We start from the raw sequence: 57671 nt of genomic DNA, 5'->3' as shown, positions 1-57671 counted from the left end.
ATCAAAGCGCATGGGCCTGTGGTCGTACCCCCATCGGTGGGAGCCGGCCACGCATTCCAGCGCGCTGGCAGCGGGCACCGGGTCGAGGGGGATCCAGAAACTCACGGTCTGCGGGCCACGGGCGCAGTAATAGGGGCGGTCCTGATGCCACGGGGTGACAAGGGACGTGCCCGGCTCCTTGACCAGAACATGGTCATGGAAAAAACGCACCTCATGCGCGCCCAGCAGTTCGCACGCAACCTGGCCGAGGGGAGAATGCTCGACAAAATCGCGGAATTCAGGGATACGCTGCCAGTTGCATAGATCCTGAAAAAAGGGGGCTGAGCCAGCAGGCTGGTAGGAACGTTCAAGGGGGCTGGGGTCCGCCATCAGGCGCGCGACGCCCGCGCGCAATGTCTCGACCCACGGGGCGAATACGCCACGCAGCACGACCGCACCATTCTCGTGAAAATCCGCCGCCTGTCCGGTCGGGGGAAGTATTGATACTGCCTGGTTCATTTTCTGGCCGTTCCCGATATGAGCGACAATGCAACGATGTTATGTTGTCTGTACAAGAAGCGTCAATACTGATGCGCAATAAAAAAAGGGGGCCAATCCTAAAAAATTAGCGAAATAAGACTGGTTCATCAAAAACTTATCCAGGACTGGGCCAGCCACACAACCAATTAAATTTCGCTCGACCAACGAAATCTTATATGATTGTATATACATGAACGAACAGGAGATCTGGTCATGTCCGCCAAGCCCGCTTCCACAGCAAAGGTCAATGGTCCTGCATGTCGGCCGGAAGTCGCGCAGCTTGCACCCTATAATGCGGGCCTGAGCACGGAAGCCGTCCGGAGACGTTACGGTGCAGAAACCATTACCAAGCTGGGCAGCAACGAAAACCCTTACGGCCCCGCCCCCGCCGTGGCCACGGCCCTGCAGGGGCTTGCAAAACAGGTGGCACTCTACCCTGAGGCCGACCAGAAGCTGAAGGCCGCGCTCGCGGCAAGGCTGCACGAACCCGCGTCATGCATCCTGCTTGGCAACGGGTCCGAGCAGATCATCCGCATGATTGCGGAAACCTATATCAGCCCCGGTGACCGCGTCGTGACCGTGGTGCCCTCCTTTGGCCTGCACATCATCACGGCCGAGGCCATGGGCGGCCAGGTTGACGCGGTACCCATGACACCGGCGTGTACATTCGACCTGCCCGCGCTGATGAAGGCAGTCTCCACCCCGCTCAAGGTGCTGATCTTCGCCAACCCGTCCAACCCCGTGGGCTGCATGATGAAGGCGGATGACATGCGCGCGCTGTTCGCCGCCTGCCCGCCCGACTGCCTGATCGTGGTCGATGAAGCCTATTACGAATATGCCCGCTACGACCCCGCCTACCCCGATGCCCGCACCATCCTGCGCGAGCAGGCGCGGCCGTGGCTGGTGCTGCGCACCTTCTCCAAGGCATACGGTCTTGCGGGGCTGCGGATCGGCTACGCCATCGGGTCGAACCCGGCGATCATCGATTCGCTGGGCCGCATCCGTGATCCATTCAACACCAACATCGCAGCACAGCTTGCCGCCCTTGGCGCGCTTGAAGGGCTGGAGCACATGGACCACAGCACGGGCCGCACGGTCGAGGCCCGTGAAAAACTCCGCGGCGAGATGGAAGGGATGGGGCTGACGGTTGCACCCTCCTACGGCAATTTCCTGTTCTTCAGGACAGGGTGCCCGTCAGGCGACATCGCCGAAGCCCTGCTGCATCACGGCGTGATCGTCAAACCATGGAAGGAGGCGGGCTATACGCACTGGCTGCGTGTCAGCGTGGGCCTGCCTGAAGAGAACGCCCGCTTCCTTGCAGCCCTGCAGGCGGTCCTGCACCCGGCCCCATCCGCCAGCACCGTGGAGAATGCGTGAAATGACGACAGCGGACAGGATTGAACAGGCGATTGCCGAACTGCTGCCCCATTTTGGCGAGCGCCTGTCGCGCAGCCAGTCAGTCTGCGAACACCATGGCCATGGCGAGGGCTATCACGCCCAGCATGCGCCCCAGGCTGTCATCTTTGCCGAGACCACGCAGGACGTGGCCCACGCGCTGCGCGTGTGCAACGCCCACCGCGCGCCTGTCATACCCTTCGGGGCAGGCACGTCGCTCGAGGGGCAGGTCAACGCCATCGAGGGCGGCATATCCATAGACCTGTCACGCATGACCCGCCTGCTTGAACTCAATACAGGCGACATGGACTGCCGCGTGCAGGCGGGCATCACGCGGCAGGATCTCAACCTGCTGCTGCGTGATGAAGGGCTGTTCTTCCCCGTTGATCCGGGTGGGGAGGCAACCATTGGCGGCATGTGCGCCACGCGCGCGTCGGGCACGGGGGCCGTGCGTTATGGCACGATCCGTGAAAACGTGCTTGGCCTGACCGTGGTGCTGGCGGATGGGCGCATCATGCGCGTGGGCCGCCGGGTGCGCAAATCCGCCATGGGTTATGACCTGACGCACCTCATGATCGGCTCGGAAGGAACGCTGGGCATCATTACGGAGGTGCAGCTGCGCCTGCATGGCATACCCGAGACCATGGCTGCCGCCGTCTGCCAGTTCGAGACACTGGCCGACTGCGTGGAAACCGCCGTGCAGGTCATGCAGATGAGCGTGCCGATCGGGCGCATGGAACTGCTTGATGACGTGCAGATGGATGCCTGCATCCGCTACGCCAAGCTGGAAGGCTACCGCCCCATCCCCACCATGTTCTTCGAATTTGAAGGCGGGCCGGAAGCCGTGCGCGAACAGATCGCGACAGTCGAGGCCATTGCAGAAGACAATAACGGCTCGGCCTTTACATGGAGCACCCAGGCGCAGGAACGCGCGGCGTTGTGGAAGACGCGCCATGCCGTATTCTGGGCCTGCCTTGCCTACCGGCCAGGATATACCGGCATCTCGACCGATGCGATCGTGCCCATTTCCGCCCTGACCGACATGATCCTGGGCGCCAAGCGCGATATTGAGGAATCCGGCATTACCGCCCCTATCGTGGGCCATATCGGCGATGGCAATTTCCACACCGTCATGCTTGTGCCGCCAGGCGAGGCGGAAGTGGAAAAAGCCCGCGCGCTCGACCACAAGATCATTGCCCGTGCGCTCTCTCTGGGCGGGTCGGCCAGTGGCGAGCACGGCGTGGGCCTGGCCAAGATCGGGTTCATGCCGGCCGAGCATGATGCGGTGGCGCTTGATGTCATGCGCACGATCAAGCACGCGCTTGACCCGAACAATATCCTCAACCCGGGCAAGCTGCTTCCCCCCCCTGCCCCGCCATGCTGAGCATCGCGGCGCTGGATGCCTTCGCACCCCGGCCATGGCGCAACGGGCGGGGCACCACGCGTGAAATCATGGCGCATGATGCCCCTGCGCCGGGCACGGCGCATTCATGGCGCGTGAGCGTGGCGAGCATCGTGGGCGATGGCCCTTTTTCACTGTTTCCCGGCCTTGTGCGCCAGTTGGCCCTTGCCTCCCCCGGCAGGCTGACCCTGACCGGGATCGCACCGGGCGGGACGACACTGGACCACCCGGGCGACATCATCCGTTTTGACGGCACCCTTGCGGTCAGCGCGTCATGCCATGGGCAGGCCGTACAGGCCTTCAATCTCATGGCAGCGCCTGCGGTGCCCGCGCGGCTGGAACGCCTTCAGGCGCCCTTCCGCCTCGAACATGCCCATGCGGTCGCCCTCCTGCCCCTTCAGGGTGAGTGGCGGATTGAAGGCTGCGACCGCACGCTGCCGACAGGCATGATTGCATGGGGGACCACCACGCGCGCGACCCACGTCGCGCCCATTGCCCCCGCCCTGCCCGCCTGCCTGCTGGCTGCCATCATTTCAACATCCCAAACTGAGAAAGTCATGCCATGAGTGAGCCTGCCGGTCTTCCCATCATTGATCTCGGTCCCGCGCGGCAAGGTGACTACGCAACAACCGGTGCCCTGATCAGCCATGCCTTCACCACGTCGGGGTTCTGCTACATTCGCAATCACGGCGTGCCTGATGCGATCATCGACCGCCTGCGGGCGGAGGCGCTGGATTTCTTCCATGCCCCCATGGAAGAAAAACTGGCCTGCAAACCCAAGGAGGCGGTGCGCGGCTTCAACGCCCTGAACCGCACGACCATGTACGGCGCGGAACAGCCTGACTACAAGGAGTTCTTCCAGATCGGGCTGGAACTGCCAGCCGATGATCCCGCCGTGCTTGCCGGCCAGCCCCTGCGCGGCCCCAACCAGTGGCCTGCCAGCCGCCCCGCCTTTCGCGCGGCCATGATGGACTACTTCAACGCCATTGGCGCCTGCGGGCAGGTACTGCTGCGCGCCGTTGCCCACTCGCTTGGCATTGCGCCGGATTTTTTTGTGGGAAAATATGATCGCCCGCTGCAACGCACGCAGGCCATCTGGTACCCCCCGCACCCGGCGGAACGCGAGAAAGACCAGTTTGGCGTCGCACCCCATACCGATTATGGCTGCATCACCCTGCTGTGGCAGGACCAGACCGGCGGGCTTGATGTCATGGGCGCGGATGGCAACTGGATTCCGGCCCCGCCCATTCCCGGCACGCTGGTCATCAATATTGGCGACCTGCTGTGCCGTTGGTCCAACCAGCGTTACAATTCCAACATGCACCGGGTCACGAACCGCTCCGGCAAGGAGCGCCTGTCCATCGCGACCTTCTATGACCCGGATTACGACGCCATTGTCGACCCGCGCGACCTGAACCTGCCCACCGGCACGCAGCCGCTTTTCGAGCCGGTTTCCGCTGGTGATTACATCATGGGCCGCATCCGCGATTCCCAGAAACCCCGCGCCACCAAAGCCTGACCCGCACAGCCCCGCCATGACCCGGCGGGGCTGCCATCAGGCATGCGGGTCGGTTTTTGTGGTGTTTTTTGGAAAATGACCAAAGGTCCGGGTTATCGCCTTTTCATGAAGGCGATGCCCGCGGAAACCTTTGTACAATTTTAGAATGTTTTTACGGCCAGCAGGTCAGGCAGCCTGCCGATGCGCGGCCAGTCAGAACCGCCACAGCGCCTTCTGGCCCGCTGCACGCACGGCCTCGATGTCACGCAGCCCTGCAAGGGCCATGACATCGCGCGTTTCCTGCGCCAGTATGTCAAGGGCGGCCGCTACACCTGGCGCGCCCCGTGCGGCAAGCCCCCATACCCAGGGGCGGCCAATGGAAACCGCATGCGCGCCCAGCGCCAGCGCCGTGACCACATCCCCACCGCGACGGATGCCGCTGTCAAGCATGATATCCAGCCGCCCGCCTACCGCCGCGGCGATGCCGGGCAGCACATCAAGGGTTGCGGGGGCCGGGTCCATCTGGCGGCCACCATGGTTGGACACCACAATGCCATCCGCCCCGGCATCCGCCGCGCGCAGGGCATCTTCGGGGCACATCACGCCCTTTACCACCAAAGTGCCATCCCAGTTTTCGCGCAGCCATGCCAGGTCATCCCAGTCCAGCGTGGGGTCGATCTGGGCTGCAACATCACGCGCCTGCCCCATGACATTGCGGGCGGTTGTATAGGCATCAACATTGCCCACGACGGGCATGCCGCCACGCAACAGGCCCGCAACCCAGGCCGGATGGTTCAGCAGGCCCGCCATCTGCAATACGCTCGGGCGCGAAAGATGACGGAAGCCGTTGCGCACATCGCGCTCACGCACGGGGGTGATGGCGGTATCAACGGTCAGGATAATGCCGGTAATGCCACATGCTTTTGCGCGGGCCAGCATGTCGCGTGTCAGGGCACGGTCGCGCAGCACGTAAATCTGCGCCATGACATCAGCGCCCGTCGCGGCCACGTCTTCCATGGGCGCGATGGAAAAGGTGGAAACGCCCATTCCAACCCCGCGACTGCGCGCTGCATGGGCCCCACCGCGCTCACCATGGTGGTGGAACATGCCCGCAAACCCGACCGGAGCCAGAAAGACCGGCATCTGCCATGTCCGGCCAAAGCAGCGCGTGGTCAGGTCAATGGCTGCCACATCGCACAAAGCGCGGGGTACGACGCCCCACCGGGCAAAACTGTTGCGGTTGCGGGCCATGGTGCGTTCACCATGGGCACCGCCATCGATATAATCGGCAAAGAGCCGGGGGAGACGACGGCGCGCCTTTCGCGCAGCGGCAATGAACGCGCCGTCATCCACCATCAGGCAGCCTCGACCGTGGGCAGGGACAGGGCGCCTGCCACCGCGGTGTTCAGCGCGCCTGCGGCGATCAGCGCATTGGCCTTTTCCATGTCAGGGGTGAACAGCCGGTCCTGCGCGAAGAAGGACACATGCTCACGCAGGGCCGCTGCGGCCTGCGCCAGCGGCTGCGAGGAGGTCAGCGGCGCAAGGAAGTCAAGCCCCTGCACGGCCGCCAGATATTCAATGCCAAGGATGGTACGCACGTTGTCATTGATATCAGTGACGCGGCGGGCTGCAAAGGTCGCCATGGACACGTGATCTTCCTGGTTGGCGGAAGTCGGCAGGCTGTCCACGCTGGCGGGATGGGCCAGCGTCTTGTTTTCCGACGCCAGCGCCGCCGCCGTGACCTGCGCGATCATGAAGCCCGAATTCACGCCACTGTCATTGACCAGGAAGGGCGGCAGCCCGCTCATGCCCGGGTCCACCAGCAGTGCCAGGCGGCGCTCGGCGATGGCGCCAATTTCCGAGACCGCGATCGCCATGAGATCAGCCGCGATGGCAACCGGTTCGGCATGGAAGTTGCCGCCCGAGATCATCTCATCCGTATCGGGGAAGTGGATGGGATTGTCGGAAACCGCATTGGCCTCGATCAGCAGCACGCGGGCGGCATGGCGCAGGCTGTCGAGCGCCGCCCCCATGACCTGCGGCTGGCAGCGCAGGCAGTACGGATCCTGCACGCGCTCGTCATCAACCTCATGGGAGGAACGGATGGCCGAACCTTCCATCAGCTTGCGATACACCGCGGCGCATTCGATCTGCCCCTGCTGGCCGCGCAGCGTGTGCAGGCGCGGATCAAACGGCGCATCCGTACCACGCGCGGCATCAAGCGTGAGCGAGCCGGTCACAAGGGCCGCCTGGAACAGGCGCTCGGCATCGAACAGGGCAATGATGGCCAGCGAGGTGGAAACCTGCGTGCCGTTGAGCAGCGCAAGCCCTTCCTTAGGGCCAAGGACCACCGGCGCGAGGCCCGCAGCCTTCAGCGCCGCAGCACCCGGCAGGCGCTCACCCTTGTAAAAGGCTTCGCCCTCGCCGATCAGGACGGCGGTCATGTGCGCCAGCGGGGCCAGATCGCCCGATGCGCCAACCGATCCCTTTTCGGGAATGACCGGAATGAGCCCCTTGGCCAGCATGTCGAGCAGGAGCTGCACGACCTCGGGCCGCACACCCGAAAAACCGCGCCCGAGGCCATTGGCCTTGAGCAGCATGATCAGGCGCACCACACGCTCGGGCAGCGGCTTGCCGATGCCGGCCGCATGGCTGAGAACCAAGTTGCGCTGAAGATCGCGCAGCCGGTCATCGGGGATGCGGGTCTTGGCCAGCTTGCCAAAACCGGTGTTGACACCATAGACCGCCGCGCCACCGGCCACGATCCGCTCGACCGAACGCGCGGCCGCCGCCAGGGTGGCCTGCGCCTCGGGGCTCAGGGTAACATCCATCCCCTCGAACACGAAGCGACGCAGGGTAGCCAGATCAAGCTGACCGGGATGAAGAACGAGATTTTCTGACATCTGAAATCAGCCTTTTTTGATCATGGGCAGGTTAAGCCCTTTTTCGTGGGCGCAATCGACCGCGATGTCGTAACCCGCATCCGCATGGCGCATCACGCCCGTTGCCGGGTCATTCCACAGCACGCGCTCCAGGCGCTTTGCGGCGTCATCCGTGCCATCAGCCACGATCACCATGCCTGAATGCTGGGAGAAGCCCATGCCCACGCCGCCGCCATGGTGCAGCGAAACCCATGTCGCACCCGATGCGGTGTTGAGCAGCGCGTTGAGCAGTGGCCAGTCCGACACGGCATCAGAGCCATCGCGCATGGCTTCCGTCTCGCGGTTGGGGCTGGCGACGGAGCCGCTGTCAAGGTGGTCGCGGCCAATCACGATCGGCGCCTTCAGTTCACCCTTGGCAACCATTTCATTGAACGCGAGGCCAAGGCGGTGGCGGTCACCCAGCCCGACCCAGCAGATGCGCGAGGGCAGGCCCTGGAAATGAATCTTCTCGCGCGCCATGTCGAGCCAGTTGTGCAGGTGCTTGTCGTCGGGCAGCAGTTCCTTCACCTTGGCGTCGGTCTTGTAGATGTCTTCCGGGTCGCCCGACAGGGCCGCCCAGCGGAACGGGCCAATGCCACGGCAGAAGAGCGGGCGGATATAGGCGGGCACGAAACCGGGGAACTCAAAGGCCTCCTCGCAGCCGACCTCAAGCGCCATCTGGCGGATGTTGTTGCCGTAATCGAAGGTGGGAATGCCCATGCGGTGGAAGGCGACCATTGCTTCCACGTGCAGCTTCATGGAGTCCTTGGCCGCCTTCTCGACCGCGGCCGGGTCGGTCACGCGCATCCTGGCCGCCTGGTCCAGCGTCCAGCCTGCCGGGAGGTAGCCGTTGAGCGGGTCATGGGCGGAGGTCTGGTCGGTCACGCCATCGGGGCGGATGCCACGGCGCACCAGCTCGGGGAAGACCTCGGCCGCATTGCCCAGCAGGCCCACGGAAACCGGCTTGCCGCTCTTGCAGGCGGCGTCGATGATCTCGAGCGCCTCATCAAGCGTGTCGACCTTGCGGTCGAGATAGCCGGTCTGCAGGCGCTTCTCGATACGGCCGGGCTCGCACTCGACCGCCAGCATGGAGGCACCGGCCATGACAGCGGCCAGGGGCTGCGCGCCGCTCATGCCGCCGAGGCCGCCGGTCAGGATCCACCGGCCGGTCAGGTCGCCGCCATAGTACTGGCGCCCCATCTCGACAAAGGTTTCATACGTTCCCTGAACGATGCCCTGGCTGCCGATATAGATCCACGAACCGGCCGTCATCTGGCCGTACATCATCAGCCCGGCACGATCGAGTTCGTTGAACTTGTCCCAGTTCGCCCAGTGGGGAACGATGTTGGAATTGGCGATCAGGACGCGGGGGGCATTCTCATGCGTGCGGAATACGCCAACCGGCTTGCCGGACTGCACCAGCAGGGTCTGGTCGGCTTCCAGCGTTTTCAGCGTGTCGACAATACGGTCGTAGCACTCCCAGTTACGGGCAGCGCGGCCAATACCACCATAGACAACCAGCTCCGAAGGCTTTTCCGCTACTTCGGGGTCGAGGTTATTCATCAGCATCCGCATAGCAGCTTCAGTCTGCCAGCTTTTTGCCGTGATCTCAGGGCCATGCGCGGCATGGATAATACGATCATTGGACAGACGGGACGAGGTCGGGCTACTCATGACATCACCTTGAATGTACTTGTATATACATTCGTTTGCCGCAGACCCTCCCCCTTGTCAACATGAAAACGTAATGAAATACCGTTTCAGAACAATGGGGGAGAAAGATCAGGGCCTGTAGCGACCGACAAAGCTGAAGCGGCTGCCGGAATAGGTGAAGATGCCCTTCATGACGACTCGCCCCTCGACCCATGTACGCCGCATGAGCTGCAGGCAGGCCTCGGGCTCATCAAGCTCGAGCAGCGTGCAGATATCCAGGCTCGGCGTCACCGCGAACACCACATGCTCGATCTCCTCGGGGTGGGAAATGCCCGAGAGATGACGGTGCGGATGGGTGAGGGAAAAGTCCTGGTCCAGATAATCGGGCGCGAAATGGGGCGAGACGAAACGCTCCTCGACCTGCAGCGGCGTATCATCCTCATAATGGACGATGATGGAATGGAAGAGCCGCGCACCGGGGCGCTGCTCGAATGCCGTTGCGAGATCACTGTTCGCGCGGATTGTATCAAGCGTGATGATGCGCGTGGTGTGCTCATGCCCGTTGGAGGCAATATCATCAGCAATATCACGCAGTTCCAGCAGTTCCACGCGCTGGGCGGGCTCGGCGACGAACGTGCCCACGCCCTGCGCGCGCGTGACCAGCCCTTCGGCTGTGAGTTCGCGCAGGGCACGGTGGACCGTCATGCGCGAGACACCGAGCAGTTCCACCAGTTCACTTTCCGATGGAAGGCGATGACCGATTGCCCATTCACCGGTTTCAATCCGCTCGGTGATGTACAGCTTGACCTGCTCGTAGCGGGCTGTGGGTTTATCCTTGCTTAAGACCAGTGACACGCAATTACACCTTATTCAGAAGACGTTAGTCTATACTGGCATAAGGGAGTGAGTGCCATCCAGCGCTGATCGCAACTTTTTATTGCGGACAACCACCAAAAATCCGTGCGCTGGGCCTTACCCCCCCGATCCAGTACGACAGTTCATGCGGGCCGGCGATGTCCCACACCACCATGTCGGCCGCCATGCCCGTGCGCAGCCGCCCGACCGTATGCTCCAGCCCCAGCGCCCTTGCGGCGATATGGGTATGCCCGGCCAGGGCTTCCCCCGGCGTGAGGCGGAAGAGCGTGCAGGCCATGTTCATGACCGCCGTGGGGCTGAGCACGGGCGACGTGCCGGGATTGCAGTCCGTGGCAAGGCCCATGGGCACGCCATGCTTGCGGAACAGGGAAACCGGGGGCTGCTTCGTTTCACGCACAAAATAGAAGGCACCGGGCAGCAGCATGGCCACGGTGCCTGCATCGGCCATGGCTTGCACGCTGCTTTCGCTTGCATATTCAACGTGATCGGCCGAGAGCGCATGCCAGCGCGCCGCAAGCTTGCCCCCATCGAGATCGGACATCTGGTCGGCATGCAGGCGCACGGGCAGCTTCCAGCGCTGTGCGGCTTCAAAAATACGCTCGACCTCGGCAGGCTGGAAGGCAATGGTTTCACAGAAGGCATCGACGCTGTCGGCCAGACCGGCCTCCGCCACGGCAGGCAGCATTTCCGTGCACAGGAAGGTCACGTAATCATCCTGCCTGCCCGCGAATTCCGGCGGCAGCGCATGGGCGCCGAGAAAGGTGGTATGCACGCGCACCGGCAGATGCCTGCCCACCGCGCGTGCCACGCGCAGCTGCTTGAGTTCATCTTCCAGCCGCAGCCCGTAGCCTGACTTGATCTCGAGGGTGGTCACGCCATTTTCAACAAGGCAGCGCGCGCGCTTAAGCGTAAGCCGCAGCAGTTCCTCCTCGCTCGCATCACGGGTGGCGCGCACGGTGGACAGGATGCCACCCCCGCGCCGTGCAATCTCCTGATAGGAAACCCCCTGCAGCCGCTCCGCGAACTCGCCGCTCCTATCCCCGCCATAGACGAGGTGCGTATGCGGGTCGACCAGGCCTGCCGTCATCCACTGGCCCTTGCACGAAATGACCTCGCGCGCGAGGCGTTCAGGCGCGCCGGGCAGGTCCGCGCGGGGGCCGACCCATACGATCTGCCCATCGCGGGCGGCGATGGCGCCATCAGGGATGAGGCCAAAATCATCTCCGCCCGGCTGCCCGGTTCCACTCGCATTGGTTGCCAGATTGACATCGACCCATAACCGATCCCACATGACGCACTCCCATTTCAGCGCTTGACCCTAAACGTATATACATGTCTAGTTTTGAAACCGTTCCAACGCAATGCTCTATCAAAACAGGCCCGTCATGTCCTTATCGGTACAGATCCAGACCATTTTTGCCGGGCAGGCCCTCCTGCCCGAGGGGTGGCGCGACAATGTACGCCTTGGCTTTGATGCCAGTGGTCATTTCACCACGATAGAAGCCGACCAGCAGCCCCGCCCTGATGACAGGCGCGTCGATATCGCCCTGCCGCCCATGCCCAGCCTGCATTCCCACGCCTTCCAGCGCGCCATGGCCGGACTGACGGAAACCCGGCTGGACCCCGCCGATTCATTCTGGAGCTGGCGCGAGCAGATGTACCGTCTTGCCGCCGTCATCGACCCTGCCACCCTCCGCGCCATTGCCGCCCAGCTTTATATGGAAATGCTCAAGGCCGGTTATACGCAGGTTGCCGAGTTCCATTACCTGCACTGCGCACCGGACGGACAGCCCTATGCGCAGCCCGCCGAAATGCCGCTTGCCGTCATTGATGCCGCCCGCGATGCGGGTATCGGAATCACCATGCTGCCGGCGCTGTACCGGCATGCGGGCTTTGGCCGCCCGCTGGCGGCGGAACAGAAGCGCTTTGCCAGTTCACCGGAATTCCTTGCGCGGGTCATTACCGATATCACGGCCCGCCATGCTGGCGATCCTCTGGTGAATGCGGGGATCGCCCTGCATTCCCTGCGGGCGGCCAGTGGGGATGACATACGCGAAATGCTCGCCCTGCTGCCCGGTGACATGCCCGTGCACATTCACATTGCCGAGCAGGTGAAGGAAGTGGAGGACTGCGTTGCCTTCCTTGGGCGCAGGCCGGTTGCCTGGCTGCTCGATGAGATGCCGGTGGATGAGCGCTGGTGCCTGATCCATGCAACGCATATGGATCGGGACGAAACGGCGCGCCTGGCCCGTTCGGGCGCGGTTGCCGGTATCTGCCCCATTACCGAAGCCAATCTGGGCGATGGTTTCTTCCCCTTCATGGATTACGTGGATGCGGGGGGCCGCTTTGGCATTGGCAGTGACAGCAATGTGCTGCTCAACGTAGCGGAGGAACTGCGCACGCTGGAATACGGGCAGCGCCTCATCTCGCAAAAACGCTGCCGCGCCCTGCCCTCGGGCCAGACCGGATCGGTCGGGGGGTACCTGTATGCACAGGCCCTGCAGGGGGGAATGCAGGCCTGCGCGCATGGTGGCGGCCAACTGGCCGTGGGGCAGCGCGCCGACCTGTGCACGCTGGCTGACACCGCCCTGTCGCTGCCTGGCCTGCGGGGCGATACTATTATGGATTCACTCGTCTTTGCCCGCGCCACCCTGCCTGTCAGCGATATACTGTGCGCGGGCCAGTGGGTCGTGCGCGAAGGGCGCCATGTTCACGAAGAACGTATCGCGACTGCATTCGGCAAGGCGATTACGACCTTACGTTCCGACCGGAGTTCACTGTCATGACCCCGCCCGTCTTTACGCATACACGCGGCACGGCCCCCGTTCTTGTCACCATTCCGCATGCCGGCACGGCACTCGCACCCAGCATGGCCGAACGCATGACGCCACGCGGCCGGTTACTGCCGGATACCGACTGGTATATGGAAAAACTCTATACATCGGCTGCCGACATGGGCATCGGGGTCATTCGTGCCAATTATTCGCGCTATGTCATTGACCTCAACCGGGGCGCGGATGATTCCACGCTCTATCCGGGTCGGCCCAAGACCGGCCTCGTGCCGGACCTGGCTTTTGATGGCACCCCGATCTACCACCCCGGCCAGGAACCGGATGAAGCGGAAACGGGCGAACGCCGGATCCGCTACTGGCAACCCTATCATGATGCGGTGGCGGAAGAACTGGCCCGGCTGAAAGCCCGCTGGGGCTGGGCGATATTGTGGGATGGCCATTCCATCAAGACGGAAATCCCGCGCCTGTTTGAAGGCTGCCTGCCCGACCTGAATTTCGGGACCAACCAGGGCGCAGCCTGCGCGCCATCGCTCATTGACAGCGTTGTCTCCCTTGCCGCGCGGGACACGGATTATTCCCATGTCGTCAACGGGCGGTTCAAGGGCGGTTATACAACACGGCATTATGGCCAGCCCGAACAGGGCATCCATGCCATACAGCTTGAAAAAGCCCAGAGAATCTACCTCAGCCACGAAGATACGCCATGGCCGCTTGATACGGACAAGACCCGCAAAATATCAGCCCTGATCGGCACGCTGCTGCAACAGGCAACGGCGTGGCGCCCTGCGTAACCTTCTTTACTGCCGCCACAGGCAGCCCGCCCGCTGGCGCAATGACCTGCGGGCGGGTTCAGCCAGATGCGCCAGGAACCTTTATGACCGGAACTGGCCAGTAGCTTCCGTTCCGGTCATATGGTTTTATTTCTTTTCAGCCTTGCCGGATGCCGCCTGCTCTTCACATGCCTTGCGCATTGCGGGCATGATCTTGCGGGGCTGCCGGAACCATGTTTCCAGATCCTTCGGCGCCATGGGCTTGGCGAACAGGTAGCCCTGCATGACATCACAGTGCAGGCTTTCCAGAAGTTCGTATTGTGCTTCCGTCTCCACCCCTTCGGTCACGACGGTCATGCCCAGCCGGTTACCAATGCCGATAACCGCCGTTGTCACCGCCTGCGCATTGGCATCATGCTCAAGGTTCATGATGAAGCTGCGGTCAATCTTGATTTCCGTCAGCGGCAGGCGGGTCAGCCGCGACAGTGATGAGTAGCCCGTGCCAAAATCATCCATGGACAGGCCAACATTCAGGCCACGAATGGCATTGAGCACATCCATCGTATCCTTGTTTTCATCCATCATCACGCTTTCGGTAATCTCCACCGTCAGGCGTGCCGGGGCAATGCCAAACCGGGTCAGCAAGTTCGAGATCATTTCGGGCAACTGGCGTTTGCGGAAATGACCGGCTGACAGGTTGACCGATACCGCCGGGATCATGACCCCATCGCGGTCCCATGCCACGATCTGGCGGCAGGCTTCTTCCAGGCACCATGCACCGATGGCCTCGATCTGCCCGGTATCCTCTGCAACCGCAATGAAACGGGAGGGAAAAATATTGCCCAGATGCGGATGATGCCAGCGTGACAGCGCCTCTACGCCATAGAGCGCGCCGGTTTTTGCCTCGATCTGCGGCTGGTAATGCAGGTTGAGCAATCCTTTGGCCAGGGAATCACGCAAGGCGGACCCAAGGACAAGGCGGTCCTGTGCCGCGGTATGGTCCTCTGGCGTGGCAACGCGGAATGTGCCGCGGGCATCTTTCTTGGCAAGGCGCATCGCGGCCTCGGCGTGGCCGATCAGGGATTCACTGTCCGGCCCGTTTTCAGGGAACATGCTGATGCCCACGCTGATCGAAGCCGCAATGAAGTTGCCACCGATTTCGATGGGCTCCTCCATGCCCCCGATCAGCCTCTCGGCAAATGCCGTTGCAGGGGCGGCCTGGGTGTCGGGCAATATGATGACAAACTCATCCCCCCCTGCGCGGCTGAGGATGTAATGGCTCCGGCACAGGCTCTTGATCCGTGCCGCCACCGCCTTGAGGAAGTCATCGCCATTGGAATGCCCGAGCGCATCGTTGATGTCACGAAAGCGGTCGAGATTGAGCATCAGCACGGCAAAATGGTTGTCACCCGGTTTGCCGACAAGGTTCCTGAGGACCTTATGGATGGCGGTCCGGTTCAGGAAGCCGGTCAGCGGGTCATAATTGGCCAGCTGGGAGATATGATGGCGCGCTTCATACTGCTCGATCAGGACACTGCAGAATGGCACGCTGCCCGCCACGATTTTCTGCGGCCAGTCGCTGATCGTGCTGGTATTGCGTGAAAACAGCGCGAATATGCCCGATATCTTGCCGTTGCGCGCCTTGATCGCGGAGGCCCAGCAATTATGCAGCCCCAGCGAAACCCCTAGCGAGCGGTAGCTTTCCCATACAACGGTGGCCGCCTCGTCAAGGTCATTGGACAGGGCCATGATGTCCGCATCTGAGAGTGTTACATTCTCCAGTGCCGCGGCATAGCGCCGTGGCAGGCCGGGGCCCGACAGCACATGGAGCCGGTGGTCTTCATCGATCAGCACAAGGATGGCGACCGTATTGGGGATGAAATTCTCCACCTCCCGGCAGACAAGGTCCGCCACGTCCTGTATCTGCATATCGGTCGAGAGGGACTGGAACACCGTATTCTGCAGGTCCAGCAGTTTCTTGCGATGGTTTTCTTCCGTTACCGCCTTGATGGAGGCGAGATAGTATTTTTTGCCTTTCGGGCCGACCTTGCTTGAAGACAGCGTCAGTTCCCCGGTGATGTAGTCACCGTGCCGGTTCTCGAAGATGATTTCACGCGATGTGCCAACGGTGGCGTCAAGATCCGCCGGGTACCGGCTGTCGGCATGGCTACCCTGTTCATCGCAGCCGAAATCCGGGACCAGCTTGCGCATGTTCTGGCCGCGCACTTCATCCTGCGCATAACCCCAGAGTTTTTCCGCCCCTTTATTGAAAAAGATGACGTCATTGCGGTCGTCAGTCACGATGATCGCTTCGGTCGCGTCATGCAACAGGGCCAGGGCGGTGTCGCCCGACAATGCAGGCTTTGGGGAAGGTGAAGTCAGGAGCAACTTGTTCATGATGATAGGCCACAGTTCACAATTTGACAGGCAGGCTGCCTGTTTGCACAGGATAAAAAAGACATGAGGGGGCGCTATGGCATCAGGCCGACTGCAGCCCCAGTGCTTCCGGGCGGGCGGGACGGCCAATCAGGAACCCCTGCCCCGCCACGCAGCCCTCGCCACGGAGCACTTCAAGCTGCCGGGGCGTTTCGATCCCTTCCGCCAGCACGGAGATATTCATGGTGCGGCCCAGGGCAAGGACCGAACGGACAATGGCGGCGGCATCGGAATTGGTTTCGATCCCCTGCATGAAACTGCCATCAAGCTTGATCCGGTCGAACGGGAAAGAGCGCAGCGTATCAATGGACGAATAACCCGTACCGAAATCATCCAGTGCGATCGAAACCCCGAGTTCCTTGATCCGTCGCACGATTTCAAGCGCACGCTGCTTGTCATCGATGATGGACGTTTCCGTCAATTCCAGCTCAAGCCGGGCGGGAGAAAGACCCGTATTCTCGAGTGTTTCCTTGACCAGCCGGTACAGATCGGGATGAAAGAACTGCACCGGAGACAGGTTGACCGCAAGCTTGTACGAAGCATCCCACTTCGCGGCCTGTGCGCAGGCGGTCTGCAGAACCCATTCGCCCAGCGGGATGATGAGGCCGTTTTCCTCGGCAACAGGAATGAACAGGGCGGGCGGCACTTCCCCCCGTTCAGGGCTGGTCCAGCGCAGCAGGGCCTCGTAGCCAAAGATCTCGCCCGTCGCAATGGCGGTCTGCACCTGATAGTGCAGGCTCAGTTCGCCTTTTTCCATGGCCGTCTTCAGGTCTGCCGCAAGTGCGCGCGCTTCGCGTACCGTCTCATCCATCGCGGGCTCGTAATAGGCCACGGTGCGCAACGGGTCCGCCTTGGCGCGATACATGGCAAGGTCGGCACGCGTGACGAGTGTTTCCTTGTCGGTCGCGTCCTTGGGGAACAGGGCCAGGCCTACGCTGCCGCCGGTTGTGACTTCGTAGTCCTCGATCGGGATGGGCAGGTTGATGGCTTCCTCGATGCGGGCGACAAAGGCATTGAGTTCATCAGGGTCGCTCGTCAGATGGACCGCGGCAAACTCATCCCCGCCCAGACGGGCCACGAACTCGCCTTCGCCCAGCATCTCGGTAAAACGGTTGGCAATGGTGACCAGAACGACATCGCCTGCGGCATGCCCACGCACATCATTGATTTCCTTGAACTTGTTAAGATCAATTCCAATCAGTGCGAACTGGGTTCCCTTCTCTTTCGCATCCTCGATCACCTCATCGAGATGATCATTGAAGCTGACGCGGTTGGGGAGCGCTGTCAGGGCATCATGCAGCGCCATCTGCCGCATGCGCTCATAAGATTCCGCGCGCGTTGCATCATCGATCGAGAAACTGTTGCCGCCCGTGGCCACCAGCAGGAGGGTTGTAATGGCCAGCGCAACGCCAAGCACGACAGGGGCATTGCCACTCGCCATGAGATCGGCCGACATCATGTGCGTGCGCATGGCGGACACACCAACAAAATGCAGCCCCGCAATCGCCGCGACGAACAGCACCGTGGCCAGGATTTCCCGGTGCCGGTTCCCGCTACGCAGCAGGCATTGCAGGGACAACGTGCCAAAAGCGATGCCCAGCAGCAGGGAGAGCGCGATTGTTGGCAGGCTCCAGGCCATATGATCGCCGAATTCCACGGCATACATGCCGGAATAATGCATGCCTGCAATGGCAAGGCCAAGCACGGCGCCGCCGAGGGCTGGCCCCATCCGGCTCTTGCTGGTGGCGGCGATAACGGTTGCGGCCAGTACGCCCACGGCAGCAATGACAAATGAAAACAGCGTAAGCGGAATATTCAGCAGGCCCGCCACACCCGGCATGTATGCCAGCAGCGCCAGGAAGTGGGTGCACCATATGGTTGTCGCACCGGCGGCTGCACATTGCAGATACCATGAATGATTCTGCCGCCCCGGCGTCGCGGCAATGCGCGCCATGATGCGGACAGTGATCCATGAACCCGCGATACATACAATAAGGGCGGAAATAAGGAGGGGCATGTTGGAATCCATCATTATTTTAAGCAATTGCAACACGGTATTATTCCATCGGGGAGCGCATGGTTAAGCATAGATACCGCCTGCGTGGCGGCATAAATTCTCGTCACGTCAGATGGTATTTATTTATATAACTAATATATTATTGGTTATTTTTATTGTTCTATATTTTAGAGCCGGTCTTTCCGTGATCTATATCATATATTCCTGATATAAATAATTAGTTGTACACGATCTGCCTCTTTCCGATCGCCGATCCGGGCCGCTTCATACAAATCAACAAAAAGTGATGTTAGATTTATTCCATGTAGTATAATTTATTTAATTAATTTCAAGATTGTATCTTTTTGTCACTTTATATTGTTACATAACAAAACAATCGTCCATATTTCCTTGGTTTTCCGGCATATTCCATGCATCTTTTTTGCACTGCACAAATGGGCTGGCAGCATCCGTTTTCAGAACAGACAATTCCTATTAACAATTTTTTCAATATATTTTTTTTTAGGGAAAATGGCTTGCATACACCGGCGTTATGCGATTCACGACATTCCCGGGCGATTTGCCCTGTCAGATTCGAGTCATTCGGGCAAAGGGGGCAGGCCCCTGCCCTATTCATTATCCGTCTTATGCCGCAAGGCGGCCTGACGCACCATCAACCCGACAACCAGCAAGAACGCCAGAAACATGAAGCTACTGCTTACGCTCAGGCTGGCGCTGATCGCACCTTTATAGGCCTGCGTTACATCTCCATGCGTGGCGGGAGAAAGCGTCCGGATCGCGGCCATACCTTTTTGCAGGAATGCGGGCACGTCGATCCTTTCTGGCAGTGCCCGAAGCCGGTTCTGCAGGCCCAGCGCCATCACGCCGCCCGAAAGGGCCACGCCAAGCGAGCCCCCGAGCGAGCGGATGAAGGACATCATGGCCGTGGCAATGCCGAGTGAACCCGTGGGCACGGCATTCTGGATCATGACGGTTGCATTGGGCATGCCAATTCCCATGCCCACACCAAGACACCCCAGGCTGAGCAGGAAGAACAGCGCAGGCGCGCCGTGATGGGCACAGATCGCGATCAGGGTCAGTGCCATGAATTCGATACCAACGCCGATGGAGAGCAGGAGCGTGTAGCGTTGCGTCCTGGACGAAACATATCCGCCCAGCACCGAACTGACCATCATCGTGCCCACCTGTGGCAGCATCATCAGGCCAGATGTCGCTGGCGTCTCGCCAAGAACAAGCTGATAATACAGCGGCAGGAAGATCATCGACCCCATCATGGCGAACGACATTATCCCGGTCGCGGCGACGCATACGGAAAAAGTCGGGATACGCAGCAGGTCCAGGCTGATGAGCGGCTCCGGCGCACGCCGCTCCTGCCGGATGAACAACCCGAACAGGAGCGTTGTGGCCCCGAGAAGGAGAAAGGTGAGCGGCGATGTCCATGCCAGGGTGGTACCCAGCGCATTGAACAGCAGCAGGAAGCCAGCCGTGGCAATGCTCAGGAGGGCCGCGCCGGGATAGTCGATGCCTGGCCTTGCCTCGGTCCGGCCAACAGGCAGGCTCAGCATGATCAGCCCGAACGCGAGGAGCCCGATCGGCAGGTTGACAAGAAAAACCCATCGCCAGGACAGCGCACTCGTCAGCACCCCGCCCAGAAATGGCCCCGCGACACTGCTGACCGCAAATGCCCCGGTAAACAGCCCCTGATAGCGACCCCGCTGCCGGGGGGACACCATGTCGCCAATCACCGTCTGTGATAGCGTCATCAGGCCCCCTGCCCCCACGCCCTGAAGACCGCGGAAGAAGATCAGCTGCCACATGCCCTGCGCGATTCCGCATAGCAGCGAGGCTGCGAGAAACGAGCCGATGCTGAACGCCAGCAAGGGCCGCCTGCCGAACATGTCGGACAGCTTGCCATACATTGGCGTGGCGATTGTGGAGGTCAGCATGAACGCCGTCACGACCCAGGACATATGTGCAAGACCACCAAGGTCGCTGACAATCGTGGGCAGTGCAGTCGAGACGATGCTCTGGTCGAGCGCACCCATGACCATGGTCAGGATCAGGCCGATGAAAACAAGTCGTCGGGTCGATGGGCTATAGGCAGATGCCGTCTCTGCCACGGAAGATGACTGCACGAAAAAATCCTGTGATGACAAAAAATGGGCCGTATGTCGTTCATGACGAACGCCTGCGCTCCCGGTTGCTTCGGTTATCATGGCAAGGCAGGCTCAGGGCCAGCACACTTTACGGCATCCAGAAGATAACGGTAGCTGCGCGGCAGGAGCCTCGCGGCAGCGGGTCGGGATCGACCGACGGCAACAGGGTGCCATATCGACCTTCTCGAAATCCGGGTCACTGATCGGCAGTTTTGCCCGGGCAAAGCTTCAGCCTGTCGATCAGCCAGCGACCCGCGCGCCCCGGCGGCTCGGCCGTGGGATAGACGACTGTCATGGGCATATCCACGCCCCCCTGCGAGATGTTCTCGATGCGGAGTTCGACCAGTCGGCCACTGTCGATATCGGCCTGGACGGTGTGCGACGGCATCCCGCCCCAGCCCAGGCCACCCAGAAGAAAATGATGCTTGGCATACAGATCCGCCAGTCGCCATGTCAGCGGGGACATGATGCCACGCTCCTTGCCGGCAGACAGTTCGGTCCGGTCGGTCAGCACGAGCTGGACGTGGCGGGCCAGTTCTTCCCGGGGAATGATGCCGTCAATCCGCGCCAGCGGATGGTCGCGGGATGCCACGATCATGAAATGGATGCCTCCCAGCGCTTCGCTGGACATGGAGGCGGGCAGATCAGGCAGGGGCCCCGCAATGCCGATGCTGGCCCGCCCATCGAGAAGCGGCTGGAACACACCACCAAGAGCCTCGACATATAGCCGCAGGGGCGTGTGCGGAAAGGTCTCGCGGAACCCGGTCGCCACGGCCGTGATACGGTCCATCGGAAAGAACACATCCACCACGACTGACAATTCGGGCTCCAGCCCCGATGACATGCCCTTCGCCCGCGCCTTCATGAAGTCCACATTCGCAACCACGCCACGCGCATCGGCCAGTAGCACCCGGCCTGCGGGGGTCAGTTGCGGGTACCGGCCTGCCCGGTCAAACAGCACGAGCCCCATCTGCGCCTCGAGTATAGCGATCATCTCGCTGACCGCTGATTGCGACCGGTGCAGCAGCCGGGCCGCCGCCGAGAAGCTGCCCTCATCGCTGGCGGCGATGAAGGTACGCAGTTGATCCAGTGATACGCCGTCCAGCACAGGACTCTCCCGATCCATCGCTACAGCCGGTATTATATATCGGAATATAGCAACTTTATAGATGGATAAATCCATGGGACATGCTGAACCCTGTTCTCACTTCATAACAGAAAAGCCCTGTCCAATTTCCCTGCGGAGATGACCATCATGAAGATCCTGCATATCGATTCCAGCATTCTCGGCGCCCATTCGGTCAGCCGCCAGCTTTCGGCTGAAACTGTTGCGCAGCAGAAGGCAGCCCACCCGGGCGCCACTGTCACCTATCGGGATCTTGCCGCAAATCCCGTGCCCTATCTGACGGGCGAGCATATGGCGGCCTTCCAGGGCGCGCCGGTAACGGATGCCGCACTTGCCGATGACCTGGAGACCGGCAATGGATATATCGATGACCTTCTGGCCGCCGACATCATCGTCATTGGCGCGCCGATGTACAATTTCTGCGTTCCCGCCCAGCTCAAATCCTGGATTGACCGCGTCGTCGTCGCCGGCAGGACGTTCCGGTACGGCGCGACAGGTCCCGAAGGTCTGCTACCGGAAGGCAAAAAGGCGTTCATCATCTCGACACGTGGCGGGATCTATACCGGGAACAGCCCGGCCGCTGCGCTGGATTACCAGGAAAAGTATCTTGGCGCCGTCCTCGCTTTCATTGGCCTGACGGATGTCACCTGGATACGCGCGGAAGGACTGTCACTGGGGCAGGACGCAAAAGACGCCGCCATCGTGCAGGCGCAGGACGAAATTGCCGGTCTTCCGGCCTGAATACCCTTTATATCCCAAAGGAACATGCCGCATGAACAAACGTCATTTCGTTACCTCCGCCCTTATGGCGGCAGTCGTATCCGGTGTGGTTTCACAGGCTTCCGCCCAGCAGGTTGCCAGCACCGATCCATCGGTGGTGAAGGCTGGAACCTACAAGGTCGAGCCCTATCACACGCAGGTCGGCTTTACCCTCTCGCATATGGGCTTCAGCAATTTCTCCGGTTTTTTCACGGGCGCATCCGGTTCGCTCACGATTGACCCTGCCCATCTTTCAGCCACCAGCCTTGATGTCACCATTCCGGTGCAGTCAGTCGACACCACGGTGCCGAAGCTGGATGGCGAGTTGAAAAGCGCGCAATGGTTCGATGCCGGCCAGTTTCCCAACGCGACGTTCAGGTCGACCCGGGTTGTCCGGACCGGTGCGAATACCGCCAACATTACCGGCAACCTGACCCTGCATGGCGTGACAAAGCCGATAACACTCAAGGCCCGTCTGATCGGCAGCGGCACCAACCCGCTCGACAAGATGTTTACCGTAGGCTTTGAAGCAACGGGCACGATTATCCGCAGCCAGTTTGGTATCAAACAGTACGTGCCGCTCGTGGGAGACGACGTGACGCTGACGATCGCCGGCACATTCGAGCTTCAGCAGTAAACAGAAGCCAGCGCCAAGCTGTGCTGAACGACAGCCGCACCTGACGATCATCGGCCTCCTGGCGGGTCATGGCGGCAGTGGTGCGGCTGTCATGCCCGGACCTGCCGGGCCGTGACCGGTTCGACATTGCCGGGCACAAATACTTACAACGCCGTGCAACCTGAAGCTGCGCGGCATTTCCAGGCCGGTGACGCCCTCGTTTACGCCCGACGTCGAGGCCGCCGTAGCCCATGGCCATGCACCAGCCCCGTGGCGACGGGAGCCTGCCGGTAACTTTCTTCATTTACATGGCACACAATACCGTCCTTGCGGGCAAGGCGGCCTGCCGTAGCACGCGGCATCCACTTGAAAAACGTGCCTGATCACACCGCAATTCCCCCTTTACACCCGCCTGCAAGCGACTGGCAGCATGGACCGCCACGCCCCCCGGAAAAAACAGGGGCACGAGGCCGGTCAGCCCGGACAAACAGCGACTGATCGTTGACGGGACGGAGTTTGGGCAGCTTTCTTTGGCGGCCCGCGTGTCGCAGCGGGGATGCATCGCCCTGATCTGTGCCATAATGGCGATGGGGGCGCAGGATTGTCCGTGCATGGCGTGGGCAGGCTTTGCAGGCAGGCATATGGCGAAAGCATGCCCCTTCGCGCCGATACAGTAACAGTTGCACGATAAAATTAATTTTATTGCAAATAATAATATAAACAACCTTTCATTAAATATTTAAAATAAATAAGACCCTGAATTGTAATGAAAATTATTTTAAATCTTATCTGTTCATACTTTGTAAAAAAACGCTGTATCTGTCGTTCAGGCACAGCCCGCGGATTCATGTGGGCCCGTCCATCACCCATCCTGCTGGAGTGTTTCTGTCATGCCCCCTGTGCTGCCTGAATATTCCTGACCTGCGCCTGCGCGCCGGAGCGATCCGGCCAGGCATGTTGCGCCATCATATCGTGCAGACATCCGCAATCAGGCCTGCATGAAGCCATCATGCGCTCTTTCCGGGCGCATATGGCAGTCAAGAATACCGTAAACGCAATAAAACCGCATGCGTACACTCATGCGGTTCTTTGTAATACAGGGAATTGTCCATCCCATGAATGCCATCGTAGTCACTGCACTACGTCGGCCCTATACCTTTGTGGTGCTTTCGATCCTGATCGTGGTCTTTGGCATCATGTCGGTATGGCGCACGCCGACGGATGTGTTCCCCAATATCCGCATTCCGGTCGTGTCCGTCGTCTGGACCTATGGTGGCATGCTGCCTGAGGAATTCGCGGGCCGGATCATCTATAATTACGAGCTGATGGTGACCTCGACTGTCGAGGGCATCGAACATATGGAAAGCAGTTCGTATTACGGGCGCGGAATCGTCAACATATACTTCCAGCCCGGCACCGATATCGGCAAGGCGGAAGCCGAAGTCACCGCCATTTCACAGACGGTGATCAAGCAGCTGCCCGAGAACATTCCATCCCCCATGGTCATGAGCCTCGATGCCTCATCCGTGCCGGTGCTGACCCTTCAGGTCACGTCGGATAAACAGACCCCATCCGACCTGTTCAAGCTGGCCATGATCCGCGTGCGGCCGCTGCTGGTGACCGTGCCGGGTGCGGTGGTGCCGCAGGCCTATGGCGGCATGGACAGTTTTGTCATGGTGGCGCTGAACCAGCAGCAGCTCCAGGCGCATCACCTCTCGGCCATGGATGTGCAGAACGCCCTGCGCGGGCAGAATATCGTGCTGCCCGCGGGTGACCAGAAAATCGCGGCCACCGACTGGATGGTGCAGACCAACGCCACCCCGCGCTCGATGAAGGAACTGGGCGATATCCCGGTCAAGCGCGTGGGCAATGCCGTGATCTACGTGCATGACGTGGCCGAGGTCTATCGCGGCGGCCACCCGCAGACCAACCTCGTGCTGGTGAAAGGCAAGCAGGGGGTCGAGATCGTGGTCATGAAAAGTGGCGACGCCTCGACGCTGGATGTGGTCGCGGGCGCCAAGGCGCTGCTGCCGCGCATCCAGAAACTGCTGCCGCCCGATGTCAAGGTGAGCATTCTGGGCGATGCCTCGGTATTCGTTAAGGATTCCATTTTCGATGTGGTGCGCGAGATGCTCACCGCAGCCTTCCTGACCGGCATGGTGGTGCTGCTGTTCCTTGGGTCATGGCGGCCCACTGTCATCATCGCCACCTCCATCCCGCTGGCCATACTCTGCGCCATCATCGGGCTGCACTGGGCGGGGCAAACCATCAATGTCATGACGCTGGGCGGGCTTGCGCTGGCAGTGGGCATCCTGGTCGATGACGCCACGGTGATGATCGAGAACATCGACGCGCATCTTGAAATGGGCAAGACGCTGGAACCCGCCATCATCGATGCCGCCAACCAGATCGTCATCCCCACCTTTGTCGCCACCACCTGCATCTGCATTGTCTGGCTGCCGCTGTTTGGCCTGAGCGGCGTTGCGGGCTGGCTGTTCATGCCCATGGCGGAGGCCATCATCTTCGCCATGATCGCGTCGTTCATCCTCTCGCGCACGCTGGTGCCGACCATGGCCAAATACCTGCTGGCAGGCCACAGCGTGGCGGGGCATGGGGATTCGCACCACTGCCAGCCGCAGGTTCACAACCTGCAATACCCCAAGCGCCTGCCTGAGCGCTTCCAGCAGGCGTTCGAGCGGGGGTTCAATACCTTTCGTGAGCGGTATGGCGCCCTGCTCGGGCGCGCCATCGCGCGGCGGGGGCGGTTCGTGGCGATCTTCCTTGGCGTATCGGTCGGCTCGCTGGGGCTGTACCTGATCGCGGGGCGCGACTTCTTCCCCGAGACGAAATCCGGCACGCTGCAGATGCACATGCGTGCCCCCCTTGGCACCCGTATCGAGGTGGCGGGCCGCGAGGCCTCGCTGGTGGAGGACCGGGTCAACGCACTGTTCCCCGGCAAGGTGGAAAGCATGATCGAAAACTGTGGCCTGCCTGAAGGCGCGCATAACCAGGCTTTCATCCCCACGCCCACCATCGGCACGCAGGACTGTGACATCACCATAGCACTCAAGGACGAGGAAACCCCGGTCTGGGATGACCGCGCCATCCTGCGCCGTGATCTCTCGGCGCGTTTTCCCGGCACGGTGTTCACCTTCCAGCCTGCCGACCTGACGGCAAAGATCCTGAATTTCGGCTCACCAGCGCCCATTGACGTGCAGATTTCCGGCCCCGACCTGCGTGACAATTACGACTACGCCCGCCTGCTCGTAAACCGCCTGCGCGCAGTCCCCGGTGCCGCTGATGTCGTGATCCAGCAGACCATGAAGACACCGACCCTGTTCGTGCAGGGCAACCGCACCTTCGGCCAGGCCACCGGCATGACGGAGGCCGACCTTGCCAATAACGAACTCATGACCCTTTCAGGCAGCCAGACGGTGGACCCGCAATACTGGCTCGACCCAAGCACGGGCATCACCTTCCCGCTCAACGTGTATGTGTCGCAGGACCAGCTGACGCATTTCAACAATCTCATGACCATCCCGGTCGACAAGGGCGATGGCGACCCGCAGGGGCGGCACATGCAGTTGCTCGGTGGCATCAGCGATGTCAGCGCCACCGGCACGCCGGGGCAGGTCTCGCACTTCAATTCCATGCCTGAGGTTGACATCTATGTCTCCGCCGAGGGGGCGGATCTGGGTCAGGTCACAACCGGCGTGCAGCACGTGCTGGACCAGACGCGCGACAGGGTGCCCTCCACCGCCGCCGTGGTGGTGCGCGGCCAGACCGAGACCATGCGCCATGCCTATATCGAGCTTGTGTTCGGGCTGGTGGTGTCGGTGCTGCTGATCTACCTGCTCATCGTGGTCAACTTCCAGTCCTGGCTGGACCCGTTCATCATCATCTCGGCCCTGCCCGCAGCCCTTGCGGGCATCGCCTGGGCGCTGTTCCTGACCCATACGCGCCTGTCGGTGCCAGCATTGACGGGGGCCATCATGTGCATGGGTACGGCCACGGCCAACTCCATCCTTGTCGTCTCGTTCGCGCGTGAACGGATCGAGGAACATGGCGATGCGCTGCGCGCAGCGCTCGAGGCGGGCTATGGCCGCATCCGCCCCGTTCTGATGACGGCACTGGCCATGGTGATCGGCATGGTGCCAATGGCCATGAGCAATTCGCAGAACGCGCCATTGGGCCGGGCCGTGATTGGCGGCCTGCTGGTGGCCACCGTGTCCACGCTCCTGTTCGTGCCCTGTGTTTACGCAATCCTGCATAACCGCGCCCCCCGCAACCGCGAGGAACTGAACTGATGTCCACCCGGGAATCCCGTAAGATGCTGATGCTGGCCGGCGCCACGATCCTTGTGGGCTGGTGCGGTTACCTGCTGGTCGGGCGCATCCACCATGCCACCGCCCTGCGCCATGATGCGGCGGTTGCTTCCGTGCCTGATGTGATGGTCATCTCGCCCCATAAGGAGGCCCGCCATGTCAGCCTCGACCTGCCCGGCACGGTCGAGGCGTGGTACCAGGCCCCCATTTACCCGCAGGCCTCGGGCTACGTGCATATGTGGTACAAGGACTACGGCGCCCGCGTGGCGGCGGGCGACGTGCTGGCCGAGATCAATACCCCCGGCCTCGATGCCCAGTTTGCCCAGGCGCAGGCTGACCTCCAGTCCTCGCAGGCCAAATACGACCTTGCGGTGGTCACGGCCCAGCGCTGGCGGCTGATGGGCAAATCGCAGGCGGTATCGGGCCAGTCGGTCTCGGTACAGGACGCCAACGAGAAATCGGCCTCGGCTGATCTGGAAGCCGCGCGCCACAACCTTGACCGCTACGCCGCCCTCGAGCGCTTCAAGGTCATTGTCGCCCCCTTTGATGGCGTGGTGACGGAGCGCGACATCAACGTGGGCGACTACGTGCATGAAGGCGGCGGCAATCTCAACGCCACGGGGGCGGCCAGTGAACTGTTCAGCGTGGCCGATACGCACCAGATGCGGCTGTTTGTCTCGATACCGGAGAACATGTCCTACATTCTCCAGCCCGGCCTGCAGGCCACCGTGCGGGTGCCGCAGTTCCCCGACCGCACGTTCGAGGCGAAGTTCCTGACCGTATCGGGCGGCTACGACCCCGATACCCGCACCAGCGTGAGCGAATTCGTGATCGACAATTCCGACCACGCCCTGTGGCCCGGCACCTTTGCCGCCGTAACCCTGAGCGCGCCCGAACAGGCGGCCCACCAGAGCATTCCCACCGGTGCGCTGGTATTTCAGGAGCACGGCATGCAGGTGGCCGTGGTGGATGGACAGGGCCGCGCGCATTTCCATGACATAACGGTAGGCCGCATGGGCGATGGAGCGACGCAGGTGCTCTCGGGCATAAACCCCGATGACCGGATCATCGACAACCCGCCCGCCGACCTGCTGGAAGGCGAGCGCGTGCATGTGGTCCAGCCCGCTGCCGGATACAGCAACGACACCGATGAAAAGGACGATGAATGATGGCCCCCACCATTCGCCGCCCCACATTCATGGGGGCTGCCTGTGCCGTATCGCTGCTGTCACTGGCGGGGTGCGACCTTGCGCCCGCCTATCACGCGCCGCATTACGTCATTCCCGCTACATGGCAGGGCCAGGCCCCGTTTGGCGTGGCCCGCCCGATGGATGACACCATTCCCACGCAATGGTGGCAGAGTTTTGCCGACCCCGAACTTGATACGCTGGAAGAGGCGGCCATGGCCCATAACGGCGACCTGCAGGCCGCCAGCGAGCGCTTTTTGCAGGCACGCGCCATTGTAAGCGAGGCGCGGGCCGACCTGCTGCCGCATTTTGGCGTGGCCTTTGGCGGCAGCAACAACAAAAGCTCGGCCGAGCGGCTGTTCCGCTACAAGGGGCCGATTACGGATTCCGATGAGTTCTATGGCGGCATGGCCTCGTGGGAGCCGGATTTCTGGTCCTCCATCCGCAACCGCGTGCGCCTGCAGAAGGATTATGCCCAGGAACAGGCCGCGCAATACGCCGCCGCACGGCTGAGCCTGCAGGCCGAACTGGCCAGCGATTACTTCACCCTGCGCGGGCTGGATGCACAGGCGGCGATCTATACGCAGTCGATCCGCTATTATGAGGAATCCCTGCGTGTGACCCAGACCCGGCTGGCAGACCAGGCCGCCTCCCGGCTGGATGTGGCGCGCGCGCAGAACCAGCTTTACACCACGCAGGCCCGCCTGCTCGACATTCAGGCCCAGCGTGAGGTGATGGAACATGCGGTGGCGGTTCTGGTCAATGTCGCCCCCTCATCCTTCCATCTTGCGCCTGATGCCCACCTCAACGCCACCCGCTTCGCGCTGTCCGCCCCCCTGCCCTCGGACCTGTTGCAGCGCAGGCCCGACATTGCCATGAGCGAGCGCCAGATGGCGCAGGCCAACCGGGCCATTGGCATTGCGCGCGCCGCGTTCTACCCACACGTATCCTTCCAGATGAACGGCGGGTTTGATGATAACGGCTTCAACCTTGCCAATCTGGCCAACAGCATGTGGTCATATGGCGCCACCGTGACCATGCCGGTGTTTGAAGGCGGGCTGCGGCGCGCGCAGTTGCAGCAGAGCTGGTCCGCCTACCGTGAAACACGCGACCATTACCGCGTGACCATTCTCAACGCCTTTCGCGATGTGGAGGATGGCCTGTCGCGCACCAACCGGCTTGATGGCGAAAACGGCCGCCTGCGTGCCGCCGTGGGGGCTGCCAGCCAGACGCAGGACATCACCATGAACCTGTATAAGGGCGGCCTTGCCACCTATCTCGACGTGCTGATCGCGCAGGTCAGCACGCTTGATGCCCGCATACAGCAGGCTGAAATCCAGACCCGTTACCTGCAGGCGCAGGTTGGCCTGATCCGGGCCTGCGGCGGGGGATGGAACGCCGCAAGCCTGCCCGCGCCAGACAAGCTCTTCTCGGTAGACCCGCTACAGTATACCGGCCTGCATAACGCACGCCCCGCAGGAGATGTGCCGCCGCCCCACAGCCACGGCCCCGACCCGGATGACAACCTGACCGGGCCAGTCCTCTCGCCACATACCAGCCCATGAAAACAGGGCATGCAGGGGGAAAGGACGCCCCTGCATGCCCCGGCTGGAAACAGGCTCAGGAAAATTTTTCCCCGACCATGTCCTCACTTTTTGCCCACAGCGCTTCGGCCGGATCACGGGCGTCGGCATCATAATGCCGCGCCATACGAAAACCGGCCTGGTCGCCTGACAGGACCGGCAGGATGACAGACCGGCGGCCCCTCATTTTGCTTCGATACAAAATTACTTTGTATTCCGCGCATATATAAATCATAAAAAATATAAGATAAGTAAAATTATTCACGAACTTGTGTTATTCATGAATTAAATCTTTCCCATTCGTAAATCGATACACACCTGTTCCGGACAACCGAACCCGCGGCCCAAAACGCCCGGGAGGGAGAGCAGATAATGTGTGTCATCACGACATGCGCCAAGAACGAGAACAGGTCTGCAATAACATGGAACAACCTTCCTGCCCAAATCAGGCTGCTGGCCGTTATGGTGGGAATGCTGTTCATCGGTTGCATGCTCACTTCTGAAGTATTGGCCCAGACAGAAACCGCCAAGACCGCCTTTACAACCCATTACGAACCCTCCGCCTTTCCCATGACGGAAAGCGGGCAGGTGGCGATCGGCCCCCTCGTGCCCATGCTGACCGCCTCCCCCCACCTGTTCGGGGACTGGGGCGGCATACAGCCATGGCTGACAAACCGGGGCATATTCCTCAATGTCACCATCAATGAAGAATATATGGGCAACATTACCGGTGGCAAACAGCGTGCCAATGTCCTGGCCGGTCAGGTCGCCGGTGCGCTGGACATAGACTGGCAACGCCTGGCAGGAATTCCATCCTTCTGGACCCATATGCTGGTCATCAACGGGCACGGAAACAGCCTGTCCAACGCCATGGGGGATTCCGTCACCAATCCTGAAGAAATCTATGGCGCGCGCGGCAACGTGGTTGCCCACCTGGTGGACATGTATGCCGACAAGGGTTTCCTGCGCGACCGCATCATCCTGTCGGTCGGTGTCATACCGACAGGAAGTTTTTTCAATCAGGATTACCTTGCCTGTTCGTTCATGAACGTATCGGTGTGCGGCAATCCCGCACCCTCCAAATACGTGCCGGGCGGACGGGACTGGCCCTCGGGCAACCTCGGCGCAGTCCTGCGCGTGCGCCCCACGCTGCGGACCTACATCATGGGCGGTGTCTTTGCCGTCAGCCCCCATGCCTATAACGGTGGCATATCGGGCTGGGCGCTGGGGCAGGACGGGCTGGGCAAGCTTTCCTCCCAGGTCGAGATCGGGTGGAGCCCGTCTTTTGGCAGGCATCACCTGCTGGGGCACTACAAGATCGGATACTGGTATGACAATTCCCGTTATCCCAACCTGTATGCCGACATAAACGGCAATTCGTTCCAGGCGACGGGCCTGCCGCGGCGGTATGAATCCGGCATGAACGCGGCATGGCTCATGTTCAACCAGATGATCCACCGCAGCGGAGAGGGGCTTGCGAACGGCCTGATCGTGATCGGGGGTGTTGACTACACGCAGGGCAGCCAGGTGGCCATGCGCGACCATGAATGGATCGGCCTGCTGCAGAGCGGCACGCCCTGGGGCCGTCCGCTCGATCAGATAGGCGTCATGTTCCAGTACATGGAAATGAGCCACACCGTGGCCCTGCAGCAGGAATCCTCGCTTGCACTCGGCCTGCCCTACCTGCCCAACCAGTGGGGCGCCGTTTACGGCATTCAGAGCCATGAAAATGTATGGGAAGCCTTCTACAGCATCCACGTCGCGCGTGGCACGGCCTTCCAGCCGGATTTCCAGTACCTCCAGCGCCCGGGTGCCACAACCACCTTCCATGATGCGGCTGTGGTCGGCTTCCAGTTCACCACCAATCTGTGAACCCTGCCATACAGTAAAAAAAATACCGGACATATGAAACGTTACTGCAAATAACAATAAAGGAATGCAGCATGACGGAATACGTTGGCGCGATAGACCAGGGCACGACCAGTTCCCGGTTCATGATATTTGACCGGAAGGGAACCGTGGTTTCCGTCGCGCAGAAGGAGCACCGCCAGATCTATCCCAAACCCGGCTGGGTCGAACACGACCCCATGGAAATTCTTGAAAACACGAATGAAATGATTGGTGCGGCCATGGCCCGCGCCAATCTGGGCGCGGCCGGCCTGGCATCGGTCGGGATCACCAACCAGCGCGAGACCGCCGTGCTGTGGGACAGGACAACAGGCCAGCCGCTGCATAACGCCATCGTCTGGCAGGACACGCGCGTGGACCAACTGGTCAGCGATTATGGCCGTGACGGGGGGCAGGACCGTTTCCGCACCATTACGGGCCTGCCTCTGGCAAGCTATTTTGCCGGGCTGAAACTGCGCTGGCTGCTCGATAACGTGGAAGGCGCGCGCGAGAAAGCCGAAAGCGGTCAGGCCCTGTTCGGTACGATAGACAGCTGGCTTTCATGGAACCTGACGGGCGGGGTGAAGGGGGGCATTCACATTACCGACGTGACCAATGCGTCACGCACCCAGCTCATGAACCTGAAAACCTGCGCGTGGGATGAGGGCATGCTTGCAGCCTTTTCCATTCCCGCCGCCTGCCTGCCCCGCATCGTTCCCTCCTCGCAGGTTTACGGCACGATCGTCATCCCCAGCCTGCAGGGCACGAAACTTGCCGGCATTCTGGGCGACCAGCAGGCCGCCTTGGTGGGGCAGACCTGTTTTGCACCGGGGGAGGCCAAGAATACCTATGGCACCGGCTCGTTCCTGCTGATGAATACCGGCACCGAGCCGGTGCAGTCCAGGGCAGGACTGCTGACAACGCTCGCCTACCAGTTTGGCACGGAAGAACCGCGCTACGCGCTGGAGGGCTCCATTGCCATTACGGGCGCGCTGGTGCAGTGGCTGCGCGACAACCTGAAGCTGTTCGACCTGGCAACACAGATCGAGCCGCTGGCCCGCAGCGTGGCGGATAATGGCGGGGTCTATATCGTTCCCGCCTTTTCAGGCCTGTATGCGCCGTACTGGAAGGAAAATGCCCGTGGGGTCATTGTGGGGCTGACCCGCTATGTCACCCGCGCGCATTTTGCCCGCGCAACGCTGGAGGCCACGGCCTTTCAGGTGCGCGATGTGGTCGCCGCCATGGAGGAAGACAGCGGCATCATACTGCGCAGCCTGAAAACGGATGGCGGCATGGTGGCGAACGAACTGCTGATGCAGTTCCAGGCCGATATCCTGAACGTGCCGGTCGTGCGGCCGAAGGTGGTGGAAACTACCGCACTCGGTGCGGCCTACGCCGCCGGCCTGGCCGTGGGTTACTGGAAAAACATCGATGACCTGCGCGCCAACTGGGAAGTGGACCACACCTGGCAGCCAACCATGCCGCCGGAACAGCGCAGCCGCTACCTGGGCTGGTGGAAGAAGGCAGTAGAGAAATCCTTTGACTGGGCGGAATGACCCGCCCCTGAGCACAGACAAGGAAACAGGCCAATGAACAGGGAATTCCTGGGCGAGCTGATTTCTGAAGCGCTTGCCGTATTCATCATCATCGCCTTTGGCGATTCCGTGGCGGCGATGTATCTCCTCTATGATCCAAGTCCTTACCTGCAGGCCTATTGGGGGGTGTGCATTGTATGGGGACTGGGGGTGACCATTGCCATCTATGCCACCGGATCCGTATCGGGCACGCACGCCAACCCGGCAGTCACGCTTGCTCTGGCAACCTACCGCGCCTTTCCATGGAAAAAGGTGGTGCCCTACTGGGCTGCACAGGTCGTGGGGGGCTTTTTGGGGGCTGGGCTGGTTTACGCGCTGTATTACCCCGTCATCAACCACTTCAATGACATCCACCAGCTTGCGCGCGCGGGCGGTGGCGGGGCGGGCGTGTTCTTTACCGCGCCGGGGGCGGGCATAACCCTATGGCATGCCTTCAGCGATGAAATCATCCTGACCGCCATACTGGTATTCGGCATTTTCGCCATTACCGAACAGTATAATGAAATGGCGCCGGGTGCCAATTTCGGTGCGCTGATCATAGGCTTTCTGGTCGCGGCCATTGGCGCGTCCATGGGGTATCTGGAAGCATGGGCCATCAACCCGGCCCGTGACCTTGGCCCGCGGCTGTTCGCCTATATGGCCGGCTGGCATGAGGCCGCCCTGCCCGCAGCCGGCCATTACTGGTGGGTGCCCATTGCCGGGCCGCTGATCGGGGGGCTGGTTGGGGCCACGGCCTATGAATACCTGGTCTTTCCCTTCCTGCCCGCACAGCTGCGTGCACAGAAGGCCCTGCAAAACAAGGTCGAGGCGGAAAGCGTTATCATCGGGGAGTAGGCTGCCCATACAATCCTGCCCCTTCGGATCCGGGGCAGGATTTCCAGGGCGGGATACGCTCCGGCTGGCGTTTTTTTTCTGTTTGGGAGCGTTAGAGACAGTTTGAAAAGTTAGCTCAGAAAACATCCAGCAATCATAAGGAAGTTTTTGGTGATGCTTTTTTCAGAAAGCTTCGAAGAACGCCGCCTTTTGAAAAAAAGGCGGCGCCCAGAAACTTCTATCATTTTTTATCAATGAGTTGTTTTCAAACAGTCCCTTAACCAGCAGCGCGTTTTCTTCCGGTGATGGAAAAGCGCCTGAATGCGCCGGGCTGTCGCCAGACGGGTTTTCACGCTTCCCACCCCGGTGCATTCATGCACCGGGGTGGGACAGGGTCAGGAACGGAACGCATCGAGCACCGGGTTTTCCCCGCTTACAGGCTGCATGGGGAACGTCGATACGGGCATGGGGTCGACGACCGCAGGCAGGCCTTCCCCCGCCACGCGCAGGCATAGCGCCAGCGACAGGGCCCCGGCATCGGGGTGCCCGAGGCTACGCGTGCCGTGGGTGCGGGCACGGCCCATGCGCGGCAGCAGGTCACGCGTGGCGTCCGCCGCCTTTTGCGCCGCATCCGCTGCCGCCTGCCATGCATCGCGCAGGGCGCGCCCCTGGTCGCACGCACGTTCCAGCGTTTCGACAAAGGGCACCAGCGCATCCATGAGCGTCTTGTCGCCAACCCGCGCCCGGCCCAGTTGCATGATGCGTTCCATCGCGTACCGGGCGCCATGAACCAGTTGCGGCGCATCGGGTACCGACACATCATCCAGTGCCGTGCTGAAAGCCCGCAGGCCTTCGCCCCACAACGCGCCTGACGTACCGCCTGCGCGATCAGCCCATGCATCGGCTGCCGCCGCCAGCACGGTCGCGGCCCCTGCGTGGGCGTGGGCTGCCTGACGGGCCGCCTGGGCGGCTGCCTCCGAGCCGCGCGCCATGCCCTGCCCATGGTCGCCATCTCCGGCCACGGCATCAATGCGGCCCAGTTCACCCTCCGCCGCGGCCAGCGCCTGTGCCAGTCGCGCCATGGTTTGCGCCACGCACAGGCCGCCACGCTGGCCAGCCTGGGTTCCGGCCTGCGCATAAACAACAGGGGGCTCGTGTTCCATCACGCTGTCAGTGGCGTCAGGCTCACCCGTAATGCCTGCATGGCGCAGGACGGCGGTTTCAACCGGCGCGCGCCAGTAGCGCTCCAGTTCCTCATCCAGCCATGTCATGGTCAGGGAACAGCCCGCCATGTCAAGGCTGGTCACATATTCCCCCACCAGTGGCGCGATCACGGTCAGGCCCGCCTGCGCCAGCAGGGGGGCCAGCGCCTCCCACAGCACAAACAGTTCCTCGTGCTTGGTGCTGCCCAGCCCGTTGAGCACGATCGCAACCCGGCGGGGCGCGTCAGCGGGCAGTTCCTTCAGAATGCGGTCAAGCAGCACGTGCGCCAGTTGCGCGGGTGGTGGAATGTCCTGTTCATCTATGCCCGGCTCGCCATGCACGCCAAGGCCAAGCGCCATGCGGTTTTTGGGCACATGGAACAGCAGGTCCGCCTCACCGGGCAGGGTGCAGCCTTCAAACGCCACGCCAAAGGTGCGGGTCTGGCGGTTGGCGCGCAGGCCCACTGCCTCGACCGCATCAAGGTCCAGTCCGGCTTCCGCTGCTGCGCCGACAATGCGGAATACCGTCATGTCACCCGCAATGCCGCGCCTGCGGGCCATGTCGCCCACATCGGCGCTGGCCACGTCATCGGTGGTGGCCAGCAGGCGGGTATCGATCCCTTCGCGACGCAGGCGCTCGGCTGCAATGCCGAAGTTCAGCACGTCGCCCGCATAATTGCCAAAACCCAGGATCACGCCCCCGCCGCGCTCGGCCCGGCGCGCCACGGAATAGATGGCCTGGGTGGAAGGCGAGGCGAAGATGTCGCCCGCCACCGCCGCATCGGCAAAGCCCGTGCCGACATAGCCGTTAAAGGCGGGGTAGTGGCCCGAGCCACCCCCCACAACCACCGCCACCTTGCCCGCCCGGCCCGGTTTTGCCCGCACGACCCCACCGCGCACCATGCGCACGAGGTCGCGGTGAACAAGGCTGTAGCCATGCAGCGCGGACTGGGCGAATTCAGAAGCATTGCCGCAAATTCTGGTCATTTGCATATATCCTCAGCTAACAGGAAACGTCGCAGCAGGGCGTGGTCATGCCTCACGGTGCAGGTAGCGACGCGCCAGGGAATCAAAGGAGATGGCCAGCACGACAATCCCGCCGCTGACCACTGACTGCCAGTAAGGCGAGATGCCAAACAGCACGATGATGTTCTCGATCATGCCGATGATGACGGCGCCCAGCACCGCCCCCACCGGGCTGCCCAACCCCCCCGTGGTCGCAACGCCGCCAATGACGGCAGCCGCGATGGGGGCCAGCACCCATGTATCGCCAATGGAGGGCTGCGCCGTGCCCAGGCGCGCCACCATCAGGATGCCGGCAAGGGCTGACAGGAAGCCTGCCGTGGCGAAGGCGGCGATGCGGATGGCATCCACCCGCAGGCCCAGCATGCGGGCGGCCTCGGGGTTGCTGCCAATGGCATAGACGTAGCGCCCGAGCGGCGTGCGCACCATGACAAACGCCACCACGCCGAGGCAGGCCAGCAGCACGAGGAAGGGCACCGGCACGCCATAGACCAGCCCCCGGCCCAGGAAAGAGATGTCAACGGGCACGCCGGTGATCGCCACCCCCTTGGTCGCCACAAGGATCGCGCCGCCGTACACGCCCGCCATGCCGATGGTCAGCACCAGCGAATGCAGCCGCAGCTGCGTGATCAGCACGCCATTGAGCATGCCGCACGCCGTGCCCAGCAGCAGGCACAGCACCAGCGACAGCCACGGGTTCAGCCCCGCCTGTACCATCAGCATGCCGCCCGTAATGCCTGCCAGCCCGCCAATCGCGCCGACCGACAGATCAAGCTCGCCAAGGATCATCAGGATCGACTGCCCGATCGTGACCAGCCCGATAAAGGCCAGCGCCCGGGCCATGATCATCATGTTGAAGCCGGTCAGGAAATGCGGCGACAGCAGGCAGGACACGCCAAAGATCAGCACAAGCGCCGCAATGACGCCCCCAAGCGGGTTGCGCATGCAGCGTGCGGCCAGCCTGCGCAGGGGCGGCAGCCGTGGCGGAGTGGGCGGCGTGGTGGGGAATGTGGTTTCAAGCGACATGACGAACCTCCGGCGCGCCGATAATCGCGCCCACAAGTGTATTGATGTCGGTCGTGGCCTGGTCGAACGAGCCGGTGACCCGCCCGGCATGCATGGTGATGATGCGGGTGGCGCAGCGTTGCAGTTCCGCCATTTCTGATGAGACGAGAATGATCCCCACCCCCTCCTCCGCCAGTTGCTGCATGATGCGGTAGATCTGGAACTTCGTGCCGATATCGATGCCCTTGGTCGGTTCATCAAAGATCAGCACGCGCGGCCTGCGCGCCATGGCGCGGCCGATGATCGCCTTCTGCTGGTTGCCGCCCGACAGGTACATGATCTTCTTTTCCGCCGATGACGTGCGCACATCGAAGCGCTCGATGGCATCGGCCACCACGCGCCGTTCCCGGCCTGATGAAATGACGCCACCGCCCATGATCTGGTCCATGACCGATACGGCAATGTTTTCGCGCACGCTCAGCAGCGGGAAAATGCCGTGGTGCCGCCTCTCCTCAGGCAGGTAGAGCATGCCCATCGCCACGGCCCGGTCCGGCCTGCCGCGCGGGATCTCGCGCCCGTCCAGCACGCACCTGCCTGCCGTTGCGCGGTGGTAGCCAAACATGGTCTGCATGAGTTCGGACCGCCCCGCGCCTACCAGCCCGGCAAAGCCGAGTATCTCGCCCCGCCTCAGGGTGAAGGATGCATCCGTAAAGCCGGGACCGGACAGGTGCGCCACATCGATGATGACATCCTCCGTTGCCGATGCAACACCGGGCTGGAAGCGTTCATCAAGCTGCACGCTGTTGCCGGACATGAGGCGGATCAGCTTGCCTTCATCAAGTTCCGCCATGGGATAGGTACCCACGCTGCGCCCGTTGCGCAGCACGGTGACCGTGTCTCCCAGCGCGAAAATCTCCTCCATCCGGTGCGACACGAACACGATCGCGCAGCCCTCGTCGCGCAGCGTGCGCAGGATGGAAAACAGGTGTTCCGTCTCGCTCGAGGTAAGCGAGGATGTGGGTTCATCAAGGATCAGCACCCGGAAATCCCCGGCGCTGGCCGCGCGCGCGATCTGGAGAAGCTGCTGGTCGGGCACGCTGATATGCCCCACCTTCTGCCCCGGTCGGGCATGCATGCCAAAGCGGGTCATGAGCTTCTGCGCCGCCGCTTCCATTGCCGTGCGTGATACGGTCATGCGCCCGAAACCGGATTTGGCGAAGGGCATGAACATGTTTTCCGCAACCGTCATGGTGGGAAACAGGCTGAGCTCCTGCGGCACGTACGCCACGCGGGCAAACAGGGCGTGATCGGCCAGCGCGTCCTGGCCTTCAATGTCCACGCGCCCCGCATCGGGGGTGACGAGGCCGGTCAGCACCTTGATCAGCGTGGATTTTCCCGCGCCATTTTCCCCTGCCAGGATATGGACCTTTCCCGCTTCCAGCGTCAGGTCAACATGGTCCAGCGCCACAACGCCGGGATAGGTCTTGCGCAGGGATGAAACGTGGAGAACCGTCATGGTCGTTACTCCATCAATATCCGGAAAGGTCAGATATTCTTCTTGGTCAGGACATCTATGCCGGTATCTATGTATTTGGGCGTCTTCTGGCCCAGCGCGCGCTGCCATGCGGCGATGACCGCCCAGTAGCCCTGCATTTCGGGCCGGCTGGAGGCCGATGAATCGGCCACCCCGTCACGGATGAGCTGGATCATGTCGTTGAGGTTGTCCAGGCCCACTTCCCTGACCTTGCCCGTGCGCCCGCTTTCGCGGATGGCCTGGCCAATGCCCACCGGGCCTGCCGCATCGCATGCCACCCACCCGGCAAGATCGGGATGGGCCTGCATGATGGCGGAAGCCTGTTTCTGCGCGGTTTCGATACTGTCGTTATCAATACCGGTTGCGACCACCCTGATCTGCGGATACCTGGCAAAAGCCGCGCGTTCGCATTCCGCGCGCCGGGTATGGTTGGGGGCGGTTGGCACGCCGATCATGATCGCGACCTCGCCCTTTTCCCCGATCAGCCCGGCAAGGCGTTGGGCCGCGATCGTGCCCTGTTCACAGAAATCGGCCCCCACCGCGGTGACGTCCATCCCTTCGGGCGGGAGGGAGTCAAATACCGTCATGGGCACCTTTTCATCCACGGCCTCGAGCATGGTGGCGTGGTTGCCCTTTTCATCGAGCAGGTCGAGGATCAGCCCGTCGGGGTGGGTCGCGATCGCGCGTTCGATGATATCGTTCTGTGAGGAAACATCGGCCGTTTCAGGCGCGCGGTACTCGATTTCCACCTTGCGGCCCGTCGTCTTTCCCAGCAGGTCGGCCGCCGCCTGGGCGCCGGTATTCACCTTGTCAAACCACGGATGGACCGTCTTGGGGATCAGCACGAAACGCAGCGGCGCGTGATCATCTGCCGCCCGTGCCGCCATTGGCGCAAGCACCAGCGCCGTGGCCAGAAGAAAAGCTGTTTTCATTTTTATTGTTCTTTCGCTTTACCGCTCATCCGGCTGCACCTGCAGCCAGCATTCAGCAGGTGGTAACGGCAGGCTCCGCGTGGGCATATTTCTCACCCAGCGCATCAATGCCCGCCACATTGCGTGCCGAGGGGCCCTTTGGATCAAAGGAGCAGGCCAGCCACGCATTCACGATGCTCTTGGCCACCTCCGGCCCGATGACGCGCGCGCCCATGGTAATGATGTGGGCGTTATTGGACAGGGCCGCCCGCTCGGCGGAATAGGTGTCATGGGTCAGCGCCGCGCGGATGCCGGGTATCTTGTTGGCCGAAATGCATACCCCGATCCCGGTGCCGCAACACAGGATGCCCCGGTCGAACTGCCCTGACATGATGGCCTGCCCTACCCGCTCGCTCAGGCTGGCATACAGTTCGCTGCCACCCCCGGGGGGTGCTGACATGTCCAGTACCTCATGCTCGCCGCGCTCCCTGAGGTACTGCGCAAGCATTCCCGCCATGCCGTTACCGGCGCTATCGCCTCCAATGGCTATACGCATTGTTTTTCTCCTACCGTATTAATGGAGTATGTTTTTTATTTAGGTTTTACTGCGTCACTGGCGCATAGCTGCGCCACACGCAGTGTAACGCCATGATCCAGCAGGCGATCACGCATTGCGCGATCAAGGCCGTCATCGGTTATGACCACATCGAATTCGGACAGGTCCGCCAGGCGGTTCAGCGCGTTGCTGCCAAACTTCGTGCTGTCGGCCATCAGCACACGCCGGTCCGCGCTGCGCATGAGCGCGTGCTTGGCCTTTACGATATCCTGTTCCTGGTGATAGGCGTTCACGCCATGCACGGCGGATACGGACATGAACAGCGTGCCCACCCGCAATGCCCCGATCGCCTGTTCACACATCAGCCCGAAAAATGCGTCAAAAGTGGGATGATACCGCCCCCCAAGCGCCATAAGGCTGATGGCGGGCATGGTCGCCAGGGTGGAGGCTATGCCAAGGCTGTTGGTGACCACCGTCAGCCCGCCCATCGTGGCCAGGTGATCCACCATGCAGCATGCGGTGGTTGAATCATCCAGCGCGATGACATCACCGGGCACGATCATGCCAGCCGCCAGCGCTGCCATGGCTTTCTTTTCACGCATGGCGCGCCGCCTGCGATACAGCATGCTGCTCTCGGCAATGCCGTTGGGCAGGGTGGTGACACCCCCATGCACCCGGCGCAGCAACCCCTGTGCCGAGAGCGCCTGCAGGTCACGATGAATGGTCATGCGGCTGGTTTCAAAACGCGTGACCAGTTCATCAATCTCCACATTGCCACGCCCCATGACGTAATCGACCATGGCGCGCCTGCGGGTGGCGACGGTGCCGGTTTCAGCCAGATGCAACATGTTCATGGGCCACACTCCCGATAATCTGCCTGAAATCAGCAACACTCCACGCAGCCCGGCCAATAAAGACGCCATCTACATTGGCAAGCCGTGCATAACTGCATGCGTTGTTCCGTGTCACGCTGCCGCCATACAGCAGGGGGATCTCAAACCCGGCTTCCTCCCCCGCCATCTCCACCAGCACTGCGCGCAGCCGTGCATGAGCACTGGCCACAAATGTGGCATCCGCTGCCTGCCCTCCCGCCCCGATGGCCCAGACCGGCTCATACGCCACCAGCACCTGCCCCATCAGGGCGGGCGGAACACCGTGCAACGCAATGCGCAACTGCCGGGCCAGCACATCATGCGTCACGCCAAAGGCGTGTTCCTGTGCCGTATCGCCAATGCACACCAGCGGGCGCATGCCGTGGCGCAGCACGGCATGGACCTTGAGGTTGACGGTCCAGTCCGTTTCACCAAAATGGGCACGGCGTTCGGAATGACCGATTTCAACCAGTGCGGCCCCACATTCGGCCAGCATGGCGGGCGATATCTCTCCCGTCCATGCGCCTTCATCCTCCCAATGGGTGTTCTGCGCGCCCACCATGACGGATGTGCCCTCCAGTATGGCGCAGACATCCCTGAGCGATGTAAAGGGCGGGATGACAAAAGGCTGCACCCCTACGGACGGGTGAAAGGCGGCCAGTGCGCGCGCGGCCTCGATGGCGGCGGCTGGTCCCTTGTTCATTTTCCAGCTGGTACCAATCCATAACGGTCTGGAATGCATCACGGGTCTCCATATCTGGCAGGATGCACATACATAACAGTTTACATGATATATATATCATAAGTGGCGTTATTGTTGCGCCGCGCCTGACATGAGAATGTTCACATTCTCATGATCTTCAGAAATAAATGAAATAATACCCTGCCGTTCCAAAATAAAATTCAGGAACATAAAGTATTAAGGTGCAGGGGCGCTCAGCCCATGCCTGCCGAGGCCTCCAGCAGCATGTTTTCGGTAATGCAGCGGTCAGCGCCCAGCGGGCGTCCGGCGCGCCGCCCCCTGCGGGCCAGGGCATCGTGATAGAAACAGGTTGCTTCTTCCGGCAGCAGATCGCCATCCGTCACGTGCCGCATGGCCTGCACCAGCAGCAGCGGGTCATCGGCATCGACAATCTTGCGCCCGAACAGGGCCGCGCGCGCCCCGCAGGCCTGGGCCTGATGCAGCAGTTCAAGGCAGTCACGCGTCGTGCCACTGCCACCGCCCATGATTCCCACCACCATGCGGGGATCAAAGGCGCAGAGTTCGGTCAGGGCTGCAGTACCATTGAAGGGAATTTTCAGGAACTGGGGCCGCTCCGCCTGAAGCAGGCCCGCAAGGGCGCGGATGATCATGTCATTAAGGAAGAAACCCCAGTCCGGTTGCGCAATCCGCCCTTCGTTCGGGTTGAAGACTTCAAGAAAATAGGAAAAACCATGCGCCTGCGCATCCTCGCGAAAGCTGCGGAAACATTCCAGCGCATGGGCATCATGTTCCGCATTGCCATTGAAGGTCATGGAATACAGGCCAAGGCGGGTCTGCGCACCGGCCAGCGATGCGCTGCGAAAGGGCACGGAACGCTGGGTGGTGTAAGGGCTGCCGCGCCCGCGCCACAGGTCGGTTGTATCATTGGCACGGATGGCAGGCTGCACGCGGCTGTCGTTAAAAGCCCCTTCATGCACCAGCGTTTCCAGGGTGGAGGCCGAGACCAGCATGATATCGACAACATCCAGTTCCAGCATCGCCCGGATATCATCCAGGTAGTCCTCCCGGCAGCGATAGGCCGATAGGCCGCCCATGGTGCGGTTACGCCCCATGGCGCTGATGCCTGCCGCCATATCGGCATCCTTGGCGTCGGCCAGGATAAAGTCGGCGCGCGTGTCGGTACCTGCGATCATGCGGGCAATCTTGGTTTCATAACGGTTCATTGTTCAGGCTCCGATCGGTTCGGGCTGCATGGGGTTTGCGGCAGGTATGCGGGCAGCGAGATGGTGTCGCGTTTCCGCTTCCTGCCAGGCTTCACGGGCCTGATGCCGGATCGTGTCGGCATCCCACCCAAGGGTTTCACCCGCAATGCCTGCCACTTCGCGCGTGACGTCGGGCGTCAACGCGCCGGACAGGGCAATGGTGGTGCGGCGATAGAGAATATCGGCCACATGCCGCACCTGTTCATGGCGGGCGATGAACATGATTTCCCGGCTCGTATAGGATGGCAGGCTGCGCAGCGGCGCATCGGGCGCAAGAGCGCAAAACTGCGCAATGTCCATTGCCAGCGTGCCGTAACGGCCAAACAGCATGCGAGCGCGTTCACGCGGAATGGCACTGGCTGCGGCAAAACGGTCGATATGGGCGTCAAGGTTCGCACGGCGGGGATAACCGCGCCCGCCCCCGATTGGCAGCGACCGGGTGGAAACCTGCCGCACCCGGCCCAGACGGGGCAGGATGGTGTCGGCCACCTCTTCCGCCAGGCCACGGAATGTTGTCCATTTTCCCCCTACCAGCGAAAACAGCGCAACCGGGCCCAGCCGGTCCTCATGCACGATATGGTCACGGCTGATCGCGCCGGGGTCGGACGCGTTGCTCGCTGGCAGGGGGCGCACGCCACTGTAGCGGTAGATCACGTCGGACCCGGCAAACCGGAAACCGGGAAACAGTGCGCCCAGCATATCCAGCATGTAGGCCTGTTCCGCATCGGTGCAGATGGCCTCATCGGGGCTGGTGACAGGAATATCGGTCGAACCCACCAGTACATGGCCCAGAAATGGATAGGCCAGGCAGATACGCCCGTCCGGCGTGCCGAAATACACCATGTTCCCGTCCAGTTCGCGCAACAGCCCATCATGGCGCAGCAGCAGGTGCGACCCTTTGGTGCCGCCGATATAACGGGTGGGCACGCCGAGAGCCGCATTGATCTGGTCGATCCACGCACCGCCTGCATTGACCACGACCGGCGCACGCGCCCGCCATGACTGCCCGCGTGGCCGGTCATGCAGCGTTACGATGCCATCTTGAAAAGCTGCAACATGGGTATAGGTCGCGACACGGCAGCCTTCCTGCGCACGTAATGCGTCGTGCACGCATTCATAGCCCAGCCGTTCGGGCTGGCTGATCGCCGCGTCATAATACTGCGCGCAGGCCATGACGGCACTGCTCATATGCGGCCAGCGCGCCCGGGTCTGCCTGCCTGAAAACAGGCGGTGCCGGGGCATGACGCGGGCATGGCGGCCAAGGAAGTCATAGATCTGCAGGCCCAGTTCCAGCACAAGGGCACCCCGGTCCGTCATTTTTCCGCCCAGGCGCAAAAAACGCCGCACGGACGCCACGATGCCGCCCAGCCATGAGCGGACAGGCACGGTGGTGGGCAAGGGATGGACAACATGCGGCGCATTGCGCAGCAGCAGGTTACGTTCCAGCGTGGACTGCGCGACAAGGCGGAACTCCCCCGTTTCAAGGTATTTGATCCCGCCATGGATCAGGCGCGACGGCGCGCTGGAGGTGCCACTGCAGATATCCCCCCGCTCCACCAGCAGCACCCGCACGCCCTGCACGGCCAGTTCACGCATCAGCCCCGCGCCATTGATCCCGGCGCCAATGATGATGACATCATACGTCTCCACGGGAGGCAGGGCGGCATTCATGACGGAATCCCTCCCATCGCTGTCGCATGATGGGCCTGCAGATGCATGGCGGGATGGGTGCCCGATACAGGCTCCGGTTGTGAGGGTGTCGGGGGTGACGTGTCATAAAGTGCGCGCCAGAACGGGCGCATGGCCTGCGCCAGCGCCACGTAACGGTGATAGATGCCGTCATACGCCGCCACCTGCGCCGGTTGCGGGTCATAGGTCCGTAGCGCCACATCCAGCCCCGCCACGGCGTGTTCCAGATCCGGCTGCATGCCAACCGCCACCGCCCCGGTCAGGGCTGCGCCCAGCGCGCCCGCCTCCCGCACGGAGGAGACATCGACCGGCATGTCCAGCACATCGGCAAAGAGTTGCGCGATGGCGGGCTGGCCGCTGCCGCCACCCGATATGCCCACGCGCGTAACGCTACCCGTCTGGCACAGGGCGCTGACATGCATGCGGTGGTTGAACACCATGCCTTCCACCATCGCCTGCAACAGATCGGTCCGGTCATGCCATGACTGCACGCCGAAAAATGACGCGCTTGCAGGCGCAGCATAAGGGGAGCCGAACAGGAAGGGATGGAAAAGCGGAACCGTGCGCGCGTGACGGGCGGTGGTCAGGCGGTCTTCCACCGCCTGCATCAATATCGTCGTGGCATCCGTGTTTCCGGGCAAAAGCAGGCGCGCCATCCATTCGAGGTTGCTGGATGACGCAGGCGAGATGGCCATGCAGTTCCACAAACCCCGACGGTAACCGGCACGGCAGGCCCAGCCCTCCCCGGTGACGGGCCTGTCACGAAAGACCTCGTTGATGGAAAACGTGCCGGCGGTAAGCGACATATCGCCAGGCCGTGCATGGCCCATCCCCACGGCGGCGGCTGTTACATCATGCAACCCGGCTGAAACCGGCGTGCCCGCAAGCAGGCCCGTTGCCGCAGCGGCGCTGGCCGTGACCGTTCCGGCCCGCGCGCAGGAATCCAGCATGGGCGGCAGGCAGCCACGCATGGCCTCCAGCCCGAGGATATCCAGAATGGCGGTGCTGTACTGCTGCGTATGAAGATCGGTAAAGGCCGTGCTGGCCTCGGTTATGTCTGTTGCGATCTCCCCCGTCAGGCACAACCGGATCCAGTCCTTGGCGAACAGGATGGACCCGATCGCATGATAGCGTTCCGGCTCATGCGCCCGTATCCATGCCAGCAGGGTATTGGCGGAATAGGCATAGGGCCGCTGCCCCGCCAGCGGCACGAGCTGGTCCAGCACCCCGCGTTGCTGCCAGGTGTCGTGCAGGTCCGTCGCACGGCTGTCGAGCGACATGATCCCGCGCCCCAGCGGGTTGCCCGTGCGGTCCAGCAGGAACAGCCCGTCGCCATGCGCCGTGACACCCACTGCGGCAATGGCCTGGCCGTCCAGCCCCGCATCATCGAGCGCCATGCGGATGGTGGCGGCCACGCCCTGCCATACCTCGCCCATGTCGCGTTCGACATGGTGCGGACGGTCCATGTGCTGGGCTACGCGACTGCGCCCCGTGCCCACGATTGCACCCGTGGGGGAAAAAATGACCGCCTTGGTGGTGGTTGAGCCGCAGTCTATTCCGATGATGAAGTTCCGGCGCATCCTCGACCTCCTTGTATCCAGCAGCATGATGACGGATTCACCGTGTTATACATAACAAATATAGTGTTATATATAACACATATTAATGTGATCCCGGATGCCGGGAACCCGATCGGATTGCCTGTAAAAAAGCTGGAAAGCCATTGCGATAGCCATATTGAATGTGACACCGTAACAGGTATCCCCTACGCTACGCGCCTTCCTGTTGACCCTGCGGATGAAGATCGATTTCCAGTATGACCGATAACACGGGCCTGTTACGTTCCCCGACTTCCACCCGATCTGCCCGACGGGGCGACAACACGGCGCGCCAGCAAAGGATCCTTGACCTGCTGCTTGAAACGGGTAACGCCACCATTGATGCGCTGGCCGCGCATTTTGGCGTCAGCCGCATGACCATCCACCGTGATGCCAACGCGCTGGCAGAACAGGGGCTGGTGGAAAAGCTGCATGGTGGCATCGCCCTGCGCAACCGCACCGCCACGAAGAAGACCGTAAGCTACCGCACGACCCTTGCGAGAGAAGGCAAGCAGGCCATCATTGCCCGCGCCATATCGCTGATCCGGCCGGAACAGGTTCTGGTGCTGGATGATTCAACCACCGTGGCCGGGATGCTGCCCCTGCTGCCCGCGCTCGCACCGCTGACCATCATTACAAACGCCATGGGCGTGATCCAGGCACTGGCCCCCTACCCTGACCTGCGCCTGATCTGCCTGGGGGGCGATTACAACCGCCCCCGCAACGCCTTTTTCGGTCTGATATGCGAGCAGGCGGCGCAGGACCTGCATGCCAATACAATGTTCCTGTCCACATCCGTCATCCACGATGGCACGGCTTTCCAGAACAACCCGGACATCATTAAGATCAAGCGCATCCTCATGGAAATCTGTGACCAGACGGTTCTGCTGGTGGACAGTTCAAAATTCCACAAGGGTGGCCTTTACCGACTGGCGGGCCTGGATACTTTCGATCATGTGCTGACGGATGCCCAGATCAGGCCCGCCATACATGAGAAACTGAAGACTGCCGGCATTTCACTGGAAATCTGCCAGCCCGACAACACGCCCTAGAGCAGGTCCAGTTTGAATGGACACATTCGAACTGGTGAAGAGGCTCGATACACAATGAGTTGGAGCAATTCCACTGAGCCAGAGTTCAGTGGCATTGTTCTAGTACGGTTTTGAGGTGGAAAACGGCATCGGCTGGCCGCCCGTCTGTGCACGCCATGCCGTTGCAGGGATCTTCACGACATTTGTGCGCGACAGACACGCGATGACAGACAACATAGGCTGGGGGATGTGACAGGGCAGCAGCCCCAATGCATCTGGCATGCTGGGCGGCATGAAGAGTTTCATCAATGGAACCAGCCCCGCAGACCGGCCCCATACCGTACGGCGTGCTGGCAGTCGTTCAGAACCCGCAGCCGGTGGCGACGGAACGCCATGATCATCGCGCCTGCTGCGACAGGCAGCGATGAGGCACACATTTTTCAGACCACCCCGGCACGGCGCCACAAAGAAGCGCTTACAAATCCATAAGGGGTGATAATACCATAGCCAGCCACCAGAAAATTCAGGACTGATCCCGGCAGGCCCTGAAGTCCGTCCCGAAACTTAAACCGCATTATTTCCCGATAACGCCCGCACAGCTTCCATCAGTTCAAGACCGTTCTGCACGGCTGCCCCATATGTGGTGTTGCCATAGATCGTCCATACCTCGGTGCCGCGTGCGGCAAGGGCTGCAACGACTTTTGCATGGGCTTCAATATTTTCCTGCGTATAACGTGACTTATAGATATCCGGAGAGCCAAGCAGGCGGAAATAGGCAAATCCACTCCAGCCACCCGGTTGCACCGCAGCAAGCAGGTGAGCAGGATCCTCTGCAAGGCGTGATATCTGCAGTTCTGCCAGCATCTGGTCTACCGCTGGCTGGAACCAGCTTTCATGTCTGGGCTCCACAACAATGGCCCCGGCAAACCTGGCGCGCAAATCCTGGAAAAAACGCACGGCACTCTCGCCCGGATAGGCAAAATCGGGGGGAAACTCAACCAGAACAGGGCCGCATTTTTCGCCAAGGCCATCCGTTTCCCTGGCAAAGCGGTCGAGCAACGCCTGGCAGCCGACCAGACGGAGTTCATGCGTAATGGTTTGAGGCAGTTTTACCGAGAAGCGGAATGCAGGCGGCGCATTTGCAGCCCAGTGTGCGTAAATCGAACGCCGAATGGGCCGATGAAAACTGTTACCGACCTCAACAGCTGGAAAATAGGTGGCATAACGTGCAAGTGGTGTACCGGTAACGGGTAACCGCAAAAATCTGGCCATGGAAGAAAAGGTCGACCAGCCCGCAATACCGACACGAGTGGACATGGTTTTATCATTTTCCTTTCTGGCAAAAGCAACCATGGGTTATCATAATACGGTTTGCGGCACCACCTGAGGCATATCCGCACATGGCCGACGTTATGAACCGGACAGATATATTGCGGCGGCGCCAACGCCATCATGCGACCATCTTCGGGGCATTCTCCTGGCGGACACCGGAACCATCAGGAATTATTCACAAAAACCTTGAATCATATCCTGACATGTCATGAAAAAAGGAAAACGTATTATTTTCCAATATTGCCAGAACAGGCTTCCATAAGTTCGAACCCGTTCTGCACGGCAGCCCCATACGTGGTGTTGTCATAGATCGTCCAGACCTCGGCGCCGCATGCGGCAAGGGCTGCAACGACTTTTGCATGCGCCTCAATGGTTTCGTGCGTATAACGTGACTTATAGATTTGCGGCGTGCCATGCAGCCGGAAATAGGCAAGCCCGCCCCAGCCGCCCGGTTGTGCCGCAGGAGCCGGGCGGGCCGGGTCCGCTGCAACGCGTGATATCTGCAGTCCTGCCAGCATCTGGTCTATTGCTGGCTGGAACCAGCTTGCATGTCTGGGTTCGACAACGATAGCCCCGGCCAGCCTCGTCCGCAGTTCATGGAAGAAACGCACGGCAATATCACCCGGATAAGCGAAACTGGGGGGAAACTGAACCAGGACAGGGCCGCGTTTTTCGCCAAGGCCATCCGTTTCCTCGACAAAACGGTCGATCAGCGCCTGACAGTCGACCAGACGGTGTTCATGCGTGATGGTCCGGGGAAGTTTTACGGAGAAGCGGAACGCAGGCGGCACGCTTGCAGCCCAGCGCGTATAAGTCGTGCGCCGATGAGGGCGATAGAAGCTGGAGTTGATCTCGACTGTTGAAAAATAAGCGGCATACCGTTCAAGTTGCGTGCCGGTAACGGGTAACTGCAACACTTTGGCCATCGTGGAAAAAGTCGACCAGCCCGCAATGCCGACACGCATGGACATGCCCCTTCCCTCCCCCATAAAAACCATAACGGGCTAACATAACCCGGTTGGAACTGAAAAAATTGACCAACCTGACAGTAACATGCGTGTCACAGCAGGCGACGCACGTCATGGCGAACACGCCTGGTAAGGCAGGAAGGCAACAGGCCGAAGCCGTGCACCGCATTTGCACAGACCATAAGATCAGTCGGGACGGGCACTTGCCACAGGCGATGGGCAAAGGCCACATCTTCATCGCGAAACAGGTCCAGCATCGGGTAGATCAGGACCTGCGCGCGCAATCTTACCGTGCCACGATCTCGTGCCAGAAGTGCCGTGTCAGACCGGCACAGACCCGTTACAGGTCCATTCTCAATCATGCGGCATTACGCGCCGTGACACCAAGGCGGTACCCTTCCTTCTGGAGCACCTTGATCGAGGATTCGGAATATTTCGCAACCAGTCCCGACACGTCACCCGGCGCGCACCAGAACCCCAGCGTGACCTGAATGTTGGCAGGCTTAGGCAGGAAGGAAACAGAAGGTGCGGGGGCCTTGAGCACCTGCGTGTCATTTTCCGTAAGGCCGAGCAGCAACGCGCGCGCCTTGTCCAGATCATCATTGTAATCAATCAGCAGGCTGACCGCGCCAGCAAGCCGGTCTGACTCTGAACTGTTGATCACGATATTGTTTGATAATGTGCCGTTGGGCACGTAAATAATCTCGTTATTGGCATCAAGCAGCACGGTGCGAAACATTTCAATTGATGTAACCGTTCCTGAACTGCCGCCTGCCGTAATTGAATCCCCTACCTTGAACGGGCGGAACAGCAGGATCAGCACGCCGCCGGCAAAGTTGGCGAGGCTGCCCTGCAATGCCATGCCAACCGCCAGACCCGCAGCGCCCAGAACGGCCACGAACGATGTTGTTGCAATGCCGACCATGGAGGCCACGCTGATCAGCAGCAGGGCCTTGAGAAACAGCCCGACCACGCTGAGCAGGAAGCCGCGCAGTGTCGGCTCGATATGGCTGGCCTCCATCATCCGGCCCATGGCGCGGGTTATGGCGTTGACAAGCTTCCAGCCCACAAAAAGAACGATCAGCGCCAGCAGAAACTGACTTGCATATCCCAGCACGAGCGGAAGCAATCCGTCCATCTGCTCCAAAATTGAATGAATCTGCTTTTCCATGACTATCCTTGGCCTATCCTTTACGGGTGCCTGGCAGCAGCATGCACCCGCTTACTTCTGTCAATGTTTTGTACCTGGTCGTCACCACCATGGTCCCGCACCATAATTACCGGGGCGACCCTTTCCTCCTGCACAAGGCCATCCCGCCCCTCCCGCCATTTAAATGAATGGCATTGGGGAAAGGTTCATCTCAAATGGAAAGTGCTTCCGGTTCGACATCAGCAATGGCAGGTTGGCAATGTGGGGAGCGCTGACGCAATCATGGCGCAGGGGGCGCCGTCCACCCGCGGCCATTGGCTGCATGCCGTGCCCTCATCGGGTCCGTATTACGGCACAAACGCTTCTGTCGCCCTACTTATGGTCATTTCAGCCGGGCAGGCGTGCCTGTAGCCAGATCAATGCAGGCGCTGCCCCGCAACCCAGACTTCCTCGACATGCAGGTTCGGGTCCAGAACGACAAAATCGGCCCGTCGCCCGACCGTGAGTTCCCCCCGGTCTGGCAGGCCAAGGTAGCGTGCTGCATTCCCGCTGACCAGACGGGCGGCTTCGGGCAATGATATGCCTGCCTGCACCGCGTTGCGCAGCGCGACATCAAGCGTGAGGATACTGCCCGCCAGCGTGCCATCCTCCAGCCGGGCCGTACCGTTGGCGATATGGACCCTCTGGCCACCGAGCTGGCTCTCGCCCTCACCCATGCCGGTTCCCCGCATGGCGTCGGTTACGAACAGCAGCCTCGAGCCCATCATCCGCCGTGCCAGATGGAAGGAGGCGGGATGGACATGATGCGTGTCGTAAATCATTTCGGCATAGGTGGCGTCACTACACATCAGGGCGGTCACCGGCCCGGGGCGGCGGCCTTCTATGGGGTTCATCGCATTGAACAGATGCGTGGCACCCGTTACCCCGCCTGCGGTGCAGATGCGGCAGATGGCCTGCCGCGCGCCCTCATAATCCGTCACGCTATGCCCCAGGCTGACCCGGACCCCGGCCCTGGCAAAGGCATCGATGGCGGTACCCGCATGCGCCAGTTCAGGGGCGAGCGTTACGACACGCACGATATCGAGCGACAGGGCCTGTGTGACATGCTCCGGGTCCGGCGCGATTGCAAAAGGCGGCTGCGCGCCAAGACGATGCGGGCTGACAAAGGGCCCTTCCAGATGCGCCCCATGGATGCACGGGCCGTTGGGGTTGCCCGTATGCCGCACTTCCGCCACGGCCCGCAAGGCATCCATCACATCGGACCAGGGCCGCGTGATGGTGGTGGGCAGGATGGTCGTGGTGCCGTGGGAGAGATGGAAGCGGGACATGCGGCGGATCGCATCGGCCCCGTCCATGGTATCCGCCCCGTCGCCTCCATGGACATGCCCGTCGATAAAACCGGGCAGGATATAGCGCTGCGGGGCGTCAGGCCGCGCCGATATATCCCCGATCAACGTGTCAAAGGACATCGTGCCGGGCAGGATCTGATCGGCACAGACCAGCTGTCCACTGATGTTCATGGTCTTTTTTCCGCTTTCAGTATTTGTGCGCCAGATCGGCGTCCAGCCGTTCCAGCCATGCCGCATCCATGTGCCAGCCCGCACGCGCGGCAGCCCGTATGACCCCGCCGCCAATGGGTGGCAGTTGTGGAATATGCGGCTGTTCACCAAGAAGCTGCGTCATCTGCTCCATGACAACCCGGCTGCGGAATACGCTCCCCCCATAACTCCACGGCAGGGCCACCTGCAGGCGGTCGCGTGCCACCCGGACTTGCGTGGCCAGGCATTGCGCCGCCTCGACAAGAATGGAGCGGGCATCGGCACTGCCCTCATTGGCCAGCCGGTCCAGCACATGGGCCAGGGCGGCAATGGCGGAGCGTGGGTGGGGCTGCACCCTCTGCCATTCCAGCAACGCCTCGCCCGCCCGGTCCGGGTTGGCGGGCAGGTCCAGCGCCTGCAGCAGCCGCGTGGCGAAATCGGCATCAGGCGCATGGCGCGTATCAATATACCGCACGACCCTGCGCATGGCCATGCAGCCAATCCAGTAGCCACTGCCTTCATCACCGAGCATGTATCCCCACCCGCCGATCCGTAACGGCGCATGGCGGTGATCATCCGCCCATATGACCGACCCCGTGCCCGCAAGCGCAAGGATGCCCGGCCCACCCAGAAAGGCGCCGACACAGGCAATTTCCACGTCTGAACACATGCCGATGCGCACATCCGGCCCGAGGGCGTCAAGGATGACCTTTTCCTGCATGTGCGATGAGGGGCGCTCGGCACAATAACCCGCAAGGCCTATGGTTGCCGCGAGCAGGCGGTATCTGTCCAGCCCCTGCAGCAGGCCCGTCAGGGTCTCCGCCCAGTCGGCCTTGTCATAGGCGTTGCTGCCACCGGAAAGGCGATGTTCGAGCACATGCCCGTCAGACCCGACAATAACGGCGCGCGTGCGCGTGCCCCCACCGTCAACAGCCAGAACTGCGTCATCCATCAATCGTCATCATCCTGAAAAAAATAGCCCATCATGCAGAGCGCGCCCCATTCAGGACAGAAGGCCCTGCAGTTCGGCATCGTGTTGCATCAGATGGTTGATAAAAGGCCGCCGGGAGAGTGAAGCGGCCGCGGCTTCATCAATGATGACCAGGCAGCTGGCATGCATCTGCAGGGCTGTTGCACTGATGCTGGCGGTAAGCGGGCCTTCGATCATATTGGCCAGGACACTGGCCTTGGCCGCTCCGGTTGCAAGGACCACGATGCGCCTGGCATCAAGAATGGTGCCCACCCCCATTGTCACGGCATGATAGGGCACATGATCGAGGTTATCATCGAACATGCCCCGGTTCTGTTCGCGTGTGGCGGGGTCCAGCGTTACGACACGGGTGCGTGACGTGAACGCGGAAAACGGTTCGTTAAAGCCGATATGGCCGTTTTCCCCCACTCCCAGCAGCTGGAGCCCCACGCCACCGCAGGCGTGCAGGGCCTTTTCATAGTCGATGCACCGTGCCGCCAGGTCCGTTGCCATGCCATCGGGCACATGCGTGGCGGATAGCGCGATGTTCACCCGTGAAAACAGGTGCGTATTCATATAGGTGCGGTAAGACTGCGCGGATGAGGCGGATATGCCGACATATTCATCCAGATTGAATGTCCGGCAATGTGAAAAATCCAGCCCCCTGTCGCGATGTGCCTGCACGAGGGCAGCATAGACCCTTTCCATCGTGCGGCCGGTGGCAAGGCCGAGTGTGATATCTGGCTGCTGGCGAATGGCATCTTCCATGACCCGGGCCGTCAGCAATGTCGCCTGTTCACGATCGGGGCAAATGACAATTTTCATGATAGTCTCCATCCAGTATTCACAGCGGCAATACCTGCGCCTGCACGGCGTGCGCCGCCTGATCGATCCAGTGCAGGTTTTCCCTGCGCAAATGACCAAAATTATAAAAACCGAACCCGTCCACGCCGCAGCGCGCCAGGGTCCGGGCATGGGCTACAAAGGCCGCTCCGTTATCGAAATCACCTGAGGCAGGTCGCACAACGGTGCGGACCCTGCCTTGATTGCCAGTAATGTCGCGAATATCCGCCAGCCGGGACACGGCTGCGCGCGTATCGCCGCCATACAGGCAGACTTCCAGCCCATCGCAGGCCTGCGACAGGGCATTGAGGTCGCTGCCTTCGACCCATGACAGAACCGGATTTTCCATCACGGACGGGATGACATACACTCCTACCTGCTCACGGACCGCCGCGCGTATCTGCGCCACAAAGGACGTAACCTGCCGGCAGCGCCAGCGCAGGAAGTCGCGCAGGTCATCATCACAGACAAGCATCTGCATCAGCCGCCCGGCGCCATCGGCGGGCGGGGCATCATCAGGGCGGTCCATGTAGCGCGACAGGCATGCCGCCACACGCTGCCGCACTGCCGTAACATTGACCCGGTCTTTCGCCGCCCGTAACATGCAGGCACCGCAGAAGCATAGTCCCATCAGGGTATCGGCCCACATATTGGGCGCAAGAAAACTCATTTCATGGTGAAAGCCATGCCTGAATGGCTGCCAGCCCGGCGTTTCGCATATGATCTGGCTGACATAGGGGTTGGCCCCCATTTCCCGGCACAGGTTGACACCATATTCCCGCACGGCTGCGTGGGAGGGGCACAGGCTGTAGGGGTAGCGATCGCCAAACGCGTTATGGCAGGTGAATTGCGGATACTGCGTACCCAGCGCGGTATTGTGCAGCAGGACCGTCCATGCCGCGACCTGCAGGCCCTGCGCGTGCAGCACCTGCAGTGCCTCCATGCCCAGTCCCTGCGTTGCGATGATGGGGCTGATGCTCCCCCCCCAAGGCTGGATGGGAAGATATGTGGCGCCATCCTGCGGGAAAAAGACTTTCTGGCGCGAGCCATGGGGGCGCAGGAATTTCCCGGCATGGTACGTTGCCGCAACGCATAACGTATTGATGCCCATCTCACCTATGCGCACCGCGAAGCTGGCCAGATCATCGTGGTCCGCAATATCCCACGGATAAATATACAACCCGCGATAGGGTTTCATGACTCGACCATCATGACCGGAACAGCACGCGCCCGATTATGGCGCTGCATGAGGATGTTATAGAAAATGATCAACAGATAGGACGGAACCGCCAGCCCCACGAAGGCTGCCTGCACGCCTGTGAAGGGTGCGATCTGGACAAAGACCTGCGGAATGACCGAGCCGCCTGAAAACGCCATGACCAGCAGGGCGGTCGCCTGCGCGCCCCGATCTTCCACATCGGAAATAACAATGGGGAACAGGGAGGGTAAGATCATGGCATTTGCAAAACCGCACAGCGCCACGCACAGCACCGAGGCATAGCCATGTGTCAGCCAGCTCAACACGCATAACATGACGCCAGCCACCGCTGACAGGCCCAGATAGCGCTCCTGTGAAAAGACACGCGGCACCAGCAGCATGCCCAGCACATATCCGCCCATCATCGCCGTCAGGGTCAGGGAGGTGAAGAACTTGGTCTGGTCAAGCGGAATGCCAAGGCTGCTGCCATATACGCCAATGGCGTCCCCCGCCATGACTTCGGTGCCGACATAAACGAACATGCACAGCACCCCGAAGCCCAGACGGAATGACCGGGACAGGCGCGATGTCCTGGCCACCGGCGCATCGGGGCGGGATGAGCCGGCAATATCGATATGCGGGAGGGACGAACGCGCCAGCCCGATTGCCAGGGCCAGCAGCACGGCCGCCATGACGAAATACGGGATCTGCACGGCATGGGCGAACTGATCCAGGATATGGTTGCGTGCCGCCATATCCGGTGCGGCCCTGACCTGGCCTGCAATATCGCCAAGATTACGCATGACCAGCAGCGCAAGGACAACAGGGGCCGCGATCCCCGCAATCTTGTTGGCCACACCCATGATGGCAATGCGCTGGGCCGCTTTTTCCGTCGGTCCCAGCAGCGTTACATATGGGTTTATGGTGATCTGCAGTAACGACAGCCCCGCCCCCATGACAAACAGCCCGCTCAGCGCACCGGGATACACGCGTATGCTGACACATTCGCCAAAAATGGCGACACCGGCCGAAAGAACGACCAGCGCAACAACCAGCCCCCCTTTCAGGCCGGTCAAGCGGGTCAGCAGCGTGGCGGGCAGAGGGAAAAACAGGTAGGACAGATAAAAGCACATCGGCACGAGAAAGGCGCTGACGGTACTCAGGTTGAAGGCGACCTGCACAAACGTGATAAGGGGACCATTGAGCCATGTCACAAAACCGATAATGAAAAACAGGCAGGCGATGATAACGATGGGCCGCCAGCCATACTGTCCCGCAGGGCTTTGTGGGTATAACCTGGGCAATGGCCCCTCCTCTCTTTACCAATGGTAAAACCGTTCTGCCGGGCCGCAGGGCCCCGATCAGAACCCTGCCGATACCGAAACCATGGCAGCGAATGCGCCCCCGACCAGATAGATGGGTGCCGACGTGCTCGCACCACCCGTGCTGCTTCTGTACAGGCCACCCGCAACGGTGTTGACCGGATGGGCGTTGCTGGTAAAGCTGGAACCACCTGAGAGATAATGGTTATCGCCAATATTCATGATGTTCAACTGTATCTGCGGCGCCTTTGCCGGGCCAAGCTTCTTCATGCGATAGCCCAGCGTGATGTCCGAGGTGATGTAGGAGGGAATTTTCTCATCATCCATGAATGTCGTGTACTGGGAGTCAACATACCTCAGCGCAAAGTTGCCGAAGAAACGGCCATCATCATAATTCAGGCCAATCGCACCGGTGAATTTGGGCGATTCAACAGCAATCTTTCCTGCGGTTGGCAGGTAGTTTCCGCCACCGGCATTGTAGTTGTTATCCATTGTTGCATGCAGGTACTGACCGGAGAAATACGGGCTGATATGATGCCAGCGCCGCAGGCCGATTTCAGCCTGGATGCCGCGTGATGTCTGCCCACCAATATTGATGGGTTCGGAAATCAGCTGCGTCGTGCCCGGAATGTAGTTCA

General features: G+C 61.3%; 47 protein-coding genes (2 of these 47 cut by a window edge). 15 read left to right on the top strand and 32 right to left on the bottom strand.

Going from position 1 to position 57671, the window contains the following annotated elements; translation table 11 throughout:
• Positions 1-498: the 5' portion of a phytanoyl-CoA dioxygenase family protein gene (locus OQZ28_RS04705; RefSeq protein WP_130732605.1), read on the bottom strand. The gene continues 318 nt to the left of window position 1, outside the view; only the first 498 of its 816 coding nucleotides appear in the window; it begins with the start codon at positions 496-498; its stop codon lies beyond the left edge, outside the window.
• Positions 499-732: 234 nt separating this feature from the next.
• Between OQZ28_RS04705 and hisC the strand changes: the two genes are divergently transcribed.
• The 4 genes from hisC to OQZ28_RS04685 are packed head-to-tail and all read left to right on the top strand — an operon-like array spanning position 733 to position 4835.
• Positions 733-1896 (top strand): histidinol-phosphate transaminase, encoded by a 1164-nt coding sequence (gene hisC / locus OQZ28_RS04700; protein WP_458135315.1) that lies wholly within the window; start codon positions 733-735, stop codon positions 1894-1896.
• A 1-nt stretch (position 1897) separates the two neighbouring features.
• Positions 1898-3298, top strand: coding sequence for an FAD-binding oxidoreductase (locus tag OQZ28_RS04695; RefSeq protein ID WP_458135314.1), 1401 nt, complete (start codon positions 1898-1900; stop codon positions 3296-3298).
• Positions 3292-3882, top strand: coding sequence for a HutD/Ves family protein (locus tag OQZ28_RS04690; protein WP_458135313.1), 591 nt, complete (start codon positions 3292-3294; stop codon positions 3880-3882). The genes OQZ28_RS04695 and OQZ28_RS04690 overlap by 7 nt, the downstream gene beginning before the upstream one ends.
• Positions 3879-4835: an isopenicillin N synthase family dioxygenase gene (locus OQZ28_RS04685; RefSeq protein WP_130732601.1), complete on the top strand. Its 957-nt coding sequence runs from the start codon at positions 3879-3881 to the stop codon at positions 4833-4835. Before OQZ28_RS04690 ends, OQZ28_RS04685 begins: the two co-directional genes overlap by 4 nt.
• Positions 4836-5027: 192 nt before the next feature.
• On the opposite strand, the gene OQZ28_RS04680 is transcribed toward OQZ28_RS04685, so the two are convergent.
• The 5 genes from OQZ28_RS04680 to hutI all read right to left on the bottom strand — a co-directional run bounded on the left by OQZ28_RS04680 (position 5028) and on the right by hutI (position 11555).
• The gene (locus OQZ28_RS04680) at positions 5028-6170 is read right to left on the bottom strand and encodes an alpha-hydroxy acid oxidase (protein ID WP_458135312.1); all 1143 of its coding nucleotides are present in this window, start codon (positions 6168-6170) and stop codon (positions 5028-5030) included.
• Positions 6170-7717 carry a histidine ammonia-lyase gene (gene hutH / locus OQZ28_RS04675; RefSeq protein WP_130732599.1) on the bottom strand — a complete coding sequence of 516 codons (1548 nt, stop codon included), beginning with the start codon at positions 7715-7717 and terminating at the stop codon, positions 6170-6172. The genes OQZ28_RS04680 and hutH overlap by 1 nt, the downstream gene beginning before the upstream one ends.
• A gap of 6 nt (positions 7718-7723) precedes the next feature.
• Positions 7724-9409, bottom strand: coding sequence for a urocanate hydratase (gene hutU, locus OQZ28_RS04670; protein WP_458135311.1), 1686 nt, complete (start codon positions 9407-9409; stop codon positions 7724-7726).
• A 108-nt stretch (positions 9410-9517) separates the two neighbouring features.
• Positions 9518-10243: a histidine utilization repressor gene (hutC, locus tag OQZ28_RS04665; RefSeq protein WP_130732597.1), complete on the bottom strand. Its 726-nt coding sequence runs from the start codon at positions 10241-10243 to the stop codon at positions 9518-9520.
• A gap of 79 nt (positions 10244-10322) precedes the next feature.
• Positions 10323-11555, bottom strand: a complete 1233-nt coding sequence (gene hutI, locus OQZ28_RS04660; protein ID WP_130732596.1) for an imidazolonepropionase — start codon at positions 11553-11555, stop codon at positions 10323-10325.
• Between the two features lie 94 nt (positions 11556-11649).
• On the opposite strand from hutI, the gene OQZ28_RS04655 reads away from it, so the two are divergent.
• Together OQZ28_RS04655 and hutG are read left to right on the top strand one after the other, a co-directional pair.
• Entirely contained in the window at positions 11650-13050 is a 1401-nt protein-coding gene (locus tag OQZ28_RS04655; protein ID WP_458135310.1) for a formimidoylglutamate deiminase, read from the top strand.
• Positions 13047-13847 (top strand): N-formylglutamate deformylase, encoded by an 801-nt coding sequence (hutG, locus tag OQZ28_RS04650; protein ID WP_458135309.1) that lies wholly within the window; start codon positions 13047-13049, stop codon positions 13845-13847. Before OQZ28_RS04655 ends, hutG begins: the two co-directional genes overlap by 4 nt.
• A gap of 126 nt (positions 13848-13973) precedes the next feature.
• Here hutG and OQZ28_RS04645 read toward each other — a convergent pair whose 3' ends face one another.
• The 4 genes from OQZ28_RS04645 to OQZ28_RS04630 form a co-directional block, all read right to left on the bottom strand.
• Positions 13974-16223, bottom strand: coding sequence for a sensor domain-containing protein (locus OQZ28_RS04645; RefSeq protein WP_458135308.1), 2250 nt, complete (start codon positions 16221-16223; stop codon positions 13974-13976).
• A gap of 82 nt (positions 16224-16305) precedes the next feature.
• Entirely contained in the window at positions 16306-18279 is a 1974-nt protein-coding gene (locus tag OQZ28_RS04640) for a putative bifunctional diguanylate cyclase/phosphodiesterase (protein WP_242621929.1), read from the bottom strand.
• A 608-nt stretch (positions 18280-18887) separates the two neighbouring features.
• On the bottom strand, positions 18888-20414 hold the full coding sequence (locus OQZ28_RS04635) for an MDR family MFS transporter (RefSeq protein WP_458135307.1): 1527 nt from the start codon (positions 20412-20414) through the stop codon (positions 18888-18890).
• Between the two features lie 217 nt (positions 20415-20631).
• Positions 20632-21543, bottom strand: coding sequence for a LysR family transcriptional regulator (locus OQZ28_RS04630; protein ID WP_458135306.1), 912 nt, complete (start codon positions 21541-21543; stop codon positions 20632-20634).
• Between the two features lie 147 nt (positions 21544-21690).
• On the opposite strand from OQZ28_RS04630, the gene OQZ28_RS04625 reads away from it, so the two are divergent.
• The 5 genes from OQZ28_RS04625 (at position 21691) to OQZ28_RS04605 (ending at position 30013) form a co-directional block, all read left to right on the top strand.
• Positions 21691-22302: an FMN-dependent NADH-azoreductase gene (locus OQZ28_RS04625; protein ID WP_458135305.1), complete on the top strand. Its 612-nt coding sequence runs from the start codon at positions 21691-21693 to the stop codon at positions 22300-22302.
• Positions 22303-22333: 31 nt separating this feature from the next.
• The gene (locus OQZ28_RS04620; RefSeq protein WP_458135304.1) at positions 22334-22957 is read left to right on the top strand and encodes a YceI family protein; all 624 of its coding nucleotides are present in this window, start codon (positions 22334-22336) and stop codon (positions 22955-22957) included.
• A 1094-nt stretch (positions 22958-24051) separates the two neighbouring features.
• The gene (locus OQZ28_RS04615) at positions 24052-27243 is read left to right on the top strand and encodes an efflux RND transporter permease subunit (RefSeq protein ID WP_130731530.1); all 3192 of its coding nucleotides are present in this window, start codon (positions 24052-24054) and stop codon (positions 27241-27243) included.
• A complete protein-coding gene (locus OQZ28_RS04610) occupies positions 27243-28430 on the top strand; it encodes an efflux RND transporter periplasmic adaptor subunit (RefSeq protein WP_130731529.1) in 1188 nt (395 codons plus the stop codon). The genes OQZ28_RS04615 and OQZ28_RS04610 overlap by 1 nt, the downstream gene beginning before the upstream one ends.
• A complete protein-coding gene (locus tag OQZ28_RS04605; protein WP_458135303.1) occupies positions 28427-30013 on the top strand; it encodes an efflux transporter outer membrane subunit in 1587 nt (528 codons plus the stop codon). The genes OQZ28_RS04610 and OQZ28_RS04605 overlap by 4 nt, the downstream gene beginning before the upstream one ends.
• 55 nt (positions 30014-30068) lie before the next feature.
• Here OQZ28_RS04605 and OQZ28_RS04600 read toward each other — a convergent pair whose 3' ends face one another.
• Positions 30069-30296 (bottom strand): hypothetical protein, encoded by a 228-nt coding sequence (locus OQZ28_RS04600; protein ID WP_458135302.1) that lies wholly within the window; start codon positions 30294-30296, stop codon positions 30069-30071.
• A gap of 107 nt (positions 30297-30403) precedes the next feature.
• Here OQZ28_RS04600 and OQZ28_RS04595 point away from each other — a divergent pair, with 107 nt between their 5' ends.
• The 3 genes from OQZ28_RS04595 to OQZ28_RS04585 all read left to right on the top strand — a co-directional run bounded on the left by OQZ28_RS04595 (position 30404) and on the right by OQZ28_RS04585 (position 34347).
• A complete protein-coding gene (locus tag OQZ28_RS04595) occupies positions 30404-31903 on the top strand; it encodes a carbohydrate porin (RefSeq protein ID WP_130731526.1) in 1500 nt (499 codons plus the stop codon).
• Between the two features lie 71 nt (positions 31904-31974).
• Positions 31975-33474 carry a glycerol kinase GlpK gene (gene glpK / locus OQZ28_RS04590; RefSeq protein ID WP_130731525.1) on the top strand — a complete coding sequence of 500 codons (1500 nt, stop codon included), beginning with the start codon at positions 31975-31977 and terminating at the stop codon, positions 33472-33474.
• Between the two features lie 33 nt (positions 33475-33507).
• On the top strand, positions 33508-34347 hold the full coding sequence (locus OQZ28_RS04585; RefSeq protein ID WP_458135301.1) for an MIP/aquaporin family protein: 840 nt from the start codon (positions 33508-33510) through the stop codon (positions 34345-34347).
• A 162-nt stretch (positions 34348-34509) separates the two neighbouring features.
• Here OQZ28_RS04585 and OQZ28_RS04580 read toward each other — a convergent pair whose 3' ends face one another.
• The 11 genes from OQZ28_RS04580 to OQZ28_RS04530 form a co-directional block, all read right to left on the bottom strand.
• A complete protein-coding gene (locus tag OQZ28_RS04580) occupies positions 34510-34698 on the bottom strand; it encodes a hypothetical protein (protein ID WP_458135300.1) in 189 nt (62 codons plus the stop codon).
• A gap of 23 nt (positions 34699-34721) precedes the next feature.
• Complete coding sequence (locus OQZ28_RS04575; protein WP_458135299.1) at positions 34722-36515, bottom strand: dihydroxyacetone kinase family protein; 1794 nt, start codon at positions 36513-36515, stop codon at positions 34722-34724.
• A 45-nt stretch (positions 36516-36560) separates the two neighbouring features.
• Positions 36561-37577: an ABC transporter permease gene (locus OQZ28_RS04570; protein WP_130731522.1), complete on the bottom strand. Its 1017-nt coding sequence runs from the start codon at positions 37575-37577 to the stop codon at positions 36561-36563.
• Positions 37567-39072, bottom strand: coding sequence for a sugar ABC transporter ATP-binding protein (locus OQZ28_RS04565; protein WP_458135298.1), 1506 nt, complete (start codon positions 39070-39072; stop codon positions 37567-37569). The genes OQZ28_RS04570 and OQZ28_RS04565 overlap by 11 nt, the downstream gene beginning before the upstream one ends.
• 29 nt (positions 39073-39101) lie before the next feature.
• The gene (locus tag OQZ28_RS04560; protein WP_458135297.1) at positions 39102-40022 is read right to left on the bottom strand and encodes a substrate-binding domain-containing protein; all 921 of its coding nucleotides are present in this window, start codon (positions 40020-40022) and stop codon (positions 39102-39104) included.
• 52 nt (positions 40023-40074) lie between these two features.
• The gene (derI, locus tag OQZ28_RS04555) at positions 40075-40557 is read right to left on the bottom strand and encodes a D-erythrulose-4-phosphate isomerase (RefSeq protein ID WP_130731519.1); all 483 of its coding nucleotides are present in this window, start codon (positions 40555-40557) and stop codon (positions 40075-40077) included.
• Between the two features lie 35 nt (positions 40558-40592).
• Positions 40593-41411, bottom strand: a complete 819-nt coding sequence (locus tag OQZ28_RS04550; protein WP_130731518.1) for a DeoR/GlpR family DNA-binding transcription regulator — start codon at positions 41409-41411, stop codon at positions 40593-40595.
• The gene (locus OQZ28_RS04545; RefSeq protein WP_458135296.1) at positions 41389-42171 is read right to left on the bottom strand and encodes a triose-phosphate isomerase; all 783 of its coding nucleotides are present in this window, start codon (positions 42169-42171) and stop codon (positions 41389-41391) included. Before OQZ28_RS04545 ends, OQZ28_RS04550 begins: the two co-directional genes overlap by 23 nt.
• Before the next feature lie 194 nt (positions 42172-42365).
• Positions 42366-43355, bottom strand: a complete 990-nt coding sequence (locus OQZ28_RS04540; protein WP_458135295.1) for a hypothetical protein — start codon at positions 43353-43355, stop codon at positions 42366-42368.
• A gap of 3 nt (positions 43356-43358) precedes the next feature.
• Positions 43359-45065: an FAD-dependent oxidoreductase gene (locus OQZ28_RS04535; RefSeq protein ID WP_458135294.1), complete on the bottom strand. Its 1707-nt coding sequence runs from the start codon at positions 45063-45065 to the stop codon at positions 43359-43361.
• On the bottom strand, positions 45062-46663 hold the full coding sequence (locus OQZ28_RS04530; RefSeq protein ID WP_458135293.1) for an FGGY-family carbohydrate kinase: 1602 nt from the start codon (positions 46661-46663) through the stop codon (positions 45062-45064). Before OQZ28_RS04530 ends, OQZ28_RS04535 begins: the two co-directional genes overlap by 4 nt.
• Positions 46664-46899: 236 nt before the next feature.
• Here OQZ28_RS04530 and OQZ28_RS04525 point away from each other — a divergent pair, with 236 nt between their 5' ends.
• A complete protein-coding gene (locus OQZ28_RS04525) occupies positions 46900-47733 on the top strand; it encodes a DeoR/GlpR family DNA-binding transcription regulator (protein WP_458135292.1) in 834 nt (277 codons plus the stop codon).
• 543 nt (positions 47734-48276) lie between these two features.
• On the opposite strand, the gene OQZ28_RS04520 is transcribed toward OQZ28_RS04525, so the two are convergent.
• The 10 genes from OQZ28_RS04520 to OQZ28_RS04475 all read right to left on the bottom strand — a co-directional run.
• A complete protein-coding gene (locus tag OQZ28_RS04520; RefSeq protein WP_458135425.1) occupies positions 48277-49029 on the bottom strand; it encodes a DUF72 domain-containing protein in 753 nt (250 codons plus the stop codon).
• A gap of 242 nt (positions 49030-49271) precedes the next feature.
• Positions 49272-50015 (bottom strand): DUF72 domain-containing protein, encoded by a 744-nt coding sequence (locus tag OQZ28_RS04515; RefSeq protein WP_458135291.1) that lies wholly within the window; start codon positions 50013-50015, stop codon positions 49272-49274.
• A gap of 89 nt (positions 50016-50104) precedes the next feature.
• Positions 50105-50296: a hypothetical protein gene (locus tag OQZ28_RS04510; protein ID WP_458135290.1), complete on the bottom strand. Its 192-nt coding sequence runs from the start codon at positions 50294-50296 to the stop codon at positions 50105-50107.
• 74 nt (positions 50297-50370) lie between these two features.
• Positions 50371-51189: a mechanosensitive ion channel family protein gene (locus OQZ28_RS04505; RefSeq protein ID WP_458135424.1), complete on the bottom strand. Its 819-nt coding sequence runs from the start codon at positions 51187-51189 to the stop codon at positions 50371-50373.
• A 389-nt stretch (positions 51190-51578) separates the two neighbouring features.
• Positions 51579-52682 carry an N-acetylglucosamine-6-phosphate deacetylase gene (nagA, locus tag OQZ28_RS04500; protein ID WP_458135289.1) on the bottom strand — a complete coding sequence of 368 codons (1104 nt, stop codon included), beginning with the start codon at positions 52680-52682 and terminating at the stop codon, positions 51579-51581.
• 16 nt (positions 52683-52698) lie between these two features.
• On the bottom strand, positions 52699-53652 hold the full coding sequence (locus OQZ28_RS04495; RefSeq protein WP_458135288.1) for an N-acetylglucosamine kinase: 954 nt from the start codon (positions 53650-53652) through the stop codon (positions 52699-52701).
• 51 nt (positions 53653-53703) lie between these two features.
• Positions 53704-54495 carry a glucosamine-6-phosphate deaminase gene (gene nagB, locus OQZ28_RS04490; RefSeq protein WP_130731508.1) on the bottom strand — a complete coding sequence of 264 codons (792 nt, stop codon included), beginning with the start codon at positions 54493-54495 and terminating at the stop codon, positions 53704-53706.
• Between the two features lie 19 nt (positions 54496-54514).
• On the bottom strand, positions 54515-55711 hold the full coding sequence (locus OQZ28_RS04485) for a hypothetical protein (RefSeq protein WP_458135287.1): 1197 nt from the start codon (positions 55709-55711) through the stop codon (positions 54515-54517).
• Positions 55708-57015, bottom strand: a complete 1308-nt coding sequence (gene gluP / locus OQZ28_RS04480; RefSeq protein ID WP_458135286.1) for a glucose/galactose MFS transporter — start codon at positions 57013-57015, stop codon at positions 55708-55710. Before gluP ends, OQZ28_RS04485 begins: the two co-directional genes overlap by 4 nt.
• 57 nt (positions 57016-57072) lie before the next feature.
• Positions 57073-57671, bottom strand: the 3' end of a protein-coding gene (locus tag OQZ28_RS04475) for a TonB-dependent receptor (protein ID WP_458135285.1). The gene runs 1600 nt beyond the window's last position; 599 of the gene's 2199 nt are visible here — the last part of the coding sequence; the start codon falls outside the window, past its right edge; the stop codon is at positions 57073-57075.

The sequence above is a fragment of the Komagataeibacter sp. NFXK3 genome (assembly GCF_054182245.1).
The sequence above is the reverse complement of the archived record's forward strand: the minus strand, read 5'-3'. Positions and strand labels throughout refer to the sequence as shown.

Coding starts and splice junctions, on each gene's coding strand:
- OQZ28_RS04485 (WP_458135287.1), bottom strand. CDS start 55,711: ATGAAACCCTATCGCGGGTTGTATATTTATCCGTGGGATATTGCGGAC.
- OQZ28_RS04585 (WP_458135301.1), top strand. CDS start 33,508: ATGAACAGGGAATTCCTGGGCGAGCTGATTTCTGAAGCGCTTGCCGTA.
- nagB (WP_130731508.1), bottom strand. CDS start 54,495: ATGAAAATTGTCATTTGCCCCGATCGTGAACAGGCGACATTGCTGACG.
- hutU (WP_458135311.1), bottom strand. CDS start 9,409: ATGAGTAGCCCGACCTCGTCCCGTCTGTCCAATGATCGTATTATCCAT.
- OQZ28_RS04640 (WP_242621929.1), bottom strand. CDS start 18,279: ATGCCCCTCCTTATTTCCGCCCTTATTGTATGTATCGCGGGTTCATGG.
- OQZ28_RS04530 (WP_458135293.1), bottom strand. CDS start 46,663: ATGCGCCGGAACTTCATCATCGGAATAGACTGCGGCTCAACCACCACC.
- OQZ28_RS04545 (WP_458135296.1), bottom strand. CDS start 42,171: ATGCATTCCAGACCGTTATGGATTGGTACCAGCTGGAAAATGAACAAG.
- hutG (WP_458135309.1), top strand. CDS start 13,047: ATGACCCCGCCCGTCTTTACGCATACACGCGGCACGGCCCCCGTTCTT.
- OQZ28_RS04610 (WP_130731529.1), top strand. CDS start 27,243: ATGTCCACCCGGGAATCCCGTAAGATGCTGATGCTGGCCGGCGCCACG.
- hutI (WP_130732596.1), bottom strand. CDS start 11,555: ATGTGGGATCGGTTATGGGTCGATGTCAATCTGGCAACCAATGCGAGT.
- OQZ28_RS04655 (WP_458135310.1), top strand. CDS start 11,650: ATGTCCTTATCGGTACAGATCCAGACCATTTTTGCCGGGCAGGCCCTC.
- OQZ28_RS04560 (WP_458135297.1), bottom strand. CDS start 40,022: ATGAAAACAGCTTTTCTTCTGGCCACGGCGCTGGTGCTTGCGCCAATG.
- OQZ28_RS04595 (WP_130731526.1), top strand. CDS start 30,404: ATGTGTGTCATCACGACATGCGCCAAGAACGAGAACAGGTCTGCAATA.
- glpK (WP_130731525.1), top strand. CDS start 31,975: ATGACGGAATACGTTGGCGCGATAGACCAGGGCACGACCAGTTCCCGG.
- OQZ28_RS04695 (WP_458135314.1), top strand. CDS start 1,898: ATGACGACAGCGGACAGGATTGAACAGGCGATTGCCGAACTGCTGCCC.
- OQZ28_RS04625 (WP_458135305.1), top strand. CDS start 21,691: ATGAAGATCCTGCATATCGATTCCAGCATTCTCGGCGCCCATTCGGTC.
- OQZ28_RS04615 (WP_130731530.1), top strand. CDS start 24,052: ATGAATGCCATCGTAGTCACTGCACTACGTCGGCCCTATACCTTTGTG.
- nagA (WP_458135289.1), bottom strand. CDS start 52,682: ATGAACATCAGTGGACAGCTGGTCTGTGCCGATCAGATCCTGCCCGGC.
- OQZ28_RS04550 (WP_130731518.1), bottom strand. CDS start 41,411: ATGAACATGTTGCATCTGGCTGAAACCGGCACCGTCGCCACCCGCAGG.
- OQZ28_RS04540 (WP_458135295.1), bottom strand. CDS start 43,355: ATGAACCGTTATGAAACCAAGATTGCCCGCATGATCGCAGGTACCGAC.
- OQZ28_RS04620 (WP_458135304.1), top strand. CDS start 22,334: ATGAACAAACGTCATTTCGTTACCTCCGCCCTTATGGCGGCAGTCGTA.
- OQZ28_RS04495 (WP_458135288.1), bottom strand. CDS start 53,652: ATGGATGACGCAGTTCTGGCTGTTGACGGTGGGGGCACGCGCACGCGC.
- OQZ28_RS04580 (WP_458135300.1), bottom strand. CDS start 34,698: ATGCACCGGGGTGGGAAGCGTGAAAACCCGTCTGGCGACAGCCCGGCG.
- OQZ28_RS04645 (WP_458135308.1), bottom strand. CDS start 16,223: ATGAACAAGTTGCTCCTGACTTCACCTTCCCCAAAGCCTGCATTGTCG.
- OQZ28_RS04570 (WP_130731522.1), bottom strand. CDS start 37,577: ATGTCGCTTGAAACCACATTCCCCACCACGCCGCCCACTCCGCCACGG.
- OQZ28_RS04525 (WP_458135292.1), top strand. CDS start 46,900: ATGACCGATAACACGGGCCTGTTACGTTCCCCGACTTCCACCCGATCT.
- OQZ28_RS04515 (WP_458135291.1), bottom strand. CDS start 50,015: ATGTCCATGCGTGTCGGCATTGCGGGCTGGTCGACTTTTTCCACGATG.
- OQZ28_RS04565 (WP_458135298.1), bottom strand. CDS start 39,072: ATGACGGTTCTCCACGTTTCATCCCTGCGCAAGACCTATCCCGGCGTT.
- OQZ28_RS04605 (WP_458135303.1), top strand. CDS start 28,427: ATGATGGCCCCCACCATTCGCCGCCCCACATTCATGGGGGCTGCCTGT.
- OQZ28_RS04575 (WP_458135299.1), bottom strand. CDS start 36,515: ATGACCAGAATTTGCGGCAATGCTTCTGAATTCGCCCAGTCCGCGCTG.
- OQZ28_RS04520 (WP_458135425.1), bottom strand. CDS start 49,029: ATGTCCACTCGTGTCGGTATTGCGGGCTGGTCGACCTTTTCTTCCATG.
- OQZ28_RS04680 (WP_458135312.1), bottom strand. CDS start 6,170: ATGGTGGATGACGGCGCGTTCATTGCCGCTGCGCGAAAGGCGCGCCGT.
- OQZ28_RS04690 (WP_458135313.1), top strand. CDS start 3,292: ATGCTGAGCATCGCGGCGCTGGATGCCTTCGCACCCCGGCCATGGCGC.
- OQZ28_RS04535 (WP_458135294.1), bottom strand. CDS start 45,065: ATGAATGCCGCCCTGCCTCCCGTGGAGACGTATGATGTCATCATCATT.
- derI (WP_130731519.1), bottom strand. CDS start 40,557: ATGCGTATAGCCATTGGAGGCGATAGCGCCGGTAACGGCATGGCGGGA.
- hutH (WP_130732599.1), bottom strand. CDS start 7,717: ATGTCAGAAAATCTCGTTCTTCATCCCGGTCAGCTTGATCTGGCTACC.
- hisC (WP_458135315.1), top strand. CDS start 733: ATGTCCGCCAAGCCCGCTTCCACAGCAAAGGTCAATGGTCCTGCATGT.
- OQZ28_RS04685 (WP_130732601.1), top strand. CDS start 3,879: ATGAGTGAGCCTGCCGGTCTTCCCATCATTGATCTCGGTCCCGCGCGG.